The following is a 55,296-nucleotide window of genomic DNA, read 5'->3' as shown; positions in this document are numbered from 1 at the left end:
GACCTCCTTGCCGCTGTCGCGGTCCTTCGCGTACGAAGTGAACCAGGCGTACGGGGTGTTGCTGTTCTCCACGCCGTGCTGCGCGGTGCCCGTCTTCCCGCCCACCTCGGCCCCGGGAATCCGGGCGTTGGTGCCGGTGCCCTCCTCGACGACCGTCACCATCGCGCTCCGCAGCTGCTCGGCGGTCGACTCCTTCACCACGCGCTCCGTGTCGCCGTCGGCGGTCTCCTCCAGCGCCGTGCCGTCCCCGTCGGTCACCTGGGAGACCATGTGCGGCGCGGCCAGCTCACCGCCGTTGGCGAGGGCCGAGGTGACCATCGCCATCTGGAGCGGGGTCGCGGTGACCTCGAACTGGCCGATCCCCGTCAGAGCCGTCTGGGCCTTGTCCATGCCGGTCGGGTAGACGCTCTTCGCCGCCCGCACCGGGACGTCCAGCTTCTCGGTGTCGAACCCGAACGCGTCCGCCATCTCCTTGACCTCGTCCTGGCCGAGGTCGGCGGCGGCCTTCGCGAAGACGTTGTTGCAGGAGTACTGGAGCGCGGTGCGCAGGGTCGCGTTCTCGCAGGGGGCGGACGCGTTCTCGTTGGGGAGCACGGTGCTGGTGCCGGGCAGGGTGTACGGGTCGGGGCTGTCGGTGCGCTCGTCGACCGAGCCGTACAGCCCGTTCTCCAGCGCGGCCGCCGCGACCACCAGCTTGAACGTGGAGCCCGGTGGCAGCGGCTGCCGTAGCGCCCGGTTGACCAGCGGCTTGTCCGGGTCGTCCAGCAGGGCCTGCCAGGCGTCCTGGTCCGTCGTCCCGCTGATCTTCGATGGGTCGTACGAGGGGGTGGAGACCATGCCGAGGATGCGGCCGGTCCCCGGGTCGATGGCCACCGCCGCGCCCTTGGCGTCGCCGAGTGCCTCGTAGGCCGCCTTCTGGACGTCCGGATCGATCGTCGTCAGCACGTTGCCGGGGGTGGCCTGCCCACCGGTGAGCAGGTCCTTCGGGTTCTTCAGCCGGTCGTCCGTGCCGTCCAGGACACCGCTGTGGATGCCTTCGAGCTGGGTCGCCCCGTAGGCCTGCGAGCTGTAGCCCGTAACGGGCGCGTACAGCTCGCCCTGGGTGTACGCGCGCTTGTACCGGAGGTCGCCGCCACTGGTCCCCTTCGATCCGGTGACCGGCGAACCGGCCACGATGATGTCCCCGAGCGGCTGCGCGTACCGCGCGATGGTGTTCCGCCGGTTGTGCTCGTCCTCTGCGAGCGCCTTGGCCTGGTAGCCCTGCACCCACGTCGCCCGCACCAGCAGGGCGAGCACCATGAGCAGACAGAAGACCGAAGCGCGCCTGATTGTCTTGTTCATCCCATCGGAGGGACGAGCGGGCGCGTTCCGGTCGTTCCCGCCGGTGCCCCTTCTCACTGATTTCTCAGGTGGCCGGTACGAGTGAGGGGCGCCGAGCACGGGGGAGGAGCGCCGGCACGGGGAGAGGCGCCGAGCACGGGGAGAGGCGCGCCGCACGCGGGCCGCGCCCGGCCCCGGAGTCCGTCCGGTTCGAGGTCACCCGACAACCTCACGACGATCTCTCAGCCGCGCAGCGTGACCAGGACCTCGTCGATCTCCTCGCCCCGGGCCCGGGCGAATCCGCGATCCTCGCCGGTCACGATGAAGCCGCACTTCTCCAGCACCCGGCGCGAGCCGAGGTTGTCGGCCGCCGCACGCGCGTGCAGCGGGCGCGTGGGCGTCTCGTCGAGGAACGCCCGCAGGGCGGCCGTCGCCAGTCCCCGGCCCCAGTGCGCGCGGCCGATCCAGTACGTGACCTGGCGGTCGCCGAGGTCCCCGTACTCCCCGACATGGCCCACCACCGCACCGTCGGCCACCACCGTGCGCATCACCACGCGGGACCCGGCCCGGATCCGTGCCCAGTGGGCGTCGAACGCGGCCCGGTCGGTGGGGTCCTCGGCGGTGAACGCGGCGACGCGCCCCGCCTCGGGGTCGCTCATCCAGGCGAAGAACAGGGGGAGGTCCCCGTCCTGGACCGGGCGCAGCACCATCCCGGCCATCAGAGCCTCCGGGTCGCGAGAGTGAGCCGGTCCCGGGCGTCGAACAGGGCGTCCTTCACCAGCTGTTCGTGACCGGGGGTGAGCCGGGCGACCGGCACCGAGCAGCTGATCGCGTCGCGCGCGGGCGTCCGGTAGGGGATCGCCACGCCGAAGCAGCGCAGGCCGACGGTGTTCTCCTCGCGGTCCACCGCGTAGCCCTGCTCGCGGACCAGCCGCAGCTCCTCGACGAGCTTCTCGCGGTCCGTGATGGTGTGCTCGGTCAGCGCGGGTAGTGACTCGGGCAGCATCTTGCGGACCTGCTCGTCGCTGTGGGTCGCCAGCAGCGCCTTGCCGAGCGAGGTGGAGTGCGCGGGCAGCCGGCGGCCGACCCGGGTGAAGGGGCGCAGATAGTGCTGGGACTGCCGGGTGGCGAGGTAGACCACGTTCGTCCCGTCGAGGCGGGCCAGGTGGATGGTCTCCGTGGTGTCGTCGGACAGCCTGTCCAGGGTGGGCCTGGCGGCGGCCACGACCTCGTCGCCGTCGATGTACGACGTACCGACCAGCAGGGCGCGGACGCCGATCCCGTACCGGGTGCCCGTCGCGTCCGTCTCCACCCAGCCCAGCTCCACCAGGGTGCGCAGCAGCATGTAGAGGCTCGACTTGGGATAGCCGACAGCCTCCTGGACGGCGGCCAGCGAGTGCATGCCGGGCCGCCCCGCGAAGTATTCGAGGAGCTCCACGGTCCGTACCGCGGACTTGACCTGTGCCCCACCGGGCTCGGCGACCGACATCGCCCACGCCCCCTTCTCCAGCTCATCGACTTCTCGTCCGCGTCGGCGTCCGAAATGCCGCCACACGATTGCCAACACGGAACGCCCGGAAATAGAGTCCCAGAGCATTCACGTTCAGGAACTCTGTTCAGAATACCGAACACTTGCCGATGTGCGGCCGAAGCCGGCCGGAAGTCGGCCGGGGAACGGTCCCATCACGGGAGGGAATCACGGTGAGCGCAACACCAGTCTGGAGTGTCGACCCCCGAACCGGGAACCCGCGCGAGCAGGTCGCGGTGGAGGCCACCGCCGAGGAGGTCGACCGCGCGGTCCGGGCGGCCCACGCCGTTCGCGGCGCCCTCGCCGACCGCGCGGCGCGCGCCGCGTTCCTGCGTACGGCGGCGGAGCTGCTGGAGGAGTCCGGTGAGCACGTCGTCGAGGCGGCCGACGCGGAGACCGCCCTCGGGCCGGCCCGGCTCACCGGTGAACTGGCCCGCACCGCAGCCCAGTTGAGGGCGTTCGCGGAGGTCGTGGACGAAGGCGCCTACCTCGACGTCCACATCGACCACCAGGACGGCTCCCGGACCCCGCCCTGGCCCGATCTGCGCCGCTACAAGATCCCGCTCGGGGTCGTCGCCGTCTACGCGGCCAGCAACTTCCCGCTCGCCTTCTCCGTCCCCGGCGGCGACACGGCCAGCGCGCTCGCGGCCGGCTGCCCGGTCGTGGTCAAGGCACACCCCGACCACCCGGCCACCTCCGAGCTCTGCGCCTCCGTCCTGCGCCGCGCCGCCGCCCGCACCGGACTGCCCGAGGGCGTCGTGACCCTGGTGCACGGCTTCGACGCGGGCGTCGAACTGATCCGCCATCCGCTGGTGAGCGCGGCCGGCTTCACCGGCTCGGTACGCGGCGGACGCGCCTTGTTCGACGCGGCGGCCGCCCGCACCGCCCCCATCCCCTTCCACGGCGAACTCGGCTCCCTCAACCCGGTCGTCGTCACCGGGGCGGCCGCCGCCGAACGCGCCGGGGAGATCGGTGCCGGGCTCGGCGGCTCGATGACCCTGGGCGTGGGCCAGTTCTGCACCAAGCCCGGCTTCGTCCTGGTCCCCGAGGGCGCGGCGGGCGACCAGCTCCTGAAGACACTCACCGAGACGGTCGGCTCCACCGGCTCCGGCGTCCTGCTGGACCACCGCATGCGGGACGCCTTCGTCGCGGGCGTACGGGAGCGGGCCGCGCTGCCCGACGTCGGGGCGCCCGTCACCCCCGGCGCGGGTGGCGAGCACACCGTCTCCGCCGGATTCCTCACCGTCCCGGCCGCCCGGCTGACCGCCGAGGGTCCGCACGACGTGCTGCTGGAGGAGTGCTTCGGGCCGGTCACCGTGATCGCCCGGTACGCCTCCGCCGACGAGATCGCCGCAGTCCTCGCCCGGCTGCCCGGGAACCTCACCGCCACCCTGCAGACCGCCACCGAAGACGCCGACCCCGACGCGGCGCGCCTGCTGGCCGCCCTCACCCCGCTCGCCGGGCGCATCCTCGTCAACGGCTGGCCGACCGGCGTCGCCGTCGCCCCCGCCCAGCACCACGGCGGGCCCTACCCGGCCACCACCTCCCTGTCCACCTCCGTCGGCGCGACGGCGATCGAACGCTGGCTGCGCCCCGTCACCTACCAGTCCACCCCCGAGGCGCTCCTCCCGCCGGAACTGCGCGAGGACAACCCGCTGGGCCTGCCCCGCCGGGTGGACGGACGCCGCGCATGAGCCCGAGCCCGGACGCCCTCCCCTTCGCCCTGGACGCGGCGGGCCCCGACGGACGCTGGACCCACGCGGACGGCGTACTGACCGGCCGGGCCGGACCCGGCCAGGACCTGTTCGTCGCCCCGTCCGGCGACTCCCTGGACCCGGCCTCCGACGCCCCGCGCCTGCTCGGAGTGGTGGGCGAGGGGGACTTCCGGCTGGTGGCCCGGGTGCGCCCGGGGTTGCTGTCGGCCGGTGACGCGGGTGCGCTGTACCTGCACGTCGGGGACCGCGAGTGGGCCAAGCTCTGCCTGGAGCACTCCGCGGACCTCCCGACCGTCTGCACCGTCGTCACCCGGGGTCACAGCGACGACGCCAACGCCTTCGTGGTGGAGGAGGGCGTCTGCTGGCTCCGCCTCAGCCGCACCGGCAGCGCCTACGCCTTCCACGCCTCCGCCGACGGCGAGACGTGGACCTTCGTCCGCGTCTTCACGCTCGGCACGGAGGAGGAGCGGGCGGCGGCCCGCGCAGGCTTCCTGGTGCAGTCGCCCACCGGCGAGGGCTGCGGCGCGGTCTTCGACCGGATCGCGTTCCTGGCCGGGGGAGTGGAGAACCTGCGCGACGGACGGTGACGGTAGCGGGTGCGAGGAGATCTCCGGCCACACTCGCCGAGGCCACAGTCGCTGGACCGATGAGCCTCCTTCTGTGAGAAGTCAGCCGCGTGCCAGTCGTAGTGAGGCGAGTCGGGCATCGATGGTTGTCGCCAGGAGCTCCGGCACGTCGAGATCGCTCTTGACGCCGGGCCACGAGGTGGCCAAGGCCTCGGCCGTCTCCTGCACAGTCGCGTCGTGAAGCTTCTTCTTGCTCAGCTCCGTGGCGATCATCCCCCGCAGGCCGCTACCCGGTTCGGGAAGCAGATTGGCGAACCATTCCGGAACGCTTCCGCTGCCCGAACGGCGCTTACGTGGATCTCTCTCGAATCCCTGCCCCAGCACGGGATGGTCCACGCTCAGGTCGCCATAGTCGAACCAGGCTCACCTTAGGTTGTGTCACACCTGCCATGCTTCACCTTCCGGGAAGACTGCCGTATGTGGCGGCTCGGTCCGCATAACGGTGGTCATCGGAGATCCTGCAGCAGGGTGCCGTCCTCTGTCGCGAACGCCTTCCAGCCGTTCTGCGGATTGCCGGCCAGGGCTGTGGCGGCGCTCGACGGAGTGGCATGGATGCTCCCGTCGTCCAGCTTCAACCCGCCGCCGTCCATCACGATGGCATGATGACGCTGCCTCAGATTGCGGCGGTGCCACACGAGACGCTGCCCGATACTCAGGCGTCCGTCGGCGATCAGGTCGGCCATGGGCGAGTCCTGCGCAGGCTGTTCGGCGAGACCGAGCAGCCTGCGCAGAACGCCGTTCGGTGTATCAGTGAACGGTTCCGCCCGTTTCTGCAGGGCGGCACCGAGTGTCCCGTCGTCATCGGCTCGGCTCCTTCCTCTGGAATGCCCGGTGCCGCGACGGCGTTGCCGAAGGAGGTGCGGGAGGCCTCGCACTCCGTCCACGTTTCCAGGAGAGTAGAAGAGTCATGCGCGTCGAGATCTGGAGCGACATCGCTTGTCCGTGGTGCTACATCGGCAAGGCCCGCTTCGAGAAGGGCCTCGCGGAGTTCGCCCACCGGGACGAGGTCGAGGTGGTGCACCGCTCCTTCGAGCTCGACCCCTCGCGGGCCAAGGGCGACACCGGGCTCGTGATCGACATGCTGGCCGAGAAGTACGGCCGCACCCGCGAGGAAGCGGGCTCGATGGAGGCCGACGTCGCGGCCAACGCGCAGGCCGAGGGGCTCGGCTACCGCACCGAGGGCCGTGACCACGGCTCCACCTTCGACCTCCACCGGCTGCTGCACCTGGCCAAGGCCCGCGGCCGCCAGGACGAGCTGCTGACCCTCGCCTACCGGGCCAACTTCGCCGAGGAACGGTCCGTCTTCGACGACGCGGTGCTGCTCGCCCTCGCCGTGGAGGCCGGACTCGACGCCGACGAGGCCCGTGCGGTGCTCGCCGACCCCGAGGCGTACGCGGACGACGTCCGCACCGACGAGCGCGAGGCGGCCGAACTGGGCGCCAACGCCGTGCCGTTCTTCGTCCTCGACCGCCGGTACGGGATCTCCGGCGGCCAGCCGTCGGAGGTTTTCGTCCAGGCGCTGGAGCAGGCCTGGAAGGACCGTCCCGTCACCGCTCTCACCGCCGTCGGCGGGGATGCGGCTTCCTGCGACACGGACGGGTCCTGCGAGGTTCCGCGGAGCTGAACCCGCCCGGGAACCCGCTATAAGCGTTCCTTTGATGCCCCCTCGACTCTCCGTGATTGACTTTGGGTCACGGGGGTATCAGGGTGGACGTATGACGATCCTTGCGCCCATCCAAGCGGCAACTGTCGAATTCGCGCCCGAGGTCACCTATCTCAACACCTCCAGCTGGGGCCTGCTGCCCCGCCGGACGATCGCCGCCGTCAAGGCCCTGGCCGACGAGAACGCCGCCGGCCGCCGGGACGGGGCGGGCAGCTTCGACGCGGTGGAGGCCGTCCGGGTCGGCTTCGCCCGGCTCGCCGGGGTCCATCCCGACCGGGTCGCCACCGGCAGCTCCGTCACCGTCCACGTCGGGTTGATCGCCGCTTCGCTGCCGCCCGGCGCCGAAGTGCTCTGCCCCGAGGGCGAGTTCTCCTCCGTGGTCAGCCCGTTCGCGCTCCGCGGCGATCTGCGCATGCGGTACGCGCCGCTCGACGGCCTCGCCGGGGCCGTGCGCCCCTCGACCGCGCTCGTCGCCTTCTCCGCAGTGCAGTCGGCCGACGGGCGGGTGGCCGATCTCGCCGCCGTCCGCGCGGCCGCCGCGGCGCACGGCGCCCGGACCCTGCTGGACGGAACCCAGGCGGCGGGCTGGTTCCCGCTGGAGGCGGGGGCGTACGACTACACCGTGACCGGCGGCTTCAAGTTCCTGCTCTGTCCGCGCGGTACGTCGTTCCTGACCGTCACCGAGGAGGCGCAGGGCACCCTGCCGCCCCTCTTCGCCGGCTGGGTCTCCGCCGGTGCTCCCTGGACGAGCAACTACGGACCGCTGGAGCGCCTCGCCCCCACCGCCCGCGGCTTCGACGAGCCGCCCGCCTTCCTCTCGTACCACGGGGCCGAGCACTCCCTCGACCTGCTCGCGGAGGTCGGCGCCGACGCCCTGTACGCACACGCCACCGGGCTCGCGGCCCGGCTGCGGGCGGGGCTGGCGGGGCTCGGGCACGAGGCCGTTCCCGGGGAGTCGGCGATCGTCTCCGTGCCGGGGCTGGAGGGCCGTCACTCCGACCTGGTGAAGGCCGGTATCGCCGTCTCGGCCCCGGCCGGGAGTCTGCGGATCTCCTGCCACCTCTACAACACCGAGGCCGACGTGGACCGGGTGCTGGAGTTCCTGGCCTGATCCGTACGGGTGCGGCTCAGCGCCGGTCGGGACAGTCCGTGGTCTCCCGGCAGAGGTTCTCCTCGACCTTCGCCAGCAGCCGGATCAGCTCCGTGCGCTCGGCCGGGCCGAGGCCCGCGAGCGTGTGCTCCTCCAGGCCTTCCCAGGCGTCCCGGACCGCGGTATGCAGCGCGCAGCTCTCGTCCGTCGCCTCGACCAGTACGGCCCGCCGGTCGGCCGGGTCGGGGCGGCGGCGCACATGCCTGGTCTGCTCCAGCCGCTGGAGCATCTTCGTGACCGTGGACGGGTCCAGGTCCAGGGCCCTGATCAGCTCCGTCTGACGGACCGGGCCCCGGTCCCACAGATGCGTCATCAGCAACTCCTGCCCCGGGTAGAGGCCCACCCCCTTGAGCGCCTTGCCCGCGGCGGTCCGGTGCAGCCGGGCCACCCGGGAGACGGCGTGGCCGACGGGCCCGCTGAGCGCCGCCGTGGGCAGCGCGTTCGTACAGGCGTCTTCCGCGGGGGTGGCGCGGCCGGTGGTCATGGGCGGGCTCCTGGGGGTCCTCGGAGGTGCGGGCGGCGGCTTCCGATGATGCCCGACGGTTTCCCGCAACTTTACCTTGGTCGACCAATCAATGGGCTACAGTTACCGCTGTCGCCGATGATTGGCCGACCACATAATTTCTTGGGAGCCCTCATGACCACCGCTTTCGACCCGATCGACCTGTCCGGCACCCAGCTGGCCAACCGCATCGCGCTGGCCCCGATGACCCGGAGCCGGGCCGGTGAGGGCGGCACCGCCACCGAGCTCACCGCCACGTACTACGCCCAGCGCGCCTCGGCCGGCCTCGTGATCACCGAGGGCATCCAGTCTTCCGTGGTGGGCCAGGGCTACCCCACCACGCCCGGTCTGCACAGCGCCGAACAGGTCGCCTCCTGGCGCCAGGTCACCGACGCGGTGCACGCCGAGGGCGGCCGGATCTTCGCCCAGATCGTGCACGCGGGCCGCATCGGCCACCCGGTCCTGCTGCCGGACGGCCTCGTCCCCGTCAGCGCCTCCCCGGTCAGGGCCGAGGGGCAGGTCTACACCCACGTCGGCCCGAAGGACTTCATCGAGCCGCGCGAGCTGACGGACGCCGAGGTCCGCGCGACCGTCGCCGACTTCGTCGCCGCCTCCCGCAACGCGGTGGACGCCGGATTCGACGGGGTCGAGCTGCACGGCGCCAACGGCTATCTCATCCACCAGTTCCTGGCTCCCAACACCAACCGGCGCACCGACGCGTGGGGCGGCTCCGACGAGGCCCGCGTCCGCTTCGCCGTCGAGGTCGTCAAGGCCGTCGCCGCCGCGATCGGCCCGGAGCGCACCGCACTGCGCATCTCGCCCGGCAACGCGTACAACGACATCGACGAGCCCGCTCCGGAGGCCACGTACACCGCGCTGACGCGGGCGATCGAGCCGCTCGGCATCGCCTACCTGCACGTCCTGGAGGCCGCCCCGATCCGGGAACTGACTCTCACCCTGCGCAAGGTCTTCTCCGGGACCCTCGTCCTCAACGTGCACACCGACGGCGCCACCGGTCCCGGCGACCACACGGTGATCGACGACGGCATCGCCGACCTGATCTCCTACGGGGCGCTCTTCCTCGCCAACCCGGACCTGCCCGCCCGGCTGAAGGCGGGCGGCCCGTTCAACACCCCTGACCCGTCGACCTTCTTCGGCGGCGACGCCAGGGGCTACACCGACTACCCGGCGCTCGACGCCGTCTGACCCTCCTCGCGCGGCCTCCCGTCCCACCGCCACGAGGTCCGGCGCGGGTGGCCCGGCAGCTCGGCGCGACCGGTGGCCCACAGCAGTACGGTCCACCGGTCGCCGCCCGCCGGAGCGTCCGGGAAGAGCCGGGCCAGCACCCGGTCGCAGAGCGCCGGGGACGGCGACCAGCCCAGCCCCAGGCCCTCCGCGAGGTCATGCGTGTGCACCAGGGTCTCCACCACGCCCATCGCGGCGAAGCCCTCCGGATCGGAGATCCCGTACCCGTGGTACGAGCGCACCTCGCGCGGCGTCGTCCGCGCCATCGAGGCGAGCAGCGCCCCGCTCGCCTCCAGTGTGGCCAGCAGCCCGGCGGGACCGGCGTCCCGATCGGCGAAGACCGCGTTGCAGGGCCCGCCCTGCCGCTCGGGCGCCCACCGGTAGGGCACCTCGCGGTCCAGCGGAGGCGTACGGGGCCCCAACTGGACGGCGTAGGCGAACAGATCGTCGCTCAGGTGCTCCACCGTCTCCCAGCAGGTCCACGTGAGGCTCCCCGCGGGCGCGTCCCAGCGGTCCGCCGGGGCTCCGGCCAGCGCGTCCACCGCGAGCCGCACCGCCGAGGTCACATCGTCGGCGCTCACCGGCAGCCGGGTCCCGGTGAGCGCCGCCCGCTCGGCGGCGGAGCACTCCACACAGAACTCGTTGCCCTCGGGGTCGGCGAGCGTCGCCCAGCCGCGCCCGTTCGGCCTGCGGTGGTCGCCCACCAGGGTCGCGCCGAGCGCGAGCAGCCGCTCGACCTCCTCGTCCCGGGAGCGGTCCTGCGGCTGGATGTCCAGATGGACGCGGTTCTTGGTCTGTTTCCTCTCGTCCACCTGGACGAAGAGGATCGCCGCGCCGGGGGCCTCGACCAGCGCCTCCGGATCGCCGGGGACGTCCTCGTCGGAGAGTGGCGCGCCGAGCACCTGGGCCCAGAAGGTGCCCAGCGCGTAGGCGTCGGCGCAGTCGATCGTGATGTGGCGTACCTGGGATGTCATGGCGGACACCCTCTCCGCTGACCCGGCCCCGGTCCAGCGAGTTACACGGGGAAGGGCCGGAACGGCGTACCGTCCCGGCCCCATCCCGCCCGTGCGTGCCGCTACCTCACCGGGGTGAAGTCCCGCGCCCCGATGAACTCGGGGCGGCGGATCGGAGCCGCGAAGGGCTCCTCGGCCGCGTTCTCCACGCTGTTGAAGACGATGAAGACGTTGCTGCGCGCGTACGGGGTGATGTTGTCGCCCGAGCCGTGCATCGCGTTGCAGTCGAACCAGGTCGCCGAACCGGCCTTGCCCGTGAAGAGCCTGATGCCGTGGCGGTCGGCCATGTTCGTCAGCGCCTCGTCGGACGGGGTGCCGGCGTCCTGCATCTGGAGCGACTTCTTGTAGTTGTCCCTCGGCGTCTCGCCCGCACAGCCGAGGAACGTCTTGTGCGAACCGGGCATGATCATCAGCCCGCCGTTGGTGTCGAGGTTCTCGGTCAGCGCGATCGACACGGAAACCGCCCGCATGTTCGGCAGACCGTCCTCCGCGTGCCAGGTCTCGAAGTCCGAGTGCCAGTAGAAGCCCGTGGCCCCGAAGCCCGGCTTCACGTTGATCCGGGACTGGTGGACGTACACGTCCGAACCCAGGATCTGGCGGGCCCGGCCCACCACCCGCTCGTCGCGGACCAGAGAGGCGAAGACCTCGCTGATCCTGTGGACCTCGAAGACTGACCGTACGTTCTGCGACTGCTTCTCGACGATCGAGCGATCGTCGGCGCGGACCGCCGGGTCGGAGACCAGCCGGTCCAGCTCCGCCCGGTAGACGGCGACCTCGTCCGGGGCGATGAGCTGGTCGACGGTGAGGAAGCCGTCGTGCTCGTATCCCTGGAGGTCCTTGGCGGCGACCGGACCCGGTGCGCCCGGTGCGGACCAGATGACCGGGTCCTGGCGGGGAGCGGTCATCTCGGCGGCGCCGCGCGAGGGGTACAGATCGGCGCGTACTTCGGTGGTCATGGTGGTTCAGGCCTCCTCGGTCAGCAGGGGGTAGACGCCGTTCTCGTCATGGTCCTCCCGTCCGGTGACAGGAGGGTTGAAGACACACACGCAGCGGAAGTCGGTCTTGGGCCGCATGGTATGCCGCTCATGCCCGTCCAGCAGGTACATGGTGCCGGGCGTGATCCAGTGCGTCGCGCCGGTCTCGTCGTTGGTGAGCTCGGCCTCGCCCTCGGTGCAGAGCACCGCCTCGATGTGGTTCGCGTACCACATGGAGGTCACCGTGCCCGCGTACAGCACGGTCTCGTGGAGCGAGAAGCCCACCTTCTCCTTGGCGAGCACGATGCGCTTGCTCTCCCAGGTGCCGGACGCGGACTTCACGTGCCGGTCGGTGTTCTCGATGTCACTGAACGATCGGACGATCACGGTGAGCGGTGCCTTTCTCTCTGTACGGCGTCCCGGGCCCCGCGGCCCGGGACCTCTTCTGCTCCGCCTGCCCCGGCAGCGCCGGGTCAGGCCGTTTCGCGGACGCAGCGGGCCAGCGTGCGCAGGCCCTCGTCCAGCTCTTCGGGGGTGATGGTCAGCGGCGGCAGCAGCTTGACGACCTCGCTCTGCGGGCCCGAGGTCTCCATGAGGAGCCCCAGCTGAAAGGCGCGGGCGCAGACCGCCGAGGCGCGCGCCGGGTCCTCGAACTCCATGCCCCACACCAGGCCCCGGCCGCGGAACCGCGCGGTCGGCTCCTCGGCGCAGATGGCCAGCAGTGTCTGCTCGACCAGCTCGCCGCGGGCCAGGGTCTGCTTCTCCATCTGGCCGTCGGCCCAGTAGGCGTCCAGCACGGCGGCGGCCGTGACGAAGGCCGGGTTGTTGCCGCGGAAGGTGCCGTTGTGCTCGCCCGGCTCCCAGATGTCCAGCTCCGGCTTGAACAGGCAGAGGGACATCGGCAGGCCGTAGCCGCTGATGGACTTCGAGAGAGTGACGATGTCCGGGACGATGCCGGCCTCCTCGAAGGAGAAGAAGCCACCGGTACGGCCGCAGCCCATCTGGATGTCGTCGACGATCAGCAGCATGTCCCGGCGGTGGCACAGCTCCTGCAACGCGCGCAGCCACTCGGCGCGGGCGACGTTGATGCCGCCCTCTCCCTGGACCGTCTCCACGATCACGGCGGCCGGCTTGTTGAGCCCGGAGCCCTGGTCCTCCAGCAGGCGCTCGAACCACAGGAAGTCGGGGACCGTACCGTCGAAGTAGTTGTCGAACGGCATCGGGGTGCCGTGCACCAGCGGGATACCGGCACCGGCCCGTTTGAACGCGTTGCCGGTCACGGCGAGCGAACCCAGCGACATCCCGTGGAAGGCGTTGGTGAACGAGACGACCGACTCGCGGCCCTTGACCTTACGGGCCAGCTTCAGCGCCGACTCGACGGCGTTGGTGCCGGTCGGGCCGGGGAACATCACCTTGTACGGCAGGTCGCGCGGACGCAGGATCACGTTCTGGAACGTCTCCAGGAACGCGCGTTTGGCGGTGGTGGCCATGTCCAGGCCGTGGGTGATGCCGTCGCGCTCGATGTAGTCGATCAGCGCGCGTTTCAACACCGGGTTGTTGTGGCCGTAGTTGAGCGAGCCGGCCCCGGCGAAGAAGTCCAGGTAGGAGTGGCCGTCCTCGTCGGTCAGCCGGACGCCCTGCGCGCGGTCGAACACGGCGGGCCAGCTGCGGCAGTAGCTCCGTACCTCGGACTCCAGGGTCTCGAAGACGCTCAGTGCGGGCGGGGTGATGGTCACAGCGGATCTCCTGCGTGAGGGGGGTGTGACGTGCAGTGGTCGAGTGCTCCCCGCCGCACGGGTGCGGCCGGGATCGCGCCGAGTGGTCGGACGGCGCGAGAAGTCGGTGGGTCCGGGCGTACTGGTCGGGTACGGCCGGAGTGCGGTGGCCGGGTCGGCTCAGGTGGCGAACGGGCCTATCCGGTAGAGCACCTCGGGCAGGTGCGTCTCCTCGGGGAACAGCGCGCCGTCGAAGAGCACTTGCTTCTCCAGCGCGACGTCGTGGCGCTGCGCGTAGGACGTGAACAGCCGGTCGGAGGCGGTGTTGTCCGGCGTGATCGTCGTCTCCACGGACGACAGGCCCTGGTCGGCGGCGACCCGGGCGGTCAGCGCGTCCAGCAGAGTGGCGGCCAGTCCCTTGCCCCGGTGGGCCTGGTCGACGGCCACCTGCCAGACGACGAGGGTCTGGGGGCGGTCGGGCCTGAGGTAGCCCGTCACGAAGGCGAAGGGCTCGCCGTTCTCGCCACGGGCTACCGCGGAGGTCGCGGCGAAGTCACGGCACCACAGCAGGTAGCTGTACGAGGAGTTCAGGTCCAGGACCTTGGAGTCGCGGGCTATGCGCCAGATCGCGGCTCCGTCCTCCACTCGTGGCGCATCGATACTGATGAATTCACTTCGGGCACGGGCAAAATCTGCTGGTGCGGCGGTCATGCGAATTGAATTTACCCAGCAAATTTCTAAATTGCATCGACGTAGAGGGTTGGGTGAAGGGCCCTCATGTGTTATCAGGCGTGCGCGAGACCTCTTGAGATTCGGGTATTATTTCTTCCGCTTTGTCCTGAATTTATCGGGCATAACGCTGCCCATGTGGAGTCGGTCACAGGGTTGTAACTCTCGTGAGACCTGTCCGAATCATGAAGTTCGAGGCCGGAAAAAACTGGCCCGTTTAGGTGACGGGAAAGCGGGCAGAAGAATGTGGGAAGCTGCTTTTCGATAAAGCAGCTTTCCGCATGAGGAATATCAGAGGATCGGCCAGGTTTCCGAAACAGCCCTACGGGCAGCCTCGATATCGACCCGCAGGCCCGCATCGGCCAGCACCGCCCCCAGGGCCGCCAGCGAGGACAGCACCGCGCCCCGCGTCGCATCCGCCCCGTAGTGGTTGACCCGGATCATTTCCTTGGACAGCGCCCCGCCGCCCGCGACGAGCGGCAGCGCGGGGTCCGCCGCCAGCGCCCCCGCGACCAGCGCGACCGCGTCCGTCCCCGCCGGGACGCGCAGCGTCGTCGCCACCGGAGCCGCGTCCCGCGCCTCGTGGACGTACGGTTCCAGCCCGCCGCCCAGGGCCACCGCTCCGGCCCGGGTCGCCGCGGCGGCCGAGGTGTGGCGGGCCATCACCGTGTCCAGGCCCTCGTCCTCGATCCGCGCCACGCAGGCCTCCAGGCCCAGCATCTCCAGCTGCGCCGGGGCGTGCGGCAGCGCCGTGCGGCCGCCGTCGATCCAACGCTCCTTCCAGTCCAGGAGGGAGAGGTAGGAGCGGCGCGGGGCGGCCGGGTTGGCGGCGATCCGCTCCCAGGCCCGTGCGCTCACCGATACCGCCGACACCCCGGCGGGCCCGCCCATGGCCTTCTGCGCGCCGATCACGCACAGGTCGACGCCCCAGGCGTCCGGCAGCAGCGGTTCCGCGCCCACCGAGGCGACCGCGTCCAGCATGAACAGCGCGCCGTGCGCCCGGACCACCTCGCCGATCTCCGCGACCGGGTTGGTGTTGCCGGTCGCCGCCTCCGCGTGCACCAGCGAGACGAAGTCGATCGCCGGGTGCTCGGCGAGCGCCTCGGCGACCTGGTCGGCGGTGACCGCGGCGTGGAAGGGCACCGTGAGGTCGACGACCTCCGCGCCACAGTCCCGCAGCCAGTTGCCGAAGGTCTGCCCGTACGGTCCGGTGACCACGTTCAGCGCGGTCGAGCCGGGCCGCGCGCCGCCACGGATGCAGCCCTCCAGCGGCAGCAGCGCCTCGCCCTGGGTGATGACGACGTCCTGCTCCGTGGCGAGGAGCCGGGCCACACGACGCTCGATCGCCGCGAAGCGGTCGGCGGTGAGCGGGGGGAGGTCGAGGAAGGGGTGCGTCACGGTGGGGCTCTCTTCGGGTTCGTTCGCGGATCTGCCGGCCTGGGCCTGTGGACGCGTTCCCGGCCTTCGGGCGACGACGGGAAGGTGTCGACAGGCCCTGGAAGCCTACCGACGGCCTCGTACAGTGCGGCATATGAGTGATCAGGAGCAGCAGCGGGTGCTGCGGGTGAAGGGCCGGGTGCTCGTCGGCCCGGACGAGGTGCGGGACGAACTGTGGGCCGTGGGCGGGCGGATCACCTACGAGCGGCCGTCCGGCGCCGACGACGCGGTGACGGTCAGGGGGTGGGCGCTGCCCGGACTGGTCGACGCGCACTGCCATGTGGGCCTGGACCGGCACGGCCCGGTCGACGCGGCGACCGCCGAGAAGCAGGCGCTCACCGACCGGGAGGCCGGAGCCCTGCTGCTCCGCGATGCCGGATCTCCCTCCGACACCCGGTGGATCGATGACCGGGAGGACCTGCCGAAGATCATCAGGGCGGGCCGGCACATCGCCAGGACCCGTCGCTACATCCGCGACTACGCCCATGAGATCGAGCCCGGCGACCTCGTCGCGTACGTGGCCCGGGAGGCCCGGCGCGGGGACGGCTGGGTCAAGCTCGTGGGGGACTGGATCGACCGCGACGCCGGGGACCTGACCGCCTGCTGGCCGCGCGGCGAGGTCGAGGCGGCCATCGCCGAGGCGCACCGGCTGGGCGCCCGTGTCACCGCGCACTGCTTCGCCGAGGAGTCGCTCACCGACCTGGTGGAGGCGGGTATCGACTGCGTCGAGCATGCCACCGGCCTCACCGAGGACACCATCCCGCTCTTCGCCGAGCGGGGGGTCGCGATCGTTCCGACGCTGGTCAACATCGCCACCTTCCCCGACCTCGCGGCGGGTGGCGAGGCCAAGTTCCCCCGCTGGTCGGCCCATATGCGACAGCTGCACGAACGCCGCTACGACACCGTGCGCGCCGCGTACGACGCCGGGATCCCCGTCTACGTCGGCACCGACGCGGGCGGCTCCCTGGCGCACGGCCTGGTCGCGGGAGAGGTCGCCGAGCTCGTCACGGCGGGCATTCCGCCCCTTCAGGCCCTCTCCGCCACCGCGTGGGGAGCCAGGCGCTGGCTGGGGCGGCCCGCGCTGGAGGAGGGTGCTCCGGCGGACCTGGTCGTGTACGACGAGGACCCGCGGGCGGACGTCCGGGTGCTGGCGGCCCCTCGGCACGTCGTGCTGAACGGGCGTGTGATCGGCTGAGAGCGGCGCGGTGCCGTGTTGACGAGCAGTGACGGATGCGGTCCCGGACTCGTTGAATCACCTCTGTGCGTGCTCCGGCGCGAGCGCACTCCGTACGGCTCGCGCCGGGTGAAACGCGTGACATCAGCGAACGCACGTGCCGAAAGATTCGAATATGCGCGCGGAAACCCCCCTTTGGGGTGAACTCACTTCAGGTATCCGCCAGTTCACCCTCAGTGCGTAAAGATTCACGGAGTCGAGGCCGCCGGCACAGGCGATGTCCCCCATGGCACTGTGCCGGTGGCTCCATGTCTCATGTGGGGGTTCCACCATCTTGAACAGCAACACCTTCCGTCTCGCCGCCCTGGCGATCGCCGTCGGCCCCGTCGCCCTGCTTGCCGCCGTCCCCGCGCACGCAGCCCCGGCGACGCCCACCACCGGTGGCGAGGGCAGGGCGAGCGCGGTCGTGCTCCGTACCGGGCTCGACGTCTCACTCCTCAACAAGTCCGTCCAGGTGCCCCTCAAGGTCACGCTCAACGAGGTGCGTGCCCCGGCCAGCGCCGGGAAGACCGCGCTCAGCGTCAACGTGGACGGGGTGGAGGGCGGAGCCCCGGTCAGCGTCCTGCGCGCCGACGTGGCCACCGCGAACGCCACGGTGGACGAGCACAGGGCCGAGGGCCACACCAACCTGGCGAAGGCCAGGATCCATGTGCCCGGACTGCCGGTCCTCTCGCTCATCGAGGTCGAGAAGGTCACCTCCAAGGCGGTCTGCGAGGCCGGTAGGAAGCCCGTCGCCGAGTCGAACGTGCTCGGCCATGTCGCGGTGCTCGGCAAGAAGGTGACGCTCTCCGCGGGCGGACCGACCCGGGTGGCGGTGCCGGGCGTCGGCGAGGTCTCCCTCGACCTGTCCAGGACGGTCACCACCGAGCGCACGGCGGCCGCCACGGCGCTTCGGCTCAAGGTGTCGGTGAACCCCCTGAATCTCAACGTCGCCGAGGTGGAGGGCGAGGTCACCCTCGCCGAGGCGACCTGCGAGACCCCGAAGGGGCCGAAGCCCCCCGAGAAGCCGGGCTCCACGGACGGCGGTTCCACGAGCGGCGGCGAGGTGAGGACACAGACCGGCTCCGATACCGGCCCCGCCCCCGCCGAGGCCAACCTCGCCGAGACCGGCGGCAGCTCGACCACCCCGTACATCGCGGGCGGAGCGGCCCTGCTGCTCGCCGTCGGCGCCGGCGCGACGGTGCTGGCGCGCAGGCGTGGCAGCAGCCGGAGCTGACAAGCGTGAGGGGGCGGCGTTCGCACGACGAACGCCGCCCCCGCCCCTGCGGGCCCCTCAGCGCCCCGATCTCGCGGGCAGCGCCTGCACGGCCTGGTCCAAGGCCTGGAGGAAACGATTGGTCGTGGCCCGGTCGCGGACCGCGAGCCGCAGCCACTGCGTCCCCAGCCCCGGGAAGGTGTCCCCGCGCCGCGCCGCGAAGCCCAGCAGCCGCAGCCGCTCCCGGACCTCCGCCGCCCGCTCCAGACGTACCAGGACGAACGGCCCCCGGGCCGCGTCCACCACCTCCACCTCGCTGAACTCGGCCAGCCCGGCGAGCAGATGGGCACGGTCCACCGTGATCCGGTCCGCCGCCTCGGCCGCCTCCACCAGCGCCCGCGGCTCCATGCACGCCTCCGCCGCCGCCAGCGCCGGGGACGACACCGGCCACAGCGGCTGCGCCTCGGAGAGCAGCGCCACGGTCTCCGGACCGGCCAGGACGTAACCGATCCGCAGCCCGGCGAGCCCCCACGTCTTGGTGAGGCTGCGCAACACCACGAGCCCCGGGATGTCCGTCCGGTCGCACAGTGCCTCGCGCTCGCCCGGCACGACGTCCATGAACGCCTCATCGACCACCAGCGTCCGCCCGGGCCGCGCCAACCGCTCCAGCAGCGCGGCCGGATGCAGCACGGACGTCGGGTTCGTCGGGTTGCCGATCACCACGAGGTCCGCCTCCTCGGGCACCGCATCCGGATCGAGCCGGAAGCCGTCCTCGGCACGCAGCAGCACCCGCCCCACCTCGTGCCCGGCCGCCCGCAGGGCCGCCTCCGGTTCGGTGAACTGAGGATGCACCACCACCGGACAGCGGGCCGGAAGGGCACGGGCGATCAGGACGAACGCCTCGGCCGCGCCCGCCGTCAGCAGCACCCGCTCCACCGGCAGCCCGTGCCGGCCGGCGACCGCGGCGCGGGCGGAGGACCCGTCCGGGTAGGAGGCCAGCGAAGTGAGCGACGCGGCTATCCGCTCGCGCAGCCACTCCGGGGGAGTGTGGGTACGGACGTTCACCGCGAGATCGGTCAGATTCTCGCCGCGCACCTCCGCGTCGCCGTGGTGGCGCAGGTCGGGCCCTGCGCTCTCGATGTTCCGTGTGGGGGGACTCATGGCAGCCATGGTGAACGGGCGGGAGCCCGTCGTCACCGGTGAGGTGGAAGTTTTCCTCCCGGAAACCTCGAGAGTCCCGGAAACCTCGAGAGTCCCGGAAACCTCAAAAGTTCCGGCGACCGCCGGAATCCGGCGGGCCACCGCGCAGGTCGCCATCCCTCCGGCCGAGGCCTTCCCGCCCGGAGCGCGGGTCTTCGGCACCACCAGTTCGTCCGCCTCGATCAGCGCCGCCGCCTCCGCGACCGACGGCGTCCCCACCGCCGCACCGACCGCGCCCGAGGGATGCGGCACCCGGACCTCGGCCAGCGCGCCGGCCGGATGGGTCCGCAGCGGCACCCCGAGCCGGGCCGCCGCCCCCACGATCCCCGGCTCGTCCCCCTTGGAATCGACCGTCGCCACCTCCAGCACGTCCGCCGCGTCCAGCCCAGCCCCGCGCAACACCGCCTCGATCAGGGCGAACACGACCTCGCCGGGGGCACCCCGGCGCGCGCCGACCCCCACCACCAGACTGCGGGCCCCGGACTCCGGTCCGGTGCCGACGGATGCTCCGGTCATCGGCGGAGTCCTGCCTTTCAGGTCAAACGTCTCGGTGGTACGGGGGAGCGGGCGGGGACGATCCGTATACGGGCACGGGCACGGGCACGGACGCCCCCGGTAAGGACACCCTGAGATGCGGAGGGAGGCACCGATCGGCTAGCAAGGCCCCATGGCGGTGTTCGTCGCGCTCGGCGCGTTCCTGATGACTCTGGCCGGCGGCTGGGTCGCACAACGCGTCACCGACCGCCGTCACCTGGTGCTCGGCTTCGCGGGCGGCCTGATGCTCGGCGTGGTCGGACTCGACCTCCTGCCGGAGGCGATCGAGGCGGCGGGCACGCCGGTGTTCGGGGTGCCCGCCGCCCTGCTGCTGTTCGTCGGCGGCTTCCTGGCGGCCCATCTGGTCGAGCGGCTGCTCGCCGTACGCCAGGTGGCACACGGGGCGAGCGGCGAACGCGTCCCGCAGGTGGGGCTGACGGCGGCCGCCGCGATGGTCGGGCACAGCTTCATGGACGGCTTCGCGCTCGGCGCCGCCTTCCAGGTCAGCAGCTCCATGGGCGTGGCCGTCGCGCTGGCGGTGATCAGTCATGACTTCGCCGACGGATTCAACACGTACACCCTCACCAGTCTTTACGGGAACGCCCGCCGCAAGGCGCTCCTGATGCTGTTCGCGGCTGCCGCGGCACCGGTCGTGGGCGCCGCGACGACGCTGCTGTTCACCCTTCCGGAGGAACTGCTCGGCGGCTATCTCGGCTTCTTCGGCGGAGCGCTGCTCTACCTGGCCGCTGCGGAGATCCTTCCCGAGGCGCACCACACCCATCCCGCCCGCTCCACCCTTCTCTGCACCATCGGGGGCGTGGGCTTCATCTGGCTGGTCGTCGGCATCGCGGAGTGAGCCGCGCGTACGCCCGAGCGCTTCGTCACGACGGACGCGCCCCCTGGGCTGTGGTTCACCGGTGAACCGGTTCACCGCGCCCGGCAGTGCTCGACGAACCGTCGGGCCACCCCGGGCGAAGCGGCCCAGTGGGTGTGCAGATAGCTCGCGTGCACGCCCCGCTGGACATACCCCTCGACCCGCCGCTCCGGCTGGTGCATGCCCCAGGCCGGCGTGGTCCCCGCCCCCGGCTCCAGCACCGTGCGGTGGAACTCATGACCGCGCATCCGGGTCCCCGCCACCGCCAGCGCACTGTCCGACACGGCCACCGCCTGCCGGTACCCGAGCGTGAGGCGCTCGGACATCCGGGCCTCGGCGTCCAGCACCCCGCACATGGGCTTCCCGTCCAGCTCCCGCGCCAGATACAGCAGCCCCGCGCACTCGGCCGCCACCGGGGCGCCGCTCAGGGCCAAGTCCGTGACCTCCCGCCGCAACGGCTCGTTGGCCGACAGCTCGGGGGCGTACACCTCCGGGAACCCGCCGCCGATCACGAGCCCCGCCGTACCCACCGGCAGCTTCTCGTCCCGCAGCGGGTCGAAGACCACGACCTCCGCACCGGCCGCCGTCAGCAGCTCGGCGTGCTCCGCGTACGCGAAGGTGAACGCCGCCCCGCCGGCCACGGCCACGACGGGCCGCACGGAACCGGTGACCGAGGCGGGCGTCGCCTCCCACGCGGCGTCCGGCAGGGCCGGCGCGGTCCGGGCCAGCGCCATCAGCGCGTCCAGGTCGCACCCGGCGCGCACCCGTCCGCCCATCGCCGTCACGGCGTCCACCGCTTCGGAGCCCCGCTCGGCCACCGGGACGAGCCCCAGATGGCGCGAGGGCGTCGCCACCTGCGGGGCCCGGCGCAGGACGCCCAGGACCGGCAGCCCCGACTCGTCCAACGCGTCCCGCAGCAGCGCCTCGTGCCGGTCGGAGGCCACCTTGTTCAGGATCACCCCGCCGATCCGGACCTCCGGGTCCCAGGAGGCGAACCCGTGCACCAGGGCCGCCACCGAACGGGACTGCGAGGAGGCGTCCACCACCAGCACCACGGGCGCCCGCAGCAGCTTCGCCACCTGCGCGGTGGACGCCAGCTCCCCCTGTCCCGAGGCGCCGTCGTACAGCCCCATCACCCCCTCGACCACGGCGAGGTCGCACCCCGCCGACCCGCGCGCGAACAGCGGGGCGATCAGGTCCGTCCCGCACATGTACGCGTCGAGATTGCGGCCGGGGCGTCCCGTCGCCAGCGAGTGATAGCCCGGATCGATGTAGTCCGGCCCCACCTTGTGGGGCGAGACGGCGAGCCCGCGCGCGGCGAAGGCGGCCATCAGACCGGTGGCGACGGTGGTCTTGCCGCTGCCGGAGGCCGGAGCGGCGATGACCAGACGGGGCACAGTCACCACTCGATGCCCCTCTGGCCCTTCTGCCCCGCGTCCATCGGGTGCTTGACCTTCGACATATCGGTCACCAGGTCGGCGGCCTCGATCAGCGCGTCCGGCGCGTTGCGGCCGGTGATCACCACATGCTGGGTGCCGGGCCGGTTCCGCATCACCTCGACGACCTCTTCGGTGTCGATCCAGCCCCAGTGCATCGGGTAGGCGAACTCGTCGAGCACGTACAGCTTGTACGTCTCGGCCGCCAGATCGCGCTTGACCTGCTCCCAGCCCTCGCGGGCCTTCTCCTCGTTGTCGAGCTGACCGTCGCGCTGGACCCAGGACCAGCCCTCGCCCATCTTGTGCCAGTCGACGGTGCCGCCCTCGCCGCTCGCTCCGAGGACCTTCAGCGCGTTCTCCTCGCCGACCTTCCACTTCGCCGACTTCACGAACTGGAACACCCCGATCGGCCAGCCCTGGTTCCAGGCCCGCAGGGCGAGCCCGAAGGCCGCCGTCGACTTGCCCTTGCCGATGCCCGTGTGGACGAACAGGAGCGGGCGGTTGCGCCGCTGACGGGTGGTGAGCCCGTCGTCCGGCACCGATGTCGGCTGTCCCTGCGGCATTAAGCGGCCCTCCCGGCTGCGGTGACGTCCTTGACGAGCCCGGCGATCGAGTCGGCCCGCAGTTCGTCGAGCGTGACGGCGGTGCCTCCCAGTTCCCGGGCGAGTTCCCCGGCGAGACCGAGGCGTACGTACCCCGACTCGCAGTCCACGACGACCGAGGCCGTCCCCTCCGAGCGGTGCAGCCGCCCGGCCCGCCCCGCGAGCGCCACCGGCTCCGGCCCACCGGTCGCCCGGCCGTCCGTGACCACGACGAGCAGCGGCCGCCGCGACGGATCGCGCAGCCGCTCCACGCGCAGCACGTCATGCGCCTTGAGCAGCCCGGCGGCCAGCGGGGTACGACCCCCGGTCGGCAGCGACTCCAGACGGGAGGCGGCCGCGTCGACGGACGAGGTCGGCGGCAGTACCACCTCCGCCTCCTTGCCCCGGAAGGTGACCAGGCCGACCTTGTCCCGCCGCTGATAGGCGTCCAGCAGCAGTGACAGCACGGCCCCCTTGACCGCGCTCATCCGCTGCCGCGCCGCCATCGAGCCCGACGCGTCCACGACGAACAGCACGAGGTTGCCCTCCCGCCCCTCCCGGGTCGCCTGCCGCAGATCGTCCCGGCGCACCACGAGCCCCCGCCCTGAACGCCCGCGCGCCCGCTGGTGCGGGGCGGCGGCCTGCACGGTCGCGGCCAGGTGCAGCTTGGTCAGCGACCCCTGTGGGCGGCGGGCGCCGGTCGTACGCCCGTGCTCGGTACGGGCCCGGGAACGGCGCCCCGCAGCGCCCTCGCCGAGCCCCGGCACGCTGAGCATCTTCGTCCGGAACGGCTCGGCGGACGCCACCGGTTGCTGCTCGGCCCCGGTGGACCGGCCGGGCGCGCCGGGGCTGCCCTCAGGTGCCTGCGATGGCGTGTCACCGCCGCCCTCGTCCTCGCCCCGCGGCGGCGTACGGTCTCCGTCGGCCTGGGGCGGTACACCGCCACCACCGCCGTCATCGTTCCCGCCCCCGTCGGGATCAGGATCGGGATCAGGACCGGGCTGGTCGCCGCCCCCGCTCTCCCCCTGATCGTCGGCGGCCTGTTCCAGGGTCTGGTCGAGCTTGTCCTCGTCCAGGCCGGGCGCGTCGAAGGGGTTACGGCGACGCCGGTGGGGGAGCGCGAGGAGAGCGGCCTGCCGCACGTCGTCGGCGGTGACCTCCTCGCGGCCCGCCCAGGCGGCCAGCGCGGTCGCGGTACGGGCCATCACGATGTCGGCCCGCATCCCGTCGACCTCGAACGCGGCGCAGGTCGCGGCGATCTGCCGCAACACGCCGTCACCGAGCACGACGCCGGGCAGCAGGGAGCGCGCGGAGGCGATGCGTTCCCGCAGGGCGCTCTCCTCCCCGGCCCAGCGCGCGGCGAACCCTTCGGGATCGTCGTCGTACGCGAGCCTGCGCCGCACGACCTCGACCCGCTCGTCGGTGTCCCGGGACGCGGCCACCTCGACGGTCAGCCCGAACCGGTCCAGCAACTGCGGCCGCAGCTCGCCCTCTTCCGGGTTCATCGTCCCGACCAGCAGGAACCGCGCCGCATGCCGTACGGAGACGCCCTCGCGCTCGACGTACGAGGCGCCCATGGCCGCCGCGTCCAGCAGCAGGTCCACCAGGTGGTCGTGGAGCAGGTTGACCTCGTCGACGTACAGGATCCCGCGGTGCGCGTCGGCCAGCAGCCCCGGCTCGAACGCCTTCACGCCCTCCGACAGCGCCCGCTCGATGTCCAGCGCCCCCACGAGCCGGTCCTCGGACGCGCCGACGGGCAGCTCCACGGTCCGCGCGGCCCGCGACACACCGGCCGCCTCCGCGTGCGGCCCGTCGGGACACGCCGGATCGGGGGAGACGGGATCACAGGAGAACCGGCACCCCGGCACGACGGAGACCTCCGGCATGAGCGCGGCGAGCGCCCGCACGGCGGTGGACTTGGCGGTCCCCTTCTCGCCCCGCACGAGCACCCCGCCGACAGCCGGGCTGACCGCGTTCAGCAACAGCCCGAGCCGCAGGTCGTCCTGCCCGACGATCGCGGTGAAGGGATACGGCGTACTCACGAGGCCTCCTCGTTGACATCAACATCAGCAGTCTCAAGCCCCTGGGGCGGTGCGTCCGGGGACCCGGCGGAATCAGGCCCGGCGGACCTTGATCCGGCGGACCCGGCAAAATCAAGCCACTCCGGCGATTGAGGAGCGGGGTCCGGGGCAGCGCTCCGGCTCTCCGGAGCCTCCGCACCCGGCTCGGCCCCCGCACCCGCCCCCGGCGTCGAAGACGCCGCCGGCGCCCCCGGCGGCACGAACGGCAACCCAGCGGGCGCACCCCCCTCGATCAGCCGCCACAACGCATCCGTGTCCGCGTGCTCCTCCACCAGATCCCCGAGGCGATCGAGCTGCTCCTCCCGCAACTCCCCGAAACTCGTGTCCGGCGCCGGCACGAACCGCCGCCCGGCGGCTCGGGCCACCTCCACCAGGAACCGCCGCCGGAACGCGTCGCTCTCCAGCGACCCGTGCCAGTGCGTCCCCCACACCGCCCCCACCCGGCATCCGTCGAGGAACGGCTCCCCGCCCCGCACATCGGCCACCCCGTGGTGGATCTCGTACCCCTCCACCGGCTCGCCCAGCGCCGAACCGACCGGCCGCGCCAGCGTCTTGTCCCGGTCGAAGCGGATGCGCACCGGCAGCAGCCCGAGCCCGTCCACGATGCCCGCCCGCGACTCCACCTCGTCCTCGATCCGCTCGCCGAGCACCTGGAACCCGCCGCAGATCCCCAGCACCGGCCGGCCCTCCGCCGCCCGCCGCAGCAGCGCGTCCGCGAGGCCCCGCTCGCGCAGCCAGGCCAGCGCCCTCACCGTGCCGCGCGTCCCGGGCACGATCACCAGGTCCGCGTCGGCCAGCTCCTCCGCCCGGTCCACGAACCGCACGACGACGCCCGGTTCGGCGGCCAGCGCGTCCACGTCCGTGAAGTTCGACATCAGCGGCACCGCGCAGACCGCCACCCGCAGCACGTCCTCGCCGTACGGGGGCGTCACGACCGACTCCCGCACCGCACCCCGCAAGGACACCCGCAGGCCGTCCTCCTCGTCGATACCGAGCCCGTGGGCGAAGGGCAGCACCCCGTACGTTCGCCGCCCGGTCAGCTCGTACAGCATGTCCAGGCCCGGCTCCAGCAGCGAGACATCGCCCCGGAACTTGTTCACCAGATACCCCGCGACCAGCGCCTGGTCCTCGGGGTCCAGCAGCGCCGTCGTCCCGAAGAACGACGCGAAGACCCCGCCCCGGTCGATGTCCCCGACCACCAGGACGGGGAATCTCGAGGCCCGCGCGATCCCCATGTTCACGATGTCCGTGCGCCGCAGATTGATCTCGGCCGGGGACCCGGCCCCTTCGCAGATGACCGCGTCGTACGTGGCACGCAGCTGCTCCAGGCAGTCCGTCACCGTCCCGAGCAGTGCCTCCTGACGGCCCCCGTGGTACCCCCGGGCACTCATCTCGCCGACCGGCTTCCCCATCAGGACCACCTGGCTGGACCGGTCGCTGCCGGGCTTCAGCAGCACCGGGTTCATCAGGGCCGTCGGCTCCACCCGGGCGGCCTGCGCCTGCATCGCCTGGGCCCGGCCGATCTCCGCGCCCTCCCGGGTCACGAAGGAGTTCAGGGACATGTTCTGGGCCTTGAAAGGGGCGACCGCCACACCCCGGCGCGCCAGCCAGCGGCAGATGCCCGCCGTGACGACGCTCTTGCCCGCGTCCGATGTGGTCCCCGCGACCAGCAGCCCGCCGCTCATACCCGCTCCCGTTCCCGTTGCCGTACCGCGTTCCGTGCCGGACCGTTCATGACCGTCTCCGCTCCCGCCCCGCGACCAGCAGGCCCGCGATCAGCCGCCCCGCCACGCACACACCGAGGGCCAGTGTGCTCACCCGGCGCGACAGCCGTACCGCGCGTTCGATGTCCGCGCCCCGCACGTCCCGCCCGGACTCCCCGTTCAGCACCGGTCGGTGCTCGACGCGCCCCGCGTACGCCAGGGTCCCGCCCAGCCGTACGCCGAGCGCTCCCGCGAACGCGGCCTCCACCGGCCCCGCGTTCGGGCTCGGGTGACGCCCCGCGTCCGCCCTCCAGGCGCGTACGGCCTCCCGGGGCCGCCCGCCCGCCGCCACGGCCAGCGCGGCCGTCAGGCGGGCGCCGGGCCACCCCGTGAGGTCGTCCAGGCGGGCCGAGGCCCAGCCGTAGCGACGGTAGCGGGGCGACTTGTGGCCGACCATCGCGTCGAGCGTGTTCACGGCCCGGAAGCCGACGAGCCCCGGCACCCCGCCGATCGCCCCCCACACCAGCGCGCCGACGACGGCGTCCGAGGTGTTCTCGGCGACCGACTCGACGACCGCGCGGGCGATGCCCGGACCGTCCAGGGAGTGCGGATCGCGCCCGCACAGGTGCGGCAGCCGCTCCCGTGCCACGTCCAGGTCCCCGGCGGCCAGGGCGCCGCCGATGGCGCGGGCCTCCCGCCCCAGCGAGGTCACCCCGACGACGGACCAGGTGGTGGCGGCGGTCAGCGCGACGGCAAGCGCGGGGCGTCCCCGGGTGGCGCGGGCGGCCAGCGCGGCGACCCCCGCGGCGCCCCCGGCGCACACGAGGGTGTGCAGGGCGCCCGCGCCCCGGTCGTCACGCCACAGGCGGGATTCGGCCCGCGCGGCGGCGCGGCCGAATCCGGCGACGGGGTGGCCCCGACGGGGATCGCCGAGCAGGGCGTCGGCGATCAGCCCGGCCGTGGCGCCGTACGCGAAGACGCGGTCGGCACGCACGACTCAGCCCGTCGCGGGGAGAGGAGTTCCGGCACCAGGGCCTGTCGTAGGGGGCACAGGAAGCGGCACACGGCGGCCGGGCATGGCGTAGGTCCTCACTCAGGGTCCGCGCCCTGGTTCGACGTGACCGGCGACGAGAGTCTCCTGGCTTCCGGATCCGCGGTTCCCCCGGCCTTCCAGCCCGCGTGTCGCGAGCCGTGACGTCCGGTGTGGGGGAGCGCTCCCCGGTGACAGTGGCGGGACCGCGCCGGATTCGCACCGGCTTCCTCTGCTGTCGCCGTAAATGGCTCCGGCAGTCCACCACGCCCCGCGAACAACCGTCAACTCGCTGTTGACCTGCGGGGCTGCACGGTGTGCGGACGCACGTCGGGCCGGACACACGAGGGTGTGTCCGGCCCGAAGGTGTACGCGGTCAGGCGTGCGGGGATCGGGGTCAGGCGACGATCAGGTAGATCCCGTACGAGACCGCAGCAACGCACAGCCCGAAGCAGGCGTACGCGCCGGTGCGCGCCAGGGCGACCGATCCGCCGGAGCCGCTGCTTCCGGCCGTGGCGGACTGCTTGGAGAGGGCGACGATGCCCACGGTGAAGAGGCCGACCAGCGCGATGGTGACCACAAGACTGACACCGAAGACGGCGGCGAGAGCTGCCCAGTCGATTTTCATGCGGATCTGTCCTTACACCTTGGCCGACGGCCGGGCCGGGTCGTCGGGCACCGGGGCCGGAATGGTGGTCGTGAGGTCGGAGGCCGGGCCTCCGACGGGTGGCGGCTGGACCGCGGCGATGGCGGTGGTGACGACGCCCTGGGGCTCGTCGTCGCCCGTGTCGTTGACATTGGTGTGGTCGACCGGCTGGCGGCGCGAGGCCAGCCAGATGGCGAAGGAACCGCCCACCAGGAGGACCGCGGTCACAGCGATGCCCCAGGGTCCCTGCTTGGTCAGGAACTCGGCGCCCGCGCCGATCAGGCCCGCGGCCGGGAGCGTGAGGCCCCAGGCGACGAACATCCGGGTGGCGGTGGACCAGCGGACCACACCGCCCTTGCGGCCGAGGCCCGCGCCCATCACGGCACCGGAGCAGGACTGCGTGGTGGAGAGCGAGAAGCCGAGGTGCGAGGAGGCCAGGATGACGGTCGCCGCACTGGTCTGGGCGGCGAAGCCCTGCGGCGGCTGGAGGTCGGTCAGACCCCTGCCCATGGTGCGGATGATGCGCCAGCCGCCGAGGTAGGTGCCGAGCGCGATGGCCACACCGGCGGAGACGATGACCCACATGGGCGGGTTGGAGCCGGGGGCCAGGACACCGCTGGTGACCAGCGCCAGGGTGATGATGCCCATCGTCTTCTGGGCGTCATTGGTGCCGTGGGCGAGCGAGACGAGACCGGCGGAGGCGATCTGCCCGGCCCGGTAGCCCTTGGCGGTCGACTTGAGCTGGTTCGGGTCGGTGACCTTCCGGTTGATCCGGTACGTCAGTCGCGTGGCCAGCATCGCGGCGATACCGGCCACCAGGGGAGCCGCGATCGCGGGCAGCAGCACCTTGGTGACGACGGTGCCGCCGTTGATCGAGGACCAGCCGGCCGACATGACGGCGGCGCCGATCAGTCCGCCGAACAGGGCGTGGGAGGAGCTGGACGGCAGGCCCAGCAGCCAGGTCAGGAGGTTCCACAGGATGGCGCCGACGAGCGCCGCGAAGATGACCTCGGTTCTGATGCCGTCCTCGTTGACAATCCCGCCGGAGATCGTCTTGGCGACCTCCACCGACAGGAACGCGCCGATCAGGTTGAGTACGGCGGACATCGCCACCGCTGTCTTGGGCTTCAGAGCGCCGGTCGAGATGGTCGTCGCCATCGCGTTGGCGGTGTCGTGGAAACCGTTCGTGAAATCGAACACGAGAGCTGTCACGACCACAATCGCAAGCAGCAGCGTGATGTGTTCCATTTACCCAGGCAATCGTTCGACGTCAGTGGCATGTGGACCGTAGGCAACCTGGATGAACGGAAGGTGAACTGGGCAGGGCGTTGCGGTGACTCCAAGCGGAGCGTGTTGACTCCGCTTGTGTGCGGGAGGGTCTGTGTGATGCCTCTGAGGTGCGGCGTTGGCGGCCTTTTGCCGCGATTCGGCGAACATTTTGAACGGCTGTTCGGCACCCGGAAGAGATCCCCGTCACCTCCCATGTGATGTTCCGGTTGCGCCTTCCGCCCCCTACGCTCGCCCCATGAGCGAGCAGCACCCGGAATCCGTCCGCCAGGCCTGGCGGGGTGTCGTCGACACAGCCCGCCGCAGCGCGGCGGACGGACTGGTCGTCGGCACCTCGGGCAATGTGTCGGCCCGCGTCGGCGACCTGGTCCTGGTCACGCCCAGCGGGGTGCCCTACGACCGGCTCGGCCCCCAGGACGCGGTCGGCGTCGACCTGGAAGGCCGCCAGGTCCTCGGCGACCTCGCGCCGACCAGCGAACTCCCCCTCCACCTGGCCGTCTACCGCTCCGCCGACGCCGCCGCCGTGGTCCACACCCACGCCGTGCACGCCACCGCCGTCTCCACGCTCGTCACCGAGGTGCCGCTCGTCCACTACGCGGCCGCCATCCTCGGCGGCCCCGTCCGCACCGCCGCCTACGCCCGCTACGGCACCCCGGAACTGGCCGAAGCCATGCTCGGGGCCCTTCGGGACCGCACCGGCTGTCTGCTGGCCAACCACGGCACCGTCACCTACGGCGACACGCTCGACCAGGCCTACGAGCGCACCGCCCAACTGGAGTGGCTCTGCCGTCTCTGGCTCACCGCGAGCTCCGTGCCCGGCCGCACCCCGTCCCTGCTCGACGCGGCCCAGCTGGACGAGGTGACGGAAGCGCTCAAGGGATACGGCCAGTCCGGCTGAGCCGCGCCCGCGTTCCGCGCCTGCCCCCCGGCGCCCTCGCGAACCATCCGGGGCCCGACCCCTGGCCCCGACCCCTGGCCCCGGACCCCGGCCCCGACCCCCGGTCCCGGCCCCGGACGGCCCGACGACGGCTCGTGTCGGCCCCGGACGGCCCCGACCAACCCCGACCCGCGCCCGCCCCGGACGGGCCCGTCCGCTGGCAGCCCGCCTCCCGCCCCACGACACTGAAGCGGTGCGCCCGGTAACCGCGACGGCAACGGCCGTCACCACGATCCTCGGCGTCGGTGCGACAGCGGTCGCGGCCGGCCGGTACGCCAGCGACGTCGCCCTCAAAGCGGCGCCCGGACGTCCCCTCCCCGCCGACCGCAGACTCACCGTGCACGCCACGGCGGCCGGACAGGTCACCCTGACCCGGTCCTTCTCGGCGCTCCGGCCCGGCATCTACGGTCTGTCCGGATCCGGCGTCCACGCGGTCGTCGGGCCCGTCGTCGAAGGGGCCTCCCAAGCTGCCGACACCGTCGTCCGCAGACTGGAGAGCGTCGGCCAGGGGCTCCTCGAACCGGGCGTGAAAGTCCGGCTCACCCCCGCGCTGTACGGGGGTGACCCGAGCGGCGGCCCCGGGCTGGACCACCAGGAGGTCGAGATCCCCGGTGAGCTGGGAACCCTGCCCGCCTGGTACGTCCCCGGCGCCCGCGACACCTGGGTGATCACCGTGCACGGCCTCGGCACCACCCGGACCCACCCCATGAACCTGATGGGGTTCCTGCACGGACAGCGCCTCCCCGTGCTCGACCTCGCCTACCGGGGCGACCCCGGAGCCCCCCGCCCCGCGGACGGCCTCGGCCACTTCGGCGCCTCCGAGTGGCGCGACCTCGACGCCGCTCTCCGCTGGGCCCTGCGCCACGGGGCCCGGAACGTGATCGTCCACGGCTGGTCCACCGGCGCCACCATGGCTCTGTACGCCGCGGTCGAGTCCCCGCTCCGCGACCGGATCAGCGGCCTCGTCCTCGACTCCCCGGTGCTGGACTGGGCGGTCACCCTGCGCGCCCTGGCCGCGGCCCGCGGTGTCCCGGCCGCCCTGCTGCCGCTCGCCGTGCGCGCCGCCCAGGGCAGGACCGGGATGAACGCCGCCCCGGTGCTGGAGACCTCGGCGCCGGCCTCCCTGCGCACCCCGACCCTGATCCTGCACGGCCCGGACGACACGATCGCCCCCTGGGGCGCCTCCCGCGAGCTCGCCGCCCGCCGCCCGGACCTGGTCAGCCTCCACGCCGTACCGCAGGCTCCACATGCGTCGATGTGGAACGCCGATCAGGTCCGCTACGAGGAGACCCTGCGACGCTTCCTCACGCCCCTGATGTGAGCCGATGGGGTGAACTCTCCCGCTTGCCATCGCACCGGGGGAACCTTTCCCGTACCGGCGAAACGCCTTCCGTTTGGGCTTTCGGGCCGTCAGGAGCAAGACTGCTCCCGTGACGTCCCGTACTCCGCGCGACTCCAGGCTGCGACTTGTCCGCCCGCGACCCCTCGCTACCGCCCGCAAGGCCGTGACGACCCGGCGTACCAGGCCGGCTCCCCGGCCCCCCGAGGGCACCCCGCCCCGGACGGAACTGGCACGCCAGGCCAGGGCGGTGCTCGCCGACGCCGTACGCATCGCCCACTGGGCGGCCGGCCCGCCGGGGCCGGGCACCGCCGCCCCGCTCGCGGCCCACGCCCTCGAACGGGCGGCCACCACTCTGGAACTCTCCCCGGCGCAGGTCCGCGCCGGTTGGGACCGGGCCCGGCTGGCCGGACTGATCGAACTGCACGGCGACACCGCCCGTCCCGGCTGGCGACTGCGCGCCTGGGACCGGGACGACTCCGCCGTCCTGCGCGGCTGGGTGGCGCTCTTCGATGCCTGGTCGCTCGTCCACGCCGCACCCGCGGACATCGAGGCGGGCGCGGTCGCCGAAGCCGTCGAGGCCGTGCCCCAGGTGCTCTCCCTCCTCCAGCTCTCCGCGGGTCCCGTCACCGTCCCCGCCCTGCTGGACCTCCTCGGGCAGCGCGTCGCCGAACTCCAGGAGGAGCGCTGCGAAGTGCCCCTGGGGCCCGGCAGAACCGGGCCCGCCGCCCCGGCGGAGAGCCCCGCCGGGGCGCGGGCGGCCGAAAGCGGCGCCGGACCCGCCCGGAGCGCCGGCCTCAACGCCCTGCTGCTCGACTGGGCCCTGGAGGGCCTCGCCGCCGTCGGGGCGCTGACGCTCGGCAAAGGGCACGCCACCCTCACCCCGCTCGGCAACTGGGCGGTCTGGGTCAAGCTGGAGCAGATCTGCGTCGCGGCCCAGAGCCCGGCCGGGAACATCGAGCAGTCCGCCGCCGACATGCTCCTCGGCTGCGCCCGGCTCACCCCCGGCCCGGCCCGCGACGAATACCGCGCCTGGCTCGCCGCCCGCACCGTCGGCAGCGCCGTCGCCGAACTGCTGGCCGTCGCCCGGGGCGAGGACGCGCTGCTGCGCGGACTGGCCTTCGAGGCGCTGAGGGTCGTCGGCGCCCCCGCCGAACCCGAGGTCCGCGCCGTGCTCCGCGAACCCTCGCTGCGGCCCTACGCGCTGCTCTGGCTCGCCGAGTACGAGGGCAACGACCCGGATGACGCCCAGGACGTCCTCAGCCGCGAGGAGGCCACCTGGCTCTGGGTCGACACCGCGGCGGCCGTCGCCGACCACGGCGAGACCGGGCTGCTGGTCCGCCACCTCGACTCCGCCGTCCAGGGCACCGTCCCGGCCCTGCTCGACGAGGTCAGAGCCGTCGGTCATCCGCGCACCGTCCAGGTCCTGGTCGCCCTGGCCGCGGCCCACCCGGACCCGGCCCTGGCCAAGGCGGTCCGCCGGGCCGCCTTCCAGGTGCACACCGGAGGAGCCTGAGCCCGGGCCCCGGGCGACCCCGGGGCGCCGCGTGAAGCCCGGCCGCCCGTCCTGCGAGCGCCCGGCGTCCCCATCCGGTTCCGTACGCGGTGGCCGTACTCGTGCGCCACGGCGTCCGCCCGGGCGAACGGACCGCACCGGAGCCGGACTCCGTCCGCAGGCCCGGTCGCCGCGGGGCCGCGTCACCGGCGAAGAGGCCCGGCAGATCGGGCCTCTCCTCCGGTGACGCGGAAGAGCGGGCGCGGGATCAGGGCCATCACTCCAGTGATGCCGCCTGTGCCAAGTATCGGACGGTTTGTCCCGACAGGGGCGCGGACAAAGAAGTTGCGCACCGCCAGTAGAATGGGCCGTATGGCTTTTCTCCATGTGCATTAGCGGCGTCGAGAGACCTCCGCCCTCGTCCCTCCGCCGTCCACACTGCCCTGGAGTCTTTCCGTGATCACCGCTTCCGGCATCGAGCTGCGCGCCGGCGCCCGCATCCTCATCGAATCCGCTTCCTTCCGTATCGCCAAGGGCGACCGCATCGGCCTCGTCGGCCGCAACGGAGCGGGCAAGACCACTCTCACCAAGTGCCTCGCCGGCGAGGGCACCCCCGCCGGGGGCACCATCACCAAGTCCGGCGAGGTGGGCTACCTCCCGCAGGACCCCCGCACCGGCGACCTGGACATCCTCGCCCGCGACCGCATCCTCTCCGCCCGCGGTCTCGACACGATCCTGCGCAAGATGCGCGAGAACGAGGAGCGGATGGCGAACGGGCAGGGCGCCACCCGCGAGAAGGCGATGAAGAAGTACGAGCGCCTGGAGACGGAGTTCCTCACCAAGGGCGGGTACGCCGCCGAGGCCGAGGCCGCCACCATCGCCGCCGCGCTCAGCCTGCCCGACCGGGTCCTCGGCCAGCCCCTGCACACGCTCTCCGGCGGTCAGCGCCGCCGCGTGGAGCTGGCCAGGATCCTCTTCTCGGACGCCGACACCCTGCTCCTGGACGAGCCGACCAACCACCTCGACGCCGACTCCGTCGTCTGGCTGCGCGACTACCTCAAGTCCTACCGCGGCGGCTTCGTCGTGATCTCCCACGATGTCGAGCTGGTCGAGACGGTCGTCAACAAGGTGTTCTACCTCGACGCCAACCGCTCCCAGATCGACGTCTACAACATGGGCTGGAAGCTCTACCAGCAGCAGCGCGAGGCCGACGAGAAGCGCCGCAAGCGCGAGCGCCAGAACGCCGAGAAGAAGGCCGCGACCCTCAACGCGCAGGCCGACAAGATGCGCGCCAAGGCCACCAAGACCGTCGCCGCCCAGAACATGGCCAAGCGCGCCGACCGGCTGCTCTCCGGCCTGGAGGCCGTGCGGGTCTCCGACAAGGTCGCCAAGCTGCGCTTCCCCGACCCTTCGCCCTGCGGCAAGACCCCGCTGATGGCGGAGGGCCTGTCCAAGTCGTACGGCTCGCTGGAGATCTTCACCGACGTCGACCTCGCCATCGACAAGGGCTCCCGCGTCGTCATCCTCGGTCTCAACGGCGCCGGCAAGACCACGCTGCTCCGCCTGCTCGGCGGCGCCGAGAAGCCCGACACCGGCGAGATCATCGAGGGGCACGGCCTCAAGCTCGGCTACTACGCCCAGGAGCACGAGACCCTCGACCCGGAGCGCACGGTCCTGGAGAACATGCGCTCCGCCGCGCCCGACCTCGACCTCGTGGCGGTCCGCAAGACGCTCGGCTCCTTCCTCTTCTCCGGCGACGACGTCGACAAGCCCGCGGGAGTGCTCTCCGGCGGTGAGAAGACCCGGCTCGCCCTCGCGACCCTGGTCGTCTCCTCCGCCAATGTGCTCCTGCTCGACGAGCCGACGAACAACCTCGACCCCGCCAGCCGTGAGGAGATCCTCGGCGCGCTGCGCACCTACAAGGGCGCGGTCGTCCTCGTCACCCACGACGAGGGCGCCGTCGAGGCGCTCCAGCCGGAGCGGATCATCCTGCTCCCGGACGGCGTCGAGGACCTCTGGGGAGCGGACTACCGCGACCTCGTCGCTCTCGCCTGATCCACCGGGGATAGATCATTCGGCCTACGCGTGATCCATCATCTGCGTGAGGACGTCTCGTACTCCGGTGGCGCGCCCGGCGCTCACCTGCCGTGCGCCCCTCTTCCGGTCACTCTCCCCCGTACGGCCCTGACCTGGCAGTTCTCTTGCCGGTTCGGGCTGGGCGCCCTCGCGCTCCCTCGGGAATCAGGGATTCCGCCCGTGCCGATGTGCTGCGCGTCCGGGAAACCGCTCGCACCGACCTTGCCGAATGGGTGGCCAGGAAGCGCGGGAGGGGTGATCATGAGAGTCCAGAGCGCACTTCCCACGAGGAGGCACGGGTGGCCGAGACTCTGAAGAAGGGCAGCCGGGTAACCGGCGCCGCGCGTGACAAGCTCGCGGCAGACCTGAAGAAGAAGTACGACTCCGGTGCGAGCATCCGGGCGCTGGCCGAGGAAACCGGCCGCTCCTACGGGTTCGTCCACCGGATGCTCAGTGAATCCGGAGTGACGCTGCGAGGACGCGGCGGCGCGACACGGGGCAAGAAGGCCGCTTCGGCCTGAGGCCTCTGAGGTTTCGGCGTCTTCGACGTCATTTCGGGACCAACGGAATTCGGGGTGACCACCCGGCCGACCGCAAGGTCGTCCGGGTGGTTACTGTTCAGTCACTTAATTCCGAGTGCTGACCGCACCCCATCCGGAGGCGTCCCATGACCTCGCTCGACACTGTGCTCGACAAGGACGGCGTTCGGCTCACCGTCGACGACGCCGTCGCCACGGTGACGCTCACCCATCCGGCCAAGCGCAACGCTCAGTCTCCCGCTCTGTGGCGGGCGTTGACCGAGGCCGGAAGGGAGCTGCCCGGTGCGGTCCGGGTCGTGGTGCTCCGCGGCGAGGGCACATCCTTCTCCGCGGGTCTCGACCGGCAGGCCTTCACTCCCGAGGGCTTCGACGGCGAGCCGTCCTTCCTCGACATGGCGCGCGGCCCGGAGGCCGAGCTCGACGCGATCATCGCCGCATACCAGGAGGCGTTCACCTGGTGGCGCCGCAACGACCTCGTGTCGATCGCGGCGGTCCAGGGCCATGCCATCGGCGCCGGCTTCCAGCTCGCCCTCGCCTGCGATCTGCGGATCGTCGCCGAGGACGTGCAGTTCGCCATGCGCGAGACCAGCCTCGGCCTCGTTCCCGACCTCACGGGCACCCACTCCCTGGTGCACCTCGTGGGGTATGCCCGCGCGCTCGAAATCTGCGCCACCGGCCGCTTCGTGCACGCCGAGGAGGCCGAGCGCACCGGCCTCGCCAACCTCGTGGTCCCCGCCGGCCAGCTCGACGCGGCCGCCCGCGACCTGGCCGGGGCCCTGGTGGCGGCGCCCCGTGACGCCGTCGTCGAGACGAAGGCACTCCTGGCCGGCGCGCTCTCGCGTGACTACGAGGAGCAGCGCGTCGCCGAGCGGGCCGCCCAGGGCCGCCGGCTCCGCGACCTGGCGGGCATCACGGACTGACGGACGCCGGCCGCGGCGCAGCGCCGGGCTCAGCCGCCTGAGTCGGGCTCCACCACGTCCGTGATCAGCACCGAGACCGGCAGCCGATCCTCAGCGGCCGCCGCCACCGCCGTGCGCACCGACCGGGCGACATCCAGCGCCCGGTGGTCCCCGGCCGTCGCCACCTCGACCCGCACATGGTCGCGGGCGGTGTGCACCGGGCCGCCCAGGACCCGGGTCAGCGAGACGACTCCCGGCACCCCGGCGGCAGCAGCCGCCACCGGCCCCTCCGGCTCCGCGCCCGGGGCCGGCGTCGCCGTCTTCGCGGCCGTCACCTGATCGGCCGCACCGTCCTCCAGCAGTGCCGTGACCGTCAGGTCCACCTCGGCGATCTCCAGACCCAGCCGGGCGGTGGCGGCCGTGAGCAGCGCCGCGCGCAGGGCCGCCGCGGTGTCGGGCAGCGGCCGGTCCGGGGTGGTGGAGAACTCCGCCTCGATCCGCAGCGGTACCGACGGCAGTGCGTTCGGCGGAGCCGGGGGCGGCTCGGGGTCCGCCGGGTCCCGCGACGGGTCGGGGCCGCCGCCGGCCACGGCCGCCTCCACAGCCTCCCGCGTCGGGCCGATCCGCAGCTTCCCCAGCACCGTCCCGGGGCGGGCCGCCGCCCCGCGCAGCACCGCGGCGGCAGCCGTCTCCGCGATCCACGCGCCGTCCGCCGGGCCGCCCAGCGGCAGCAGCCTGCCCAGACCCAGCCGTTGCCGTACCGCGGCGGTCCATCCGTCGACCCTCTGCGGGTTCCGCGCTGTTGTCATCGCCCCAGCCTGCCGCATCCACGGCGCGGGATGGGGAAAGCGCACTTAACGTGGGCAAGGAAGTCCCACCCTGTCCCGAAGGGAAGATCGGCGATGACTGAGAGCTCCCAGCGAAACAACCCCGACAGCGGCTCGGGCGGCAAGAACCTCGGCAAGCGCGGCGGCGGCGACCCCGGCACCCGGGGTCGTACCACCATCGCCGACGGCGTCGTCGAGAAGATCGCCGGAATGGCGGCACGCGATGTGGTCGGCGTCCACGCGATGGGCAGTGGCCTGTCGAGGACGTTCGGCGCCGTCCGCGACCGGGTCCCCGGCGGCGGCAAGTCCGTCACCCGCGGTGTGAAGGCGGAGGTCGGCGAGTCCCAGGCGGCCATCGATCTGGAGATCGTCGTCGACTACGGCGTGTCCATCTCCGATGTGGCCCGCGACGTGCGCGAGAACGTCGTCGCCGCGGTGGAACGTATGACCGGTCTCGAAGTCGTCGAGGTCAACATCGCGGTCAGCGACGTCAAGCTGCCCGACGAGGAGGACGACGAGGACGAGCCCGGACAACGGGTCCAGTAGTAGCTCTTCCCTATCTCCGTCGCACGCCAGTTGAGGAGAGAAACACGATGAGCATGGCTGTCGCCGGTCTGTTGGCCGGCATGGCGCTCGGGTTCGCCGGATATTTCGGCGGGTTCGGAGCTTTCGTACTGGTGGCCGCGCTGGGCGCGGTCGGCTTCATCGCCGGCCGCTTCCTGGACGGCGACCTGGAGCCCGGCGACTTCTTCCGGAGTCGCGAGCGCGGCGACCGGCGACGGTGACGGCGGTGACCGGCCGGGTCGCCGCCGCGATACGGGGCGAGACCCGGATCGCCGACCGCGTCGTCGCCAAGATCGCCGCCCAGGCGGCGAAGGAAGCGGTCGTCGAACCTCCCGCGGGCGGGGCGCCACCGCGTGCCACGGTCACCGTGCACCGCGACGCCGCCCGGGTCCGCGTCAGCCTGGAGCTCGGCTACCCCGGCGACATCGGCCGCCAGTGCGGTGCCGTACGCCGCAGGGTCGCCCAGCGGGTCAAGGCGCTGGCAGGCATGGAGGTGCCCGAGGTGGCCGTGCAGGTCGAACGGCTGCACCCCGCCGGGGCGGGCGCCGCACAGGGGAGGATCCGATGAGCGAACCAGGTGAACCGACCGGCTCCACCCGGCGGATGCCCACGGTGGGAGAGGCGGACGGCGATCCGCGCACGCCTGCCCCGGACGGATCGGCCGACGCCCGCGAACCGGTCCCCACTCTGGAACAGGGCGACACCGCCGCCGGCCGCTTCTGGTCCGCGCGCCGGGTCCCGGCCGCCCTGCTGGCCCTCGTGCTCCTGGGCGGGGCCGGGCTGCTGCTCTACGACATCGCCGCCGTACGGGCCGACCACCCGGCCATGCAGTGGCGTCGCTCCCTCGCCGACGGACTGGCCGAACGGCGACTGGACGACGTCACGGTGCTCATCGGGGCGGGCGTCGCGGCGCTGATCGGCCTCTGGCTGATCCTGCTGGCCCTCACCCCCGGACTGCGCGACCTGCTGCCGATGCGCCGCGACCGTGCCGACGTCCGGGCCGGACTCGACCGCACCGCCGCCGCGCTGGTCCTGCGGGACCGGTCCGTGGAAGTGTCCGGCGTGCAGTCCGTGCGGGTCAGGATGGGACGGCGGAAGGCGAAGGTGCGCGCACTCTCGCACTTCCGGGAACTCGACGACGTGCGGACCGATCTGGACGCCGTGCTGGAGAAGGCCGTCCGGGAACTGGGCCTGGCGCGTACGCCGGCCCTCTCCGTCCAGGTGCACCGACCGGCGAAGAAGGGATGAGCCGCATGCGCTCCACCGTCAACCGGGTCCTGCTGGCCCTGGCCGGGCTGGTGCTGGTCGTCGTCGGCGGAGCCGTGCTCGCCGCCGGCCTCGGCGCATCCGTGCCGTCCTGGTGGCCCTGGGACGGCAGGGACGACGTGCTGCTCAGCGCGGCCGGCCGACACCGCTGGAGCGATGAGGGCTGGTGGTGGCCGACCGTGATCGCCATCCTCGCCGTCCTCGTGGTCCTCGCCCTGTGGTGGTTCCTCGCCCAGCTCCGCCGAGGCCGGCTCGCCGAAGTGCTGGTGGACAGTGGTGACGGCGAAGGGGCACAGCTGAGGGGCCGCGCCCTGGAGGGCGCCCTCGCCGGGGAGGCGGGCGAACTGGACGGAGTGGCCCGTGCCCAGGCGATGCTGACCGGCCGCCGCACCGCGCCCCATGCCCGGCTCCGGCTGCTGATGGAGCCGCACGCCGCGCCCCTGGGGACACTGAACGCGGTCGCCGACGGGGCGCTGGTGCATGCCAGGAACTCGGCCGGTCTGGACGGACTTCCCGCCGAGGTGCGCCTGAAGGCCGTCAAGCACCGCGCGGAGCGGGTGTCCTGACGGCCCGTACGGAACCCCAGGAGCGGTAGGGCGGGTCAGAAGCCGTGCCGCGATCCGCCGTCGACCGGGACCATGATTCCCGTCAGATACGAGGCGGCGGGGGAGAGCAGAAAAGCCGCGGTCTTCCCGAACTCCTCGGGCGTCCCGTAGCGCCGCAGCGGGATCCGCGCCTCGTTCGCGGTGCGGGCGGCCTCCGCGTCGCCGGACAGGGCGTCCAGTTCGCGGACCCGGTCGGTGTCGATCCGGGCCGGGAGCACGCCCACCACCCTGATCCCGCGCGGGCCCAGCTCGTCGGCCAGCGACTTGGCGAAACCGGCGAGACCGGGGCGCAGGCCGTTGGAGATGGTCAGCCCCGCGATCGGCTCATGGACCGACCCGGAGAGCACGAAGCCGATCACGCCGCCCTCGCCGAGCGCGGCCGCGGCCGTCCGGGCGAGCCGTACCGCTCCCAGGAACACCGTCTCGAACGCCGTCTGCCACTGGTCGTCCGTGTTGTCCGCGAGGAAGCCGGGGGCGGGTCCGCCGACGCTGATGAGGATGCCGTCGAGCCGCCCGAAGTGTTCCCGCGCCGTGTCCACCAAGCGCTGTGCGGCGCTCGGGTCGGCGTTGTCGGCGGCGAGCCCGACCGTGTCCGGGCCCAGCTCGTCGGCGGCCTCCACCACGGACTTCTCGTCCCGGCCGGTGATGATCAGTTTCGCGCCGTCGGCGGCCAGGGAGCGGGCCGTGGCGTTGCCGAGGCCCCGGGTCGCTCCGGTGACGATGTAGACGCGGTCCTTCAGTCCAAGATCCATGGCCCTATCCTGCCGGGTCCTCACCGGCGAGGTCGACAGCGGAGTTCACCAGCCCGACGTGGCTGAAGGCCTGGGGGAAGTTGCCCAGCTGCCGCCCCGCCGCCACGTCGTACTCCTCGGCCAGCAGGCCGACGTCGTTGCGCAGCTCCAGCAGATGCTCGAACAGCTCCCGCGCCCCGTCCGGCCTGCCGATCCGCCGCAACGCGTCGACCAGCCAGAACGAGCAGGCGAGGAACGCGCCCTCGTCGCCCGGCAGTCCGTCCACGGAGGCGCCCTGGGTGCTGTAGCGACGGACCAGCCCGTCGCTGCCGAGCTCGTCGCGGACCGCGTCCACCGTGCCGATGACCCGGGGGTCGTCCGGCGGCAGGAACCCGGTCCGCACGATGAGCAGCGTCGCGGCGTCCAGCTCCCGTGACCCGTAGGACTGGGTGAAGGTGTTCCGCTCGGGGTCGTACCCCTTCTCGCAGACCTCGGCGTGCACGGCGTCCCGCATCGCCCGCCAGCGCTCCGCGTCGCCGGGCAGCTCGGGATCCTCCTCCAGCGAGCGCACCGCCCGGTCGGCGGCGACCCAGGCCATCACCTTGGAGTGCACGAAGTGCCGCCGGGCGCCTCGGATCTCCCACAGTCCCTCGTCCGGCTCGCGCCAGGTCGATTCCAGGAAGCCGAGCAGGCTGAGCTGGAGGTTCCAGGCGTGCGGCTTGTCGCCGAGACCGGCGACCCGGGCCAGGCGGAGCGCGTCGATGACCTCGCCGTACACGTCGAGCTGACGCTGCCGGACGGCCGCGTTGCCGGTGCGCACCGGCCGGGAGTGCTCGTACCCGGCGAGCCAGGGCAGCTCCGACTCCGGCAGCCGTCGCTCGCCCGCCAGCCCGTACATGATCTGGAGGTCGGCCGGGTCCCCGGCGACGGCCCGCAGCAGCCAGTCCCGCCAGGCCTTGGCCTCCTCCAGATAGCCGGCCGAGATCATCGCCCCGAGCGTCAGCGTGGCGTCCCGCAGCCAGCAGAAGCGGTAGTCCCAGTTCCGTACGCCGCCGATCTCCTCCGGGAGGGAGGTGGTCGGGGCCGCCACGATGCCGCCCGTCGGGCCGTACGTCAGCGCCTTCAGGGTGATCAGGGAGCGCAGCACGGCGTCACGGTAGGGGCCTTCGTAGGTGCAACGGTCGGACCACTTCGCCCAGTCGTGCAGGGTGTGCTTCAGCGCCTTGCGCGGGTCGATCAGCTTCGGGCGGGGCGAGTGCGATGGGTGCCAGGTCAGCACGAACGCCACGCTCTCGCCCTCGGCGACGGTGAACGAGGAGCAGGTGCTGAACTGCTGGCCCCACGTCTTGACCGGCGGTTCGCTGCGCAGCCATACGGCGTCGGGGCCGGCGACCGCCACCCGGTGGCCGTGCGAACGCCGCACCCAGGGCACCACCGAACCGAAGTCGAAGCGCAGCCGCAGCACCGAACTCATGTCGACGGTGCCGCTGACGCCCTCGACGATCCGCATCAGGTCCGGCGACCTGTCGCGCTGCGGCATGAAGTCGATGACCTTCACCGTGCCGGTCCGTGTCTCCCAGTACGTCTCCAGGACCAGGGAGCCGTCCACGTAACCGCGTCGGGTGCAGGTGTCCGAGGCATCTGTCCCCTTGGGGGCGATGCGCCAGTGGCCGTTCTCCTCGGTGCCGAGCAGGGCGGCGAAGCAGGCGCCGGAATCGAAGCGGGGCAGGCAGAGCCAGTCGACGGAACCGTTCCTGCCGACGAGCGCGGCGGTCTGGAGATCGCCGATCAGGGCGTAGTCCTCGATGCGTGGGGTCACGCCTGGCGTTTTCCCGAACCGGGCCGTTGTCAACCAGCCATCGGACCCGAGGGTGTGCCGGAGGCCTCAGGCGCTCGCGGGTTCGGGCTGCTCGGGGGCGTGGGCCGTCACGTTCTCGGCCGCGGCCTGCTCGCGGTCGCGCTTCTCACGGCGTACGAGAATGATCCAGCCGACCGGGACGGCGGCGACGAACAGCCACCACTGGACGGCGTAGGCCATGTGCGGGCCGATCGAGCTGTCGTCGGGGGAGGCGATCTGCTCGGGCACATCACCCGTCGGGCGGGGGTCGGTCTGTTCGATGTATCCGCCGAGGACCGTCCGGGACAGCAGCTGGGACTGCTGGTCGCTGTTGATCAGCATCACCTGCCGGTCCGGCAGTCCCGCCAGGTCCTTGATGCCGCTGCTGCCGGTCGTCTCGTCCGCCTTGAGGCGGCCGGCGACGGTCACCTCGCCCCGGGGCGCGGGCGGCACGTCGGGGAAGGCGGTCTGGTTCGGCGCGGCCGGGACCCAGCCGCGGTTGACCAGGACGGTGCCGCCGCCCTTGAGGTCCAGCGGGGTCAGGACATGGACGCCGATGCGGTCGTCGTCCGAGGTCCTGCGTCGGACGACCACCTCGTGCTCGGTGTCGAACGTCCCCGTCGCGGTGACCGCCCGCCAGTAGTCCGAGCGCGGGACGGTGTGTCCGGGAGAGGTCAGTTCGGAGACCGGGACCGGCCGCGCGTCGAGGTTCCGCGAGATCAGCCCGTTCTGCTCGACCCGGTGCTCATGCCGGTGGAACTGCCAGAAACCCAGCTCGATCATCGTCGGGATCAGCACGAGGCCGAGGAGGGTGAGGATCACCCACTGCCGGGTCAACAGGAAGCGGTACACCCCATGACCGTACAACCGGGGTCATGGGGTGCGGCACTCAGGGGTGCCGCCGGAGCGATCCGCCGGTGAGGTGTTCCGTCATGCTTTGTCCACGATGCCCATGCGTCGTGCCCGGTGCGTGCACCTCATGCGTGCACCTCGAAGGACATGCCGTAGTCGTTTCCGCGGACCTCGCGACGTGCCCTGCGCCACAGGGTGGGACGCCCGGTGGCCACGGGTGAGCGGCTGCCGGGCGGTTCACTCCGATGACGGTGCGGGGGCCTGGTGCGGCAGAGTCGCCCCCGGAGCCCGTTCGGCGGGGGCCACGTCGCGCAGCAGATGGGTGAAGGCGCTCTCCTCCAGGATCGGCGTCCCGAAGGTCTTCGCCTTCTGCGTCTTGGACGTGGCCGCGCCGGGGTCGTTGGTCACCAGCAGGCTGGTCAGCCGTGACACGCTGGTCGCCACGTGCAGGCCGGCCTCCACGGCCCGGTCCTCCAGCAGTTCCCGGTCGATCGAGGTGTCCCCGGAGAAGGCCACCCGCATGCCCTGCTGGAGCGGCTTCTCCTTCTCGTACCGCCCCGGATTGGGATACGGGCAGGCCGGCCGCTTGCGCGAGGGCCGCCAGCCGCTCTGCTGCCGCGAGGGCTGGAAGCCGACGCGCGGGGCGACGGGGGAGTCGGACCACTCGGTCAGCGGACGGCACTCCAGCAACGGCAGCCGCACCCCGCCCCGGGCCGCCGCGTGCAGGCTCGGCCGGAACGCCTCGGCCAGTACCCGGGCGTCGTCCAGGGCGTGGTGCGCCTGTTGCTGTACGACTCCGAAGTGCGCGGCGAGGGAGGCCAGCTTGTGGTTGGGCAGCGGCAGCCGCAGCTCCTTCGCCAGCGCGATCGTGCACAGCCGGTGCTCGACCGGGGCGATCACCGAAGCCCGCGCGTACTCCCGGGCGATCATGGACCAGTCGAACGCCGCGTTGTGCGCGACGAGCACCCGGTCCGCGAGCCGCTCCGACAGCTCGGCCGCGATCTCCGGGAAGAGCGGCGCGTCTTCCAGGACATCGCTCGTCAGCCCGTGGATCCACACGGGACCGGGGTCCCGCTCCGGGTTGACCAGCGTGTACCAGTGGTCCTCGACATCGCCGAGGGCGTCCAGCCGGTAGACGGCGGCGGACACTATCCGGTCGTCGCGGGCGAGTCCGGTGGTCTCCACGTCGACGACCGCGTACCCCTGGGGGTAGGCGGTCGGCCATGGTGCGGCTGTCTGACGGTCGTCGAGCATGGTCACAGAGAATACGGGCCGCGACCGACAGTCCCCTATTCGGCCGCCTTCGGTGACGGGATCCCGCGATCAGGGGAGGCGGACGATCCGTTCGGGCGGGAGGAGTTCGGCGCCGGTGACGTGGGTGCCGTACGCCACCTGGATCGTCAGGTCGTCCATGCCTGCCAGGGGGGTGAGGTCGAAGGCGCCTTCGCCTCCGTAGAGGTGAAGGGTGGTGAGGGATGGGAGTTCGACGAGGGGCGCAAGGCTGTCCGGGGCGGAGCCGTGCAGCGGTACCCCGGCCGCGCGCAGGAACTCCGCCGGGGCGGGCAGCGCGTCGAGCGTGGTGAAGGCGCGCAGGCGCAGGACGAAGGGGACGCACCGGTTCCAGGCGGCCAGTTCGGCGTCGAACGACTGGCGGGCGGCGTTCAGCGCCAGCCACTGCACCAGCGTGCTCTTGCCGGAACCGGCCGGACCGCGCAGCAGCAGGCGGTCCCGCTCGCCGAGCGCCTGCCCGATCCTGATCGTGGTCCGGACCGGGTGGTCGAGGCCGTAGCGATCCGCTTCGTACTCCCCGCTGACCTCCAGGCCGATATAGGCCGTTTCCAGCGGCCACCCGCCGGCCGACCGCCCCAGCGTCAGACCGAACAGCTCCACCCGGCTGTTGGCTCTCGCCATGAACTCCGCGTACCGCCGCTCGAACTCCAGATCCGCCGCGTCCGGGCGGGGCCCGACCCGCTCCCGTACCTCCTCCACCAGCTCCCGTGTCCGGCCCGCCGCCCGGCTGGCCCGCCGCCTCGAACGTGTCCTGTACGGAGGTGAGCGCCGCCAGCCGCTCGTGCTCGGGGAGGTCGGCGAAGGCGTCGGCCAGGCGGCCCGCGAGCACCTTGGCCAGCCGGTCCGGCGTCGCGGGGCGGGGGAGGGGGCGCACCGGTTCCGGGACCAGGCCCGCGCCCGGCCTGGGGGTCAGCAGCGCCTTGGCTGCCGCGCCGATCACCGTCGTGGCCAGCCGTAACAGGGCAACTTCCGTACCGGACACGTGCGTTCCTCCCCCTCGGCGACACATGTCCGGCAGATCCTACGGGCGGGCTCTTGGCGGAAGGTGCCAAAGTCTGCTGACATCAGGTCTCGCATACTTGTGGGTAACAACGTCTAGCCCTCGCCGAACCGCGGCCCTACGGTGCTGGCATGGAGCCGAACCTGCCCGATGTCGTGCTGTGGTCAATACCGGCCTTCGTGCTGCTCACCGTGATCGAGATGGTCAGCTACCGCCTCCACCCGGACGAGGACGCCGCCGGGTACGAGGCCAAGGACGCCGCCACCAGCCTCACCATGGGCATCGGCAGCCTGGGTTTCGACCTGCTGTGGAAGATCCCCGTCCTGGCGGTCTACATGGGCATCCACGAACTGACGCCGCTACGGGTGCCCGTGCTGTGGTGGACCGTCCCGTTGATGCTCCTCGCCCAGGACTTCTGCTTCTACTGGTCCCACCGCGGCCACCACGCGATCCGGATCCTGTGGGCCTGCCATGTGGTCCACCACTCCAGCGAGAAGTTCAACCTCACCACCGCGTTGCGCCAGCCCTGGACCTCCGCGACGGTCTGGCCCTTCTATCTGCCGCTGATCGCCTGCGGGGTGCACCCGGCGGCGCTCGTGTTCTGCCAGTCGGCCAACCTCGTCTACCAGTTCTGGGTGCACACCGAGCGCGTCGGCAAGCTCCCGCGCCCCTTCGAGTACGTCCTCAACACGCCCTCCCACCACCGCGTCCACCACGCCTCCCAAGGCGGCTACCTGGACCGCAACTACGGCGGGATCCTGATCGTCTGGGACCGGATGTTCGGGTCCTTCGCGGCCGAGACCGAGCGGCCCGTCTACGGGCTCACCAAGAACATCTCCACCCACAACCCGCTGCGCGTCGCGACCCATGAGTACACCGCCATCGCCCGGGACGTCCGGTCCGCCGGCACCTGGAGCGAGCGGGCCGGACGGATCTTCCGCGGGCCCGGCTGGCAGCCCGTGTCGCAGGCGGGCTCCAAAGCCCCGACCCCCGCCCCCGTCGCCGCGACCCCCGCCCCCGCTGCGTTCACCCCGGAACGCGCCCGGTGAGCGCCACCGGCTCCCGCCCCGCGCGCCCCCGTGGAGCCGAGCACTTCGCCCGCCCGGTGCTCCTCGCCTTCCTCCTCGCCGCCGCAGTCGACCTGGCCGGGCTCCTCGCCGGGGCCGCGTCCATCCACCTGGTCGCCAAGCCGCTGCTGATGCCGCTGCTCGCCGGGTACGCGGCACTCCGCGGCGGACCCCGGCCGCTCGTCGCCGCCCTGCTGTTCGGGTGGGGCGGTGACGTCTTCCTGCTCGCCGAGAACGACCTGGCGTTCCTGCTCGGCATGGGCTCCTTCGCCGTCGGCCATGTCTGCTACCTGACGCTGTTCGGCCGCGACCGGGCCCGTGCGCCGCTGGCCACGGGGGCCGGATACGCCCTCGTCCTGGTCGTCTTCCTCGTGCTGATCTGGCCGGACCTCCCGGCGGACCTGCGTATCCCGCTGACCGGCTACAGCCTGCTGCTCACCGCCACGGCCTGGCGGTCCGGCGTGCTCGGCCCGTACGCGGCGGCCGGCGGGGCGCTCTTCCTGATCTCCGACGCCCTCATCGCCACCGGCATCGCGCAATGGCCGCAGGCGCCCGCCCCCGACTTCTGGGTGATGCTCACCTACATCGCCGCCCAGGTCCTGCTGACCCTCGGGGTGCTCACGGCGGCCCCGGGACGGGGAACAGGGCGAACCGGGGCGTACCGTGAACGGGGTACCAGCGTCTGAGACCTGCGAGGACCCCGAACGTATGCGCGCCACCGTCATTCACGCCCCCCACGACATCCGGGTTCAGGAGGTGCCGGACCCGAGAATTCAGCGGCCCACCGACGTGGTGCTCAGGGTTCTGCGGGCCTGCATCTGCGGCAGCGACCTGTGGGCCTACCGGGGTGAGTCGGCCCGGCGGCCCGGTCAGCGCATCGGCCACGAGTTCCTCGGCGTCGTCGAGGAGGCGGGACCCGGCGTCAACGGGTTCACCGTGGGCGATCTGGCCGTCGCCCCGTTCGTCTGGTCCGACGGCACCTGCACCTACTGCGCCGAGGGCCTCCCCACCTCCTGCCCCGAGGGCGGCTTCTGGGGATCGGTCGGCCCGGACGGCGCCCAGTCGGACGGCGGCCAGGGCGAGGCGGTCCGTGTCCCCCACGCCGATGGCACCCTGGTCAAGCTCCCGGCCGCCGCCGCTTTTGACGACCGCCTGCTCACCGCCCTGCTGGCGCTCTCCGACGTCCTGGGTACGGGCCACCACGCCGCCGTCGGCGCGGGCGTCGGGCCGGGCAGCACCGTCGCGGTCGTCGGTGACGGCGCGGTCGGCCTGTGCGGAGTGCTCGCCGCCAAGCGGCTCGGCGCCGAGCGTGTCATCGCGCTCGGCCGCCACACCGCGCGCACCGACATCGCCCGCCGCTTCGGCGCGACCGACGTGGTCGCCGAACGCGGCGAGGCCGCCCTCGCAGCCGTCCGCGAACTGACCCGGGGCGAGGGCGCGCACAGCGTCATCGAGGCCGTCGGCACCGAGCAGTCGATGCGCACCGCGCTCGGCATCGTCCGCGACGGCGGCTCCATCGGCTACGTGGGCGTTCCGCACGGCAGCGCCACCGGTGTGGACCTCGGCGTGATGTTCGGCCGGAACATCGCCCTGCGCGGCGGCGTCGCCCCCGTACGCACGTACATACCGGAACTGCTCCCCGACGTACTGGACGGCACGATCGACCCGTCGCCCGTCTTCGACCGGTCCATCGCCCTGGACGAGGTGCCCGTCGGCTACAAGGAGATGGACGAGCGGACCGCGCTGAAGGTGCTCATCACGCCGTGACCGCACGCGCAACGGGCCGCGGGGCCGGGGAGATCGATCTCCCCGGCCCCGCGGCTCTTCCGGTGTCGTGCCACCGGGTGTCCTGCTATCGGCGCACCGCGTCCAGCGCGTCGGCCATTCCGGCTCCGTAGAAGCCGTTGTAGCTCTTGCCACCCTCGCAGACCGCGTCGATGACGCCGTCACCGTTGATGTCGTACGGCTCACCGCACGCCTTCGCGTCCGCCTGGAGTGTCAGCAGCGTCTTCACCGCGGCCGGCGAGGCGTAGGGGTGCTTCGACTTGATCAGCGCCACGACGCCCGCCACGTGCGGGGACGCCATCGACGTACCGGCCTTGTAGCCGAACCTGCCACCCGGCAGCGTCGACAGGATCAGCCCGTTGACGGCCGGCGGCTCGGGGGTCTGGTAGACCGTCGAGTCACCGCCCGGGGCCGCCACGTCGATGACGCCCCTGCCGTAGTTCGAGTACGAGGACTTCAGACCCTTCGCACCTGTCGCGGAGACCGTCACGACACCCGGCAGCATGGTCGGGATGTCCGGGCACACGCTCGGGTCGACCGTCCGTGTGACCGTCTCGGTGTCGTTCGGGCTGGTCTTGTCCTCGATCGCGTCGAGCGCCAGATCGTGGCGGGAGTTCCCGGCCGCCGCGACGTTGACGGTGCCCTTGCGCTCCGCGTACTTCACCGCGCGGGTGAGGGCGTCGACCAGGGCGCCCTGATCCGGGTCGTTCTTGCAGGCGAACAGCCACGGGTCGGTGTAGTAGCTGTTGTTGGTCACCTCGACGCCGCGCTCGGCGGCCCAGAGGAACCCGCAGACGACGGCCTCGGTGTAGAAGAACCCGTTCGGGTTCGACACCTTGATGCCCGACACCTTCACTCCGGGGGCGACGCCGGTGACACCGGCGCCGTTCTTCGCGGCGGCGATGGTGCCCGCCACATGCGTGCCGTGGTCGCTCTCGCCCGCCGCCGGACGCCAGGAGCCGGCGGTGGTGTCCGGAGCGCCCGACACGCAGTTGGCCGAGGCGCCACTGTCGAAGTTCGGAGCCAGGTCCGGGTGGGTGTCGTCGACGCCCGTGTCGATGACGGCGACCGTCACCCGCTTCGAGCCCAGCGACTTCTCGTGCGCCTTGTCCGCCTTGATCGCGGGCAGCGACCACTGGAGGGGCTCCAGCGGGTCCTCGCCGGCCTTCGCGTCCGCGGCGGCGGCCGCCGCCTGCTCGGCGGTGAGCGGCTGCGCTATCGCGCCGACGTCCTTGGTGGCCTGCGGGACGATCGGGTTCGTGCGGGTGGCGCCCGCCGACTCCACGCCGCGTACCCGGCGAATCGTTTCGCCGAAGGCGGGGTTCTGCGAGTGGACGACGATGACGCCGATCTGCTCATAGGAGATGACGACCGTGCCGCCCGCCTCGGCGATCGCCTTCTCGACGTTCTTCACGGTGCCGTGGCCGCCCCGCGTGTTGACCACGTAGGACAGCTTCGGCCCGTCGGTCCGCACACTCGCGGCGGTCTGCTCGCCGGTGGGTGCCGCCGTGGCCGTCGGCAGGAAGCCGAGCGAGGCGGTCAGTGCGAGTCCGACGGGCACCGCGAGCACGCGGGTCCGTCTGGATGCCAGATGAGCCATGGGATCTCCACATCATCCGTGCCGAACGACCGGACACCTGGCGTGTTCGGTCGCGTACATGACGAGTGAAGCTATCGCTGATCATCCCGGCGCATCAACGCTTACGGGCAAGTGAGTTCGAAGAGTGACCTGTGCGACCGAATGCGAACGGGTGACTTCGGGGCAACCGGGCGCACCACGACACCTCCGAGAAGGCGAAAGACGCGGTGAACCGCTTCGTCGCGCCCTCCGTGCCGTTGTCCAGGAGGCACATCACCGTCCCCGCCGGTAACGAGGCTTCCCTTGACACCCACCGTCCCCCAGATCACCGCACCCGCGTCGCGAGGAGATTCCGTGGCTACCGATGCACCGCCGCCCGAGGGCACATCGCCCACCGGCCCCGTCCAGCCCACCACCGAGGCGTTCGTCGCGATGCAGGCGAGCCCGGACTTCGCCGACCTGCGCCGCTCCCACCGCTCCTTCGCCTTCCCCCTCACCATCGCCTTCGTGACCTGGTACCTGCTCTACGTCCTGCTCTGCAACTACGCGGGCGGATTCATGGCCACCAAGGTCGTCGGCAACATCAACATGGCGCTCGTCCTCGGACTCGCCCAGTTCGCCACCACCTTCCTCATCGCCTGGCTCTACTCCCGGCACGCCGCCACCAAGCTCGACCCCAAGGCCGACGCGATCAAGTCCCGTATGGAGGCCGACGTATGAGCGCCGCCCACGCCCTCTACCCCACCGTCCAGCTCGCCGCCACCGAGGGAGCGAGCGAGCACCGGCCGCTGATCATCACCCTGTTCGCCGCCTTCGTCGTGGCGACCCTCGTCATCACCGTGTGGGCGGGCCGCCAGACCAAGAGCGCCGCCGACTTCTACGCGGGCGGCCGCCAGTTCACCGGATTCCAGAACGGACTCGCGGTCTCCGGTGACTACATGTCCGCCGCATCCTTCCTCGGCATCGCCGGAGCCATCGCGCTCTTCGGCTACGACGGCTTCCTGTACTCCATCGGCTTCCTCGTCGCCTGGCTCGTCGCCCTGCTCCTGGTCGCCGAACCGCTGCGCAACTCCGGCCGCTACACCATGGGCGACGTCCTCGCCTACCGGATGCGCCAGCGCCCGGTCCGTACCGCCGCCGGCACGTCCACGATCGTCGTCTCGATCTTCTACCTGCTGGCCCAGATGGCCGGCGCGGGCGTCCTCGTCTCGCTGCTGCTCGGCATCACCAGCGACGCCGGGAAGATCCTCATCGTCGCCCTGGTCGGCATCCTGATGATCCTCTACGTCACCATCGGCGGCATGAAGGGCACCACATGGGTGCAGATGGTCAAGGCCGTCCTGCTCATCGCGGGCACCCTGCTCATCACCTTCCTGATCCTTCTGAAGTTCAACTTCAACATCTCCGACCTGCTCGGCACCGCCGCCAGCAACAGCGGCAAGGGCGCGGCCTTCCTGGAGCCCGGTCTGAAGTACGGTGCCACCGGCGTCTCGAAGCTGGACTTCATCTCGCTCGGCATCGCCCTGGTCCTCGGCACCGCGGGTCTGCCGCACATCCTGATCCGCTTCTACACCGTGCCCACAGCCAAGGCCGCCCGTAAGTCCGTGAACTGGGCGATCGGTATCATCGGCGCCTTCTACCTGATGACGATCGTGCTCGGCTTCGGCGCCGCGGCCATCCTCAAGCCCGGCGACATCATCGCCTCCAACAAGGCGGGCAACACCGCGGCGCCACTGGCCGCACTGGAGATCGGCGGCGGCTCCGGATCCACCGGCGGCGCCATCCTCCTCGCGGTGATCTCCGCCGTCGCCTTCGCCACCATCCTCGCCGTCGTCGCCGGACTCACCCTGGCCTCCTCCTCGTCCTTCGCGCACGACATCTACGCCAATGTCATCCGCAGGGGGAAGGCCACCGAGAAGGAAGAGGTCCGCGCCGCACGCTGGGCCACCGTCGCGATCGGTGTCGTCTCCATCGGCCTCGGCGCACTCGCCCGCGACCTGAACGTCGCCGGGCTCGTCGCGCTGGCCTTCGCGGTCGCCGCCTCCGCCAACCTGCCGACGATCCTCTACAGCCTCTTCTGGAAGCGCTTCACCACGCAGGGGGCTCTCTGGTCCATCTACGGAGGCCTCGCCTCCTCGGTTCTGCTGGTGCTGTTCTCGCCGGTCGTCTCCTCCAAGCCGACCTCGATGTTCCCGGACGTCGACTTCGCCTGGTTCCCGCTGGAGAACCCCGGCCTGATCTCGATCCCGCTCGGCTTCCTGCTCGGCTGGGTCGCCTCCCTGCTCTCCAAGGAGAAGCCCGACACGGACAAGTACGCCGAACTCGAGGTCAAGTCCCTCACCGGCGTAGGGGCCCACTGAGCACACGAGCACACCGGGACGAGCCCCCCTCGGATCATCACCGACGGGCCTTCGGCTCATCACCCACCACGGGCGGCCGGGGCGCGTCGTAGAGTCCTACGACGCGCCCCGGCCGTGCCTCGTGGCAAACGGGCCACTCCCGATGTCAGCGGTCTCACGTAGGCTCGGTAGTACCGGAACCCCCGGAGGCCGGGACGAGGCGAGGACCGGACAGGGGCGACGGCCCGAGAAGAGCGACCGCACCACCGCGGACACCCCGGGGGAGGGACCCACCGTGCTCATCGACACCTACGACCGGGTCGCCACCGACCTGCGCGTGTCACTCACCGACAAGTGCAACCTGCGCTGCACCTACTGCATGCCCGAAGAGGGCCTTCAGTGGCTCGGCAGGAGCGAGCTGCTCTCCGACGACGAGATCGTGCGTCTGATCCGTATCGCCGTCACCTCGCTCGGCATCACCGAGGTCCGCTTCACCGGCGGCGAGCCCCTGCTGCGCCCCGGCCTCGTCTCCATCGTCGAGCGGTGCGCCGCGCTCACCCCGCGCCCCCGCATGTCGCTCACGACCAACGGCATCGGACTCAAGCGGACCGCCACCGCCCTCAGAGCGGCGGGGCTCGACCGGGTCAACGTCTCGCTGGACACCCTGCGCCCCGACGTCTTCAGGACCCTCACCCGCCGCGACCGCCACAGGGACGTGTTGGACGGCCTGGAGGCCGCCCGCGAGGCCGGGCTCACCCCGGTGAAGGTCAACTCCGTCCTGATGCCGGGACTCAACGACGACGAGGCCCCCGAGCTGCTCGCCTGGGCCGTCGCCCACGCTTACGAACTCCGCTTCATCGAGCAGATGCCGCTCGACGCCCAGCACGGCTGGAAGCGCGACGGCATGATCACCGCCGGGGACATCCTCGACTCGCTGCGCACCCGCTTCACCCTCACCGCCGAGAGCGAGGAGTCCCGCGGCTCCGCCCCCGCCGAGCGCTGGACCGTCGACGGCGGCCCGCACCGCGTCGGCGTGATCGCCTCCGTCACCCGCCCGTTCTGCCGCGCCTGCGACCGCACCCGGCTCACCGCCGACGGCCAGGTCCGCACCTGCCTCTTCGCCCGTGAGGAGACGGACCTGCGTGCGGCACTGCGCGGGGACGCGCCGGACGAGGAGATCGCCCAGCTCTGGAAGACGGCCATGTGGGGCAAGAAGGCGGGCTCCGGACTGGACGACCCGTCCTTCCTGCAGCCCGACCGCCCGATGTCGGCGATCGGCGGCTGAGGCCGGGCACCCGGGACCCGAGGGACCGAAGGTCAAGACCCCGAAGGTCAAGACCCGGACCCCGGGGATCAGGCCTCGGTCTCTTTCCCGTCTCCGGCTCCCCAGTCCTTCAGTGGCACGACGTCCTTGAGGAAACCCCGTACACCGAGGAACGAGGACAGGTGCTCCCGGTGCTCGTCGCAGGCCAGCCAGGTCTTGCGCCGCTCGGGCGTGTGCAGTTTGGGGTTGTTCCAGGCGAGCACCCACACGGCGGCGGCCCGGCAGCCCTTGGCGGAACAGAGCGGGGCGCCGGTGGCACTCTCGGCGGACGTCTCGGGAAAAATCACGTGGTCCAGCCTAAGTCAGGTGCTCGACGAGCCAAATCAGCTGCTCCACGAGCTTTCTGACGCATCCCCTGCCGGAGAAAGGGCGACGCCGGGCAGCCACGGGGGGAGCTGCCCGGCGTCGGTCCATCGCTCCGACGGGGGATGCGGAGCGCTTTGGCAGTATGTCACGGGGACCGGGGTGCGGTGCACCGGAACGTCATGATTTATCTGAGCTTTACTTGAGCTTCGCGAGACGTACGGGCTCAGGTGTGCTCGTGCGGCGGCCGGGCCGTGCCGGACGCCCCCTCGGAGTCCCCGGACTCCGCCGGACCGGGCACCGGGGCGGCCTCCACGGCAGGCCGCAACGGCATCTGCACGAAGGTCGTCGGCAGCGAAGTCACGTTCTCCCGGCCCGCGTTGGCGATGACCACCGCCACGTACGGCAGCAGTACGCCCAGCGCGAGCGCCACGATCGCCACATGCCGCTCCACGTTCCACAGCACCGCGGCCAGCACCACCGACACCGTGCGCACCGACATGGAGATCACATAGCGTCGCTGTCGGCCGCGGATGTCGTCCGTCAGCCCCTGACGGGCGCCCGTGATCCGGATGACCTCCGTACGCGCGCTCTTCCGCAGCATGCTCCACCACCAGATCTCGTCGCCGGACGCTCCCGGACCGGGCCGCATCCACGGTACGCCCGCCACCGGCCGGGCAGGCGACCGGGGCACGCTGTACGAGGGGTGCGGGCCGGGCCGGGGTCCCTCGGACGGTCCACCAGGGCATGCGCCGCCCGGACGGCGGGCCGAGACTGGGCGGACGCGCACTCCGCGCCGCACGAGGAGGCGAAATGAGCTGGTTGTGGGCAATCATCGTGGGACTGGTGCTGGGTGTCATCGCCAGGGCGATCCTGCCGGGTAAGCAGGACATCCCGCTCTGGCTGACGGCCGTGTTCGGCATCCTCGGCAGCATCCTCGGCAACGCCGTGGCCGGCTGGATCGGTGTGGGGGACACCAAGGGCATCGACTGGATCCGCCACCTGCTGCAACTGGCGGGCGCCGTGGCGGTCGTCGCCGTCGGCGACATGGCCTGGCAGTCCTTCCGCGGCAGCCGTAAACAGCGAACCTGACCCAGCGGGGTCACACAGTGCCGGGGGGGGGGGGGCGGGGGGGGGCGGGGGGGGGGGGGGGGGGGGGGGGGGGGGGGGGGGTGGGGGGTCGGGGGGGGGGGGGGGGGGGGGTCGGCGGGGGGTGACGGTGTC

55 protein-coding genes and 1 riboswitch (1 of these 56 running past the window's edge) are annotated in these 55,296 nt (G+C 72.1%); of the genes, 26 read left to right on the top strand and 29 right to left on the bottom strand.

The annotated features are described in order from the left end of the window. The 3 genes from ACZ60Q_RS32640 to ACZ60Q_RS32630 all read right to left on the bottom strand — a co-directional run. On the bottom strand, nt 1-1,341 hold the 5' portion of the coding sequence (locus ACZ60Q_RS32640) for a peptidoglycan D,D-transpeptidase FtsI family protein (protein ID WP_469641181.1). The gene continues 111 nt to the left of window position 1, outside the view; only the first 1,341 of its 1,452 coding nucleotides appear in the window; it begins with the start codon at nt 1,339-1,341; the stop codon falls past the left edge of the window. A gap of 221 nt (nt 1,342-1,562) precedes the next feature. Beyond that, nucleotides 1,563-2,039 carry a GNAT family N-acetyltransferase gene (locus ACZ60Q_RS32635; RefSeq protein WP_469641180.1) on the bottom strand — a complete coding sequence of 159 codons (477 nt, stop codon included), beginning with the start codon at nt 2,037-2,039 and terminating at the stop codon, nt 1,563-1,565. Beyond that, nucleotides 2,039-2,809, bottom strand: a complete 771-nt coding sequence (locus tag ACZ60Q_RS32630; protein WP_469641179.1) for an IclR family transcriptional regulator — start codon at nt 2,807-2,809, stop codon at nt 2,039-2,041. The genes ACZ60Q_RS32635 and ACZ60Q_RS32630 overlap by 1 nt, the downstream gene beginning before the upstream one ends. Before the next feature lie 212 nt (nt 2,810-3,021). On the opposite strand from ACZ60Q_RS32630, the gene ACZ60Q_RS32625 reads away from it, so the two are divergent. Both ACZ60Q_RS32625 and ACZ60Q_RS32620 read left to right on the top strand, forming a co-directional pair. After that, nucleotides 3,022-4,542 carry an aldehyde dehydrogenase (NADP(+)) gene (locus tag ACZ60Q_RS32625; RefSeq protein WP_469641178.1) on the top strand — a complete coding sequence of 507 codons (1,521 nt, stop codon included), beginning with the start codon at nt 3,022-3,024 and terminating at the stop codon, nt 4,540-4,542. Beyond that, on the top strand, nt 4,539-5,150 hold the full coding sequence (locus tag ACZ60Q_RS32620) for a DUF1349 domain-containing protein (protein ID WP_469641177.1): 612 nt from the start codon (nt 4,539-4,541) through the stop codon (nt 5,148-5,150). Before ACZ60Q_RS32625 ends, ACZ60Q_RS32620 begins: the two co-directional genes overlap by 4 nt. 81 nt (nt 5,151-5,231) lie before the next feature. On the opposite strand, the gene ACZ60Q_RS32615 is transcribed toward ACZ60Q_RS32620, so the two are convergent. Together ACZ60Q_RS32615 and ACZ60Q_RS32610 are read right to left on the bottom strand one after the other, a co-directional pair. Beyond that, entirely contained in the window at nt 5,232-5,525 is a 294-nt protein-coding gene (locus ACZ60Q_RS32615) for a hypothetical protein (protein WP_469641176.1), read from the bottom strand. 110 nt (nt 5,526-5,635) lie between these two features. After that, nucleotides 5,636-5,872: a restriction system modified-DNA reader domain-containing protein gene (locus tag ACZ60Q_RS32610; RefSeq protein ID WP_469641175.1), complete on the bottom strand. Its 237-nt coding sequence runs from the start codon at nt 5,870-5,872 to the stop codon at nt 5,636-5,638. Nucleotides 5,873-6,096: 224 nt separating this feature from the next. Here ACZ60Q_RS32610 and ACZ60Q_RS32605 point away from each other — a divergent pair, with 224 nt between their 5' ends. Both ACZ60Q_RS32605 and ACZ60Q_RS32600 read left to right on the top strand, forming a co-directional pair. Continuing rightward, nucleotides 6,097-6,813 (top strand): DsbA family oxidoreductase, encoded by a 717-nt coding sequence (locus ACZ60Q_RS32605; protein WP_469641174.1) that lies wholly within the window; start codon nt 6,097-6,099, stop codon nt 6,811-6,813. Nucleotides 6,814-6,904: 91 nt separating this feature from the next. Then, nucleotides 6,905-7,963 carry an aminotransferase class V-fold PLP-dependent enzyme gene (locus ACZ60Q_RS32600; protein WP_469641173.1) on the top strand — a complete coding sequence of 353 codons (1,059 nt, stop codon included), beginning with the start codon at nt 6,905-6,907 and terminating at the stop codon, nt 7,961-7,963. 16 nt (nt 7,964-7,979) lie between these two features. On the opposite strand, the gene ACZ60Q_RS32595 is transcribed toward ACZ60Q_RS32600, so the two are convergent. Next, nucleotides 7,980-8,486 (bottom strand): MarR family winged helix-turn-helix transcriptional regulator, encoded by a 507-nt coding sequence (locus tag ACZ60Q_RS32595; protein ID WP_469641172.1) that lies wholly within the window; start codon nt 8,484-8,486, stop codon nt 7,980-7,982. Nucleotides 8,487-8,639: 153 nt separating this feature from the next. Between ACZ60Q_RS32595 and ACZ60Q_RS32590 the strand changes: the two genes are divergently transcribed. Continuing rightward, a complete protein-coding gene (locus ACZ60Q_RS32590) occupies nt 8,640-9,710 on the top strand; it encodes an alkene reductase (protein WP_469641171.1) in 1,071 nt (356 codons plus the stop codon). On the opposite strand, the gene ACZ60Q_RS32585 is transcribed toward ACZ60Q_RS32590, so the two are convergent. From ACZ60Q_RS32585 to ACZ60Q_RS32560, 6 genes are all read right to left on the bottom strand, one after another. After that, nucleotides 9,686-10,723 carry a VOC family protein gene (locus ACZ60Q_RS32585; protein ID WP_469641170.1) on the bottom strand — a complete coding sequence of 346 codons (1,038 nt, stop codon included), beginning with the start codon at nt 10,721-10,723 and terminating at the stop codon, nt 9,686-9,688. The two genes, ACZ60Q_RS32590 and ACZ60Q_RS32585, sit on opposite strands and share 25 nt — an antisense overlap. 101 nt (nt 10,724-10,824) lie before the next feature. Next, nucleotides 10,825-11,718 (bottom strand): ectoine hydroxylase, encoded by an 894-nt coding sequence (gene thpD, locus ACZ60Q_RS32580; protein ID WP_469641169.1) that lies wholly within the window; start codon nt 11,716-11,718, stop codon nt 10,825-10,827. 6 nt (nt 11,719-11,724) lie between these two features. Next, the gene (locus tag ACZ60Q_RS32575) at nt 11,725-12,123 is read right to left on the bottom strand and encodes an ectoine synthase (protein ID WP_469641168.1); all 399 of its coding nucleotides are present in this window, start codon (nt 12,121-12,123) and stop codon (nt 11,725-11,727) included. 86 nt (nt 12,124-12,209) lie between these two features. Continuing rightward, entirely contained in the window at nt 12,210-13,472 is a 1,263-nt protein-coding gene (gene ectB, locus ACZ60Q_RS32570) for a diaminobutyrate--2-oxoglutarate transaminase (RefSeq protein ID WP_469641167.1), read from the bottom strand. Nucleotides 13,473-13,631: 159 nt separating this feature from the next. Continuing rightward, nucleotides 13,632-14,162 carry a diaminobutyrate acetyltransferase gene (ectA, locus tag ACZ60Q_RS32565; protein WP_469641166.1) on the bottom strand — a complete coding sequence of 177 codons (531 nt, stop codon included), beginning with the start codon at nt 14,160-14,162 and terminating at the stop codon, nt 13,632-13,634. A 309-nt stretch (nt 14,163-14,471) separates the two neighbouring features. Continuing rightward, a complete protein-coding gene (locus tag ACZ60Q_RS32560; RefSeq protein WP_469641165.1) occupies nt 14,472-15,578 on the bottom strand; it encodes a pyridoxal-phosphate-dependent aminotransferase family protein in 1,107 nt (368 codons plus the stop codon). A 133-nt stretch (nt 15,579-15,711) separates the two neighbouring features. Here ACZ60Q_RS32560 and ACZ60Q_RS32555 point away from each other — a divergent pair, with 133 nt between their 5' ends. Together ACZ60Q_RS32555 and ACZ60Q_RS32550 are read left to right on the top strand one after the other, a co-directional pair. Next, nucleotides 15,712-16,812, top strand: a complete 1,101-nt coding sequence (locus ACZ60Q_RS32555) for an amidohydrolase family protein (protein WP_469641164.1) — start codon at nt 15,712-15,714, stop codon at nt 16,810-16,812. A 313-nt stretch (nt 16,813-17,125) separates the two neighbouring features. Then, complete coding sequence (locus tag ACZ60Q_RS32550) at nt 17,126-18,067, top strand: SCO1860 family LAETG-anchored protein (protein WP_469641163.1); 942 nt, start codon at nt 17,126-17,128, stop codon at nt 18,065-18,067. Nucleotides 18,068-18,124: 57 nt separating this feature from the next. Here ACZ60Q_RS32550 and cobC read toward each other — a convergent pair whose 3' ends face one another. Then, nucleotides 18,125-19,762 carry an Rv2231c family pyridoxal phosphate-dependent protein CobC gene (cobC, locus tag ACZ60Q_RS32545; protein WP_469641162.1) on the bottom strand — a complete coding sequence of 546 codons (1,638 nt, stop codon included), beginning with the start codon at nt 19,760-19,762 and terminating at the stop codon, nt 18,125-18,127. A gap of 151 nt (nt 19,763-19,913) precedes the next feature. Here cobC and ACZ60Q_RS32540 point away from each other — a divergent pair, with 151 nt between their 5' ends. Beyond that, nucleotides 19,914-20,636 carry a ZIP family metal transporter gene (locus ACZ60Q_RS32540; RefSeq protein ID WP_469641161.1) on the top strand — a complete coding sequence of 241 codons (723 nt, stop codon included), beginning with the start codon at nt 19,914-19,916 and terminating at the stop codon, nt 20,634-20,636. Between the two features lie 71 nt (nt 20,637-20,707). On the opposite strand, the gene ACZ60Q_RS32535 is transcribed toward ACZ60Q_RS32540, so the two are convergent. The 7 genes from ACZ60Q_RS32535 to ACZ60Q_RS32505 all read right to left on the bottom strand — a co-directional run bounded on the left by ACZ60Q_RS32535 (nt 20,708) and on the right by ACZ60Q_RS32505 (nt 29,379). After that, nucleotides 20,708-22,060: a cobyrinate a,c-diamide synthase gene (locus ACZ60Q_RS32535; protein WP_469641160.1), complete on the bottom strand. Its 1,353-nt coding sequence runs from the start codon at nt 22,058-22,060 to the stop codon at nt 20,708-20,710. After that, the gene (gene cobO / locus ACZ60Q_RS32530; protein WP_469641159.1) at nt 22,054-22,653 is read right to left on the bottom strand and encodes a cob(I)yrinic acid a,c-diamide adenosyltransferase; all 600 of its coding nucleotides are present in this window, start codon (nt 22,651-22,653) and stop codon (nt 22,054-22,056) included. Before cobO ends, ACZ60Q_RS32535 begins: the two co-directional genes overlap by 7 nt. After that, on the bottom strand, nt 22,653-24,713 hold the full coding sequence (locus ACZ60Q_RS32525; RefSeq protein ID WP_469641158.1) for a putative cobaltochelatase: 2,061 nt from the start codon (nt 24,711-24,713) through the stop codon (nt 22,653-22,655). Before ACZ60Q_RS32525 ends, cobO begins: the two co-directional genes overlap by 1 nt. Further along, complete coding sequence (locus ACZ60Q_RS32520) at nt 24,710-26,437, bottom strand: cobyric acid synthase (RefSeq protein ID WP_469641157.1); 1,728 nt, start codon at nt 26,435-26,437, stop codon at nt 24,710-24,712. Before ACZ60Q_RS32520 ends, ACZ60Q_RS32525 begins: the two co-directional genes overlap by 4 nt. 46 nt (nt 26,438-26,483) lie before the next feature. Further along, nucleotides 26,484-27,449 (bottom strand): cobalamin biosynthesis protein, encoded by a 966-nt coding sequence (locus tag ACZ60Q_RS32515; protein ID WP_469641156.1) that lies wholly within the window; start codon nt 27,447-27,449, stop codon nt 26,484-26,486. Between the two features lie 138 nt (nt 27,450-27,587). Beyond that, nucleotides 27,588-27,717: riboswitch (cobalamin riboswitch) on the bottom strand. A gap of 165 nt (nt 27,718-27,882) precedes the next feature. Next, on the bottom strand, nt 27,883-28,113 hold the full coding sequence (locus ACZ60Q_RS32510) for a hypothetical protein (RefSeq protein WP_469641155.1): 231 nt from the start codon (nt 28,111-28,113) through the stop codon (nt 27,883-27,885). Between the two features lie 12 nt (nt 28,114-28,125). Further along, complete coding sequence (locus ACZ60Q_RS32505; protein ID WP_469641154.1) at nt 28,126-29,379, bottom strand: inorganic phosphate transporter; 1,254 nt, start codon at nt 29,377-29,379, stop codon at nt 28,126-28,128. Between the two features lie 277 nt (nt 29,380-29,656). On the opposite strand from ACZ60Q_RS32505, the gene ACZ60Q_RS32500 reads away from it, so the two are divergent. From ACZ60Q_RS32500 to ACZ60Q_RS32475, 6 genes are all read left to right on the top strand, one after another. Beyond that, nucleotides 29,657-30,316 (top strand): class II aldolase/adducin family protein, encoded by a 660-nt coding sequence (locus ACZ60Q_RS32500; RefSeq protein WP_469641153.1) that lies wholly within the window; start codon nt 29,657-29,659, stop codon nt 30,314-30,316. 232 nt (nt 30,317-30,548) lie between these two features. Further along, nucleotides 30,549-31,676, top strand: coding sequence for an alpha/beta hydrolase (locus ACZ60Q_RS32495; RefSeq protein WP_469641152.1), 1,128 nt, complete (start codon nt 30,549-30,551; stop codon nt 31,674-31,676). Nucleotides 31,677-31,860: 184 nt separating this feature from the next. Then, on the top strand, nt 31,861-33,210 hold the full coding sequence (locus ACZ60Q_RS32490; RefSeq protein ID WP_469641208.1) for a hypothetical protein: 1,350 nt from the start codon (nt 31,861-31,863) through the stop codon (nt 33,208-33,210). A gap of 435 nt (nt 33,211-33,645) precedes the next feature. Then, a complete protein-coding gene (locus tag ACZ60Q_RS32485; RefSeq protein WP_469641151.1) occupies nt 33,646-35,244 on the top strand; it encodes an ABC-F family ATP-binding cassette domain-containing protein in 1,599 nt (532 codons plus the stop codon). Between the two features lie 320 nt (nt 35,245-35,564). After that, complete coding sequence (locus tag ACZ60Q_RS32480; RefSeq protein ID WP_006123601.1) at nt 35,565-35,786, top strand: helix-turn-helix domain-containing protein; 222 nt, start codon at nt 35,565-35,567, stop codon at nt 35,784-35,786. A 146-nt stretch (nt 35,787-35,932) separates the two neighbouring features. After that, nucleotides 35,933-36,724 (top strand): enoyl-CoA hydratase/isomerase family protein, encoded by a 792-nt coding sequence (locus tag ACZ60Q_RS32475; protein ID WP_469641150.1) that lies wholly within the window; start codon nt 35,933-35,935, stop codon nt 36,722-36,724. 29 nt (nt 36,725-36,753) lie between these two features. On the opposite strand, the gene ACZ60Q_RS32470 is transcribed toward ACZ60Q_RS32475, so the two are convergent. Further along, on the bottom strand, nt 36,754-37,512 hold the full coding sequence (locus ACZ60Q_RS32470; RefSeq protein ID WP_469641149.1) for a hypothetical protein: 759 nt from the start codon (nt 37,510-37,512) through the stop codon (nt 36,754-36,756). A gap of 93 nt (nt 37,513-37,605) precedes the next feature. Between ACZ60Q_RS32470 and ACZ60Q_RS32465 the strand changes: the two genes are divergently transcribed. From ACZ60Q_RS32465 to amaP, 5 genes are read left to right on the top strand one after another with little or no spacing between them, the layout of a single operon-like run. Next, complete coding sequence (locus ACZ60Q_RS32465; RefSeq protein WP_469641148.1) at nt 37,606-38,076, top strand: Asp23/Gls24 family envelope stress response protein; 471 nt, start codon at nt 37,606-37,608, stop codon at nt 38,074-38,076. A 47-nt stretch (nt 38,077-38,123) separates the two neighbouring features. Beyond that, nucleotides 38,124-38,315 carry a hypothetical protein gene (locus tag ACZ60Q_RS32460; RefSeq protein WP_012381448.1) on the top strand — a complete coding sequence of 64 codons (192 nt, stop codon included), beginning with the start codon at nt 38,124-38,126 and terminating at the stop codon, nt 38,313-38,315. Beyond that, complete coding sequence (locus ACZ60Q_RS32455; RefSeq protein WP_469641147.1) at nt 38,312-38,662, top strand: Asp23/Gls24 family envelope stress response protein; 351 nt, start codon at nt 38,312-38,314, stop codon at nt 38,660-38,662. The genes ACZ60Q_RS32460 and ACZ60Q_RS32455 overlap by 4 nt, the downstream gene beginning before the upstream one ends. After that, complete coding sequence (locus ACZ60Q_RS32450) at nt 38,659-39,342, top strand: DUF6286 domain-containing protein (RefSeq protein WP_469641146.1); 684 nt, start codon at nt 38,659-38,661, stop codon at nt 39,340-39,342. Before ACZ60Q_RS32455 ends, ACZ60Q_RS32450 begins: the two co-directional genes overlap by 4 nt. A 5-nt stretch (nt 39,343-39,347) precedes the next feature. After that, nucleotides 39,348-39,926, top strand: a complete 579-nt coding sequence (gene amaP, locus ACZ60Q_RS32445) for an alkaline shock response membrane anchor protein AmaP (RefSeq protein WP_469641145.1) — start codon at nt 39,348-39,350, stop codon at nt 39,924-39,926. A 35-nt stretch (nt 39,927-39,961) separates the two neighbouring features. Here amaP and ACZ60Q_RS32440 read toward each other — a convergent pair whose 3' ends face one another. The 5 genes from ACZ60Q_RS32440 to ACZ60Q_RS32420 all read right to left on the bottom strand — a co-directional run bounded on the left by ACZ60Q_RS32440 (nt 39,962) and on the right by ACZ60Q_RS32420 (nt 45,374). Then, a complete protein-coding gene (locus tag ACZ60Q_RS32440; RefSeq protein ID WP_469641144.1) occupies nt 39,962-40,717 on the bottom strand; it encodes an SDR family oxidoreductase in 756 nt (251 codons plus the stop codon). 4 nt (nt 40,718-40,721) lie between these two features. Continuing rightward, on the bottom strand, nt 40,722-42,515 hold the full coding sequence (locus ACZ60Q_RS32435; protein ID WP_469641143.1) for a glycoside hydrolase family 15 protein: 1,794 nt from the start codon (nt 42,513-42,515) through the stop codon (nt 40,722-40,724). Nucleotides 42,516-42,581: 66 nt separating this feature from the next. Then, on the bottom strand, nt 42,582-43,385 hold the full coding sequence (locus ACZ60Q_RS32430; protein WP_469641142.1) for an SURF1 family cytochrome oxidase biogenesis protein: 804 nt from the start codon (nt 43,383-43,385) through the stop codon (nt 42,582-42,584). 237 nt (nt 43,386-43,622) lie between these two features. Next, nucleotides 43,623-44,645, bottom strand: coding sequence for a DEDDh family exonuclease (locus tag ACZ60Q_RS32425; RefSeq protein WP_469641141.1), 1,023 nt, complete (start codon nt 44,643-44,645; stop codon nt 43,623-43,625). A gap of 63 nt (nt 44,646-44,708) precedes the next feature. After that, nucleotides 44,709-45,374, bottom strand: a complete 666-nt coding sequence (locus ACZ60Q_RS32420) for an NACHT domain-containing protein (RefSeq protein ID WP_469641140.1) — start codon at nt 45,372-45,374, stop codon at nt 44,709-44,711. Nucleotides 45,375-45,806: 432 nt separating this feature from the next. Between ACZ60Q_RS32420 and ACZ60Q_RS32415 the strand changes: the two genes are divergently transcribed. Genes ACZ60Q_RS32415 through ACZ60Q_RS32405 form a run of 3 tightly spaced genes read left to right on the top strand, consistent with a single transcriptional unit; the run spans nt 45,807 to nt 48,509 of the window. Then, nucleotides 45,807-46,724 carry a sterol desaturase family protein gene (locus tag ACZ60Q_RS32415; protein WP_469641139.1) on the top strand — a complete coding sequence of 306 codons (918 nt, stop codon included), beginning with the start codon at nt 45,807-45,809 and terminating at the stop codon, nt 46,722-46,724. Beyond that, the gene (locus tag ACZ60Q_RS32410) at nt 46,721-47,428 is read left to right on the top strand and encodes a lysoplasmalogenase (RefSeq protein WP_469641138.1); all 708 of its coding nucleotides are present in this window, start codon (nt 46,721-46,723) and stop codon (nt 47,426-47,428) included. Before ACZ60Q_RS32415 ends, ACZ60Q_RS32410 begins: the two co-directional genes overlap by 4 nt. A 22-nt stretch (nt 47,429-47,450) precedes the next feature. After that, nucleotides 47,451-48,509, top strand: a complete 1,059-nt coding sequence (locus ACZ60Q_RS32405; RefSeq protein ID WP_469641137.1) for a zinc-dependent alcohol dehydrogenase family protein — start codon at nt 47,451-47,453, stop codon at nt 48,507-48,509. 85 nt (nt 48,510-48,594) lie between these two features. Here ACZ60Q_RS32405 and ACZ60Q_RS32400 read toward each other — a convergent pair whose 3' ends face one another. Beyond that, a complete protein-coding gene (locus ACZ60Q_RS32400) occupies nt 48,595-50,127 on the bottom strand; it encodes a S8 family peptidase (protein WP_469641136.1) in 1,533 nt (510 codons plus the stop codon). Between the two features lie 333 nt (nt 50,128-50,460). Here ACZ60Q_RS32400 and ACZ60Q_RS32395 point away from each other — a divergent pair, with 333 nt between their 5' ends. From ACZ60Q_RS32395 to moaA, 3 genes are all read left to right on the top strand, one after another. Next, complete coding sequence (locus ACZ60Q_RS32395) at nt 50,461-50,826, top strand: DUF485 domain-containing protein (protein WP_469641135.1); 366 nt, start codon at nt 50,461-50,463, stop codon at nt 50,824-50,826. Then, a complete protein-coding gene (locus tag ACZ60Q_RS32390; RefSeq protein ID WP_469641134.1) occupies nt 50,823-52,466 on the top strand; it encodes a solute symporter family protein in 1,644 nt (547 codons plus the stop codon). The genes ACZ60Q_RS32395 and ACZ60Q_RS32390 overlap by 4 nt, the downstream gene beginning before the upstream one ends. A 274-nt stretch (nt 52,467-52,740) precedes the next feature. Then, complete coding sequence (moaA, locus tag ACZ60Q_RS32385; RefSeq protein WP_469641133.1) at nt 52,741-53,730, top strand: GTP 3',8-cyclase MoaA; 990 nt, start codon at nt 52,741-52,743, stop codon at nt 53,728-53,730. Nucleotides 53,731-53,798: 68 nt separating this feature from the next. Here the strand turns inward: moaA and ACZ60Q_RS32380 are convergent, their stop codons facing one another. Both ACZ60Q_RS32380 and ACZ60Q_RS32375 read right to left on the bottom strand, forming a co-directional pair. Beyond that, on the bottom strand, nt 53,799-54,056 hold the full coding sequence (locus tag ACZ60Q_RS32380; protein WP_469641132.1) for a hypothetical protein: 258 nt from the start codon (nt 54,054-54,056) through the stop codon (nt 53,799-53,801). 242 nt (nt 54,057-54,298) lie between these two features. Beyond that, a complete protein-coding gene (locus ACZ60Q_RS32375) occupies nt 54,299-54,676 on the bottom strand; it encodes a DUF3099 domain-containing protein (RefSeq protein ID WP_469641131.1) in 378 nt (125 codons plus the stop codon). Between the two features lie 209 nt (nt 54,677-54,885). Here ACZ60Q_RS32375 and ACZ60Q_RS32370 point away from each other — a divergent pair, with 209 nt between their 5' ends. Beyond that, nucleotides 54,886-55,164, top strand: a complete 279-nt coding sequence (locus tag ACZ60Q_RS32370; protein ID WP_469641130.1) for a GlsB/YeaQ/YmgE family stress response membrane protein — start codon at nt 54,886-54,888, stop codon at nt 55,162-55,164. The last annotated feature ends 132 nt before the right edge of the window (nt 55,165-55,296 follow it).

This window comes from Streptomyces sp. NPDC104313 (genome assembly GCF_055583985.1).
This window is presented reverse-complemented; position numbering and strand designations above follow the sequence as displayed.

Bases quoted from the DNA above. Each gene is read 5' to 3' on its own strand.
- ACZ60Q_RS32635 (WP_469641180.1), bottom strand. From the start codon at position 2,039: ATGGCCGGGATGGTGCTGCGCCCGGTCCAGGACGGGGACCTCCCCCTG.
- ACZ60Q_RS32630 (WP_469641179.1), bottom strand. From the start codon at position 2,809: ATGTCGGTCGCCGAGCCCGGTGGGGCACAGGTCAAGTCCGCGGTACGG.
- ACZ60Q_RS32620 (WP_469641177.1), top strand. From the start codon at position 4,539: ATGAGCCCGAGCCCGGACGCCCTCCCCTTCGCCCTGGACGCGGCGGGC.
- ACZ60Q_RS32610 (WP_469641175.1), bottom strand. From the start codon at position 5,872: ATGGCCGACCTGATCGCCGACGGACGCCTGAGTATCGGGCAGCGTCTC.
- ACZ60Q_RS32605 (WP_469641174.1), top strand. From the start codon at position 6,097: ATGCGCGTCGAGATCTGGAGCGACATCGCTTGTCCGTGGTGCTACATC.
- ACZ60Q_RS32600 (WP_469641173.1), top strand. From the start codon at position 6,905: ATGACGATCCTTGCGCCCATCCAAGCGGCAACTGTCGAATTCGCGCCC.
- ACZ60Q_RS32595 (WP_469641172.1), bottom strand. From the start codon at position 8,486: ATGACCACCGGCCGCGCCACCCCCGCGGAAGACGCCTGTACGAACGCG.
- ACZ60Q_RS32590 (WP_469641171.1), top strand. From the start codon at position 8,640: ATGACCACCGCTTTCGACCCGATCGACCTGTCCGGCACCCAGCTGGCC.
- ACZ60Q_RS32585 (WP_469641170.1), bottom strand. From the start codon at position 10,723: ATGACATCCCAGGTACGCCACATCACGATCGACTGCGCCGACGCCTAC.
- thpD (WP_469641169.1), bottom strand. From the start codon at position 11,718: ATGACCACCGAAGTACGCGCCGATCTGTACCCCTCGCGCGGCGCCGCC.
- ectA (WP_469641166.1), bottom strand. From the start codon at position 14,162: ATGACCGCCGCACCAGCAGATTTTGCCCGTGCCCGAAGTGAATTCATC.
- ACZ60Q_RS32555 (WP_469641164.1), top strand. From the start codon at position 15,712: ATGAGTGATCAGGAGCAGCAGCGGGTGCTGCGGGTGAAGGGCCGGGTG.
- cobC (WP_469641162.1), bottom strand. From the start codon at position 19,762: ATGACCGGAGCATCCGTCGGCACCGGACCGGAGTCCGGGGCCCGCAGT.
- ACZ60Q_RS32540 (WP_469641161.1), top strand. From the start codon at position 19,914: ATGGCGGTGTTCGTCGCGCTCGGCGCGTTCCTGATGACTCTGGCCGGC.
- cobO (WP_469641159.1), bottom strand. From the start codon at position 22,653: ATGCCGCAGGGACAGCCGACATCGGTGCCGGACGACGGGCTCACCACC.
- ACZ60Q_RS32520 (WP_469641157.1), bottom strand. From the start codon at position 26,437: ATGAGCGGCGGGCTGCTGGTCGCGGGGACCACATCGGACGCGGGCAAG.
- ACZ60Q_RS32510 (WP_469641155.1), bottom strand. From the start codon at position 28,113: ATGAAAATCGACTGGGCAGCTCTCGCCGCCGTCTTCGGTGTCAGTCTT.
- ACZ60Q_RS32505 (WP_469641154.1), bottom strand. From the start codon at position 29,379: ATGGAACACATCACGCTGCTGCTTGCGATTGTGGTCGTGACAGCTCTC.
- ACZ60Q_RS32500 (WP_469641153.1), top strand. From the start codon at position 29,657: ATGAGCGAGCAGCACCCGGAATCCGTCCGCCAGGCCTGGCGGGGTGTC.
- ACZ60Q_RS32475 (WP_469641150.1), top strand. From the start codon at position 35,933: ATGACCTCGCTCGACACTGTGCTCGACAAGGACGGCGTTCGGCTCACC.
- ACZ60Q_RS32470 (WP_469641149.1), bottom strand. From the start codon at position 37,512: ATGACAACAGCGCGGAACCCGCAGAGGGTCGACGGATGGACCGCCGCG.
- ACZ60Q_RS32465 (WP_469641148.1), top strand. From the start codon at position 37,606: ATGACTGAGAGCTCCCAGCGAAACAACCCCGACAGCGGCTCGGGCGGC.
- ACZ60Q_RS32460 (WP_012381448.1), top strand. From the start codon at position 38,124: ATGAGCATGGCTGTCGCCGGTCTGTTGGCCGGCATGGCGCTCGGGTTC.
- ACZ60Q_RS32450 (WP_469641146.1), top strand. From the start codon at position 38,659: ATGAGCGAACCAGGTGAACCGACCGGCTCCACCCGGCGGATGCCCACG.
- amaP (WP_469641145.1), top strand. From the start codon at position 39,348: ATGCGCTCCACCGTCAACCGGGTCCTGCTGGCCCTGGCCGGGCTGGTG.
- ACZ60Q_RS32440 (WP_469641144.1), bottom strand. From the start codon at position 40,717: ATGGATCTTGGACTGAAGGACCGCGTCTACATCGTCACCGGAGCGACC.
- ACZ60Q_RS32415 (WP_469641139.1), top strand. From the start codon at position 45,807: ATGGAGCCGAACCTGCCCGATGTCGTGCTGTGGTCAATACCGGCCTTC.
- ACZ60Q_RS32405 (WP_469641137.1), top strand. From the start codon at position 47,451: ATGCGCGCCACCGTCATTCACGCCCCCCACGACATCCGGGTTCAGGAG.
- ACZ60Q_RS32400 (WP_469641136.1), bottom strand. From the start codon at position 50,127: ATGGCTCATCTGGCATCCAGACGGACCCGCGTGCTCGCGGTGCCCGTC.
- ACZ60Q_RS32390 (WP_469641134.1), top strand. From the start codon at position 50,823: ATGAGCGCCGCCCACGCCCTCTACCCCACCGTCCAGCTCGCCGCCACC.
- ACZ60Q_RS32375 (WP_469641131.1), bottom strand. From the start codon at position 54,676: ATGCTGCGGAAGAGCGCGCGTACGGAGGTCATCCGGATCACGGGCGCC.
- ACZ60Q_RS32370 (WP_469641130.1), top strand. From the start codon at position 54,886: ATGAGCTGGTTGTGGGCAATCATCGTGGGACTGGTGCTGGGTGTCATC.